Source organism: Cellulomonas sp. NEAU-ZC6 (assembly GCF_056844425.1).
The window spans coordinates 115344-172564 of sequence record NZ_JBXFYH010000003.1 but is presented as its reverse complement, the minus strand read 5'-3'; the positions used below and the strand labels follow the sequence as shown (position 1 = coordinate 172564).

The following is a 57221-nucleotide window of genomic DNA, read 5'->3' as shown; positions in this document are numbered from 1 at the left end:
AGGCGTACGAGCGCGCGTACCGGCGGCTGTTCTCCCGCTTGGACCAGCTCTCCGAGCGTCTCGAGCACCAGCGCTACCTGGTCGGCGACACGATCACCGAGGCCGACGTGCGGCTGTTCACCACCCTGGTCCGGTTCGACGCGGTCTACCACGGGCACTTCAAGTGCAACCGGTCCAAGCTCACCGAGATGCCGGTGCTCTGGGCCTACGCCCGGGACCTCTTCCAGACCCCGGGCTTCGGCGACACCATCGACTTCGACCACATCAAGCGGCACTACTACGTGGTGCACGAGGACCTGAACCCGACGCAGATCGTGCCCGCCGGCCCGGACCTGAGCGGCTGGCTGACGCCGCACGGGCGCGAGCAGCTGGCCGGCCGGCCGTTCGGCGACGGCACCCCGCCCGGCCCGGTGCGGGACGCGGAGCGCGTCGACCCGGCGCACACGGCGGGCGCCGCGCGCTGAGCGGAGCGGAGCGCCCGAGGTCGTCACAACCCGGCGAGGTCGTCACTCACGAGTGACGACCTCGCCGACGTGTGACGACCTCGCGCACCGGGACGGGCCCGCGCGGCCGGGGACAGGCCCGCGGCGGACGCGTTACGCGGCGGCGGGGCGGACGCGGACCACGTTGCGCCACGGGTCGTCGAACGTCACGGTGGCGCCGTCGTCGCGCACCGCGACCCTGTGCGACGCCAGGCGCTCGCGCAGGGCGCCCACGTCGTCCGTCCCCGGCACCACCAGGGTGACCTCGCCGAGGCCGAGCGAGCTCGCCCGCGGTCCGGCGCCGGCGGAGTTCCACGTGTTCATCGCCATGTGGTGGTGGTACCCGCCGGCCGACACGAACAGCGCGCCGTGCCACTCGGCCATCACGTCGAACCCGAGCGCGTCCACGTAGAACGCCCGCGCCCCCGCGACGTCGCCCACCTGCAGGTGCACGTGCCCGACGACCGGCCGGCCGGCCGGCGCGGCGAGGGCCGCGTCGGTGACGTGGCCGCGGATGAAGTCGTTCGGGTCCAGCCGCAGCGAGTCCATCTGCACCCGGCCCTGGTCGTCGTAGCCCCAGAGGTCGCGCGCCCGGTCCCAGTACAGCTCGACGCCGTTGCCCTCGGGATCGGTCAGGTAGAACGCCTCGGACACCAGGTGGTCCGCGCTGCCGACGAACGTCTGCGGCGCCCGGGCGGCGACCGACGCGAGCGTGGCGGCGAGCGCCTCCTGGGTGTCGAACAGGATCGCGGTGTGGAACAGGCCCGCCTGGCCGCGGGCGGTCGGCGGCAGGTCGGGCATGTGCCGGAGCACCACCAGCGGCTGGGTGCCGCGGCCGAGCACCACGACGTCGGGACGGCCGACGCCTTCGATCCGCTCGTCGGGGCGCTCGACGACCTGCAGGCCGAGCACGTCGCGGTAGTAGCGCAGCTGCAGGTCGAGGTCCCCGACCAGCAGGGTGACGGGACCCATCGCGGTGTCGGCGGCGAGCCGGTCCTGCGGGAGCGGGGAGAGCGGGGCTGCGGTCATGGAAGCGACAATAGTTGATGCTTCAATCGAAAGCCAGCCACGCCGAGGCACCCGTCCGGCGCACGGGCGGGTCAGCCCCGGCGCTGCACGTCGTTGCGGCCGAAGTCCTGCAGGAACCGCGGCCCACGTCGGGCCAGCTCGCGCTCGAACTCCCCCGCCCAGCCGGCGTAGGGCGCACGCGCGAGCCCGTCGTTGGCGAACCGCGGGTCGTCGGTGACCTCCGTCTCGCAGAACGCCGGGATCTGCAGGTCCGTGACCGGCCCGGAGCGCTCGCACTCGGCGATGACCAGCGGGCTGTTGGCGCCGCCGAACACGTCGACCACCCAGCCGTCGGCACCGAGCCACACGGAGTAGCGGTTCTTGACGATGCGGTGCCCGCCGCGGCGGATCGTCTCGATGCCGACGGTGACGTCGATCTCGCGCTCCGCCTCGTAGCGGGTGCCGACGTTCATCGGGCCCTTGAGCGTCAGCGCGCAGAACTCGAACCGGTCCCCGACCTCCTCCAGCACCGCCAGCGCGTCGGAGTCCGGGCCGAGCGGCAGCCGCAGCCCGGACGCCTGCACCCGCAGCCGCAGCGCGTAGCCGTCCTGGGCGAGGAAGTACGACTGGACGATCAGCACCGGGTCCGGCTCGGCCAGCAGCTCGGCCGGCGGCGTGCGCACGAAGAACCGGCGCTCGAACTCGAAGTCGCCGTAGCCGGTGTCGCTCACCCCGGGTCCTCCTCGTGCGGTCGGTGCGGCCGGGTGCCGCTGCCGGTCACGGTACGCGACCCCCGCCGCCGCGTACCGGCGCCACGGCGGTCAGCCGGCCGGGCGCAGGTCCATCCCGAGCGTGCGGCCCCAGGGGTGGGTGTCGAGGGTGCGGAACCCGACGCGCTCGTAGAAGGCGATCGCCCCGGTGTTCTCCGCGGCGACGCCGAGGTGCAGGCCGGGCACGCCCCGATCACGCAGGGCGTCGGCGAGCGTCGTGATGAGCACCCGGCCCAGCCCCTGACCCTGCGCCCGGGGCAGCAGGTCGATGTGCAGGTGCGCGGGGTACCGGTCCGTGACGGCCGCGGCGTACTCCCCGCCGTGGTGCACGGTGTGCAGCAGCTCGTGGTCCCGGGTGCCGTCCTGGGCCGGGCGCAGCGGCAGCCGCTCGCGCAGGGCGGGCCACCAGTGTGCCTCCTGCCAGCGGGCGAACGCCTGGGAGTCCGCGGTGCCGACGACGTAGCCGACCACGACGCCGTCGTCGTCGGTGACGACCCAGGTCAGGGTGGGGTCCGCGACCGGGTAGGGCGCGGCGTACACGTGCCCCAGCAGGTCGGGGTCCCGGTACACGGCGGTGGCGTCAGTGCCCGCGTCGCCCGTCAGCAGGCACACCCGGTACATCCCCGGCAGGTCGCACGTCGCGAACGGTCTCAGCCGCATGGTCCGGGACCCTACCGGGCCGCTCCCGCACCAGGAGCACCCCGCCGAGCACCAGCACGCCGCCGACCACCTGCGCCGCACCGAGCGCGTACCCCGTCAGCGCGCTGATCAGGACGGTGAAGACGGTGATGAGGTTCAGGTAGGACCCGGCCTCGGCCGGGGGCACCCGGCGCAGCGCCAGGTTCCACAGCAGGTACGACCCGACGGACGGCAGCACCGCGATGACCAGCAGCGCGACGGTCGCGTCGCGGCTGCTCGGCCAGTGCACCTGCCCGGCGGCGGCGAACGGCGCCATCACCAGCGCGGCGATCGAGGCCTGCACGGCGGTGGACGCGATCGGCGGCACGCCCGCCAGCGAGCGCCCGCCGATCGTGTAGACGCTCCAGACGACGATCGCGCCCACCATCAGCAGGTCGCCGACGTTCAGCTCCAGGGAGGTCAGCCCGGTCGGTCGGCCGCCCGTGATGACGACCAGCACCCCGACCAGGCCCACGACCATCCCGAGCGCGGCCCGGCGCGAGGGCGCCCGCCGCACCACGGCGGCACCGAGCAGCGCGATCAGCGCCGGGTTCAGCGCGTTCACCAGCGACGCGTTCACGGACGACGTGTGCTGCAGCGCCGTGTAGACGAACAGGGCGTACCCGACCATCCCGAGCAGCGACAGCACCAGCTGCCGGGGCCAGGTCCGCAGCACCGCGCGCCAGTCCGGCCGCTCCACCACCTGGGCGATGACCAGCAGGGGCACGGCGGCGATGGCCCAGCGCAGCGCCGTCAGGGCGACCGGGCTCATCTCCCGGACGGCGACCGCGCCGAGCACGTAGTTGCCCGCCCAGAACAGCGTCGCCCCGACGAGCGCCACGACGGGTCCGGTCCGGGCGGGAAGAGGCACCGCAGGAGCGTACGCGTCTCACCCGGCGCGGGAGTCACCGCGGGCCCCGGCGATGCCGACGAACCGGACATGAGCCTGTCCGACGCCCCGGCCCCGCGGCTGTACGCCACGCGGGGGCACCTGGCGTGCGCGCTCGGGCTGATGGCGGTGCTGGTCGTGGGCGGCGGGTTCTGGCCGCTGAGCGACGAGACGCCGGTCGGGCGCTGGTACGCGGTCGCCGGGCTGATGGTCGCGCTCGCCGGGCTGGTCCTGGTGGTGCCGACCCGGCCCTGGGTGATGCCGGGCGCGCTCGCCGTCGCGCTGCTCGGGGCCGGGGTGCTCATCGCCTCGTGCCGCACGGCCGAGGGGCTGGTGGTCCTGTCGCTCGGCGTCATCACGGCGGCGCAGTACGCGGCGTACGCGTTCCGGACCCGGGTGGCGGCGGCGCTCGTCGCGCTCGCGCTCGGGGTCGTGACGGCCGGGATGCTGGTCGCCCCCGCGCCGTTCCACGTCATGTCCTGGCTCGTCGTGTTCGTCATGACGCTCGCCAGCACCTCGTTGCTCGGCTACGTCACCCACTGGCTGCGCCGGCACGCCAGCACGGACGACCTGACCGGCGCGTTGACCCGGGGCGCGCTGCTGCAACGGCTCGACGAGCAGCTGCGCGAGGCGCACCGCACCGGTGCCGCCCTGTCGGTCGTGTCCGCCGACGTCGACGACTTCAAGACCGTCAACGACACCCGGGGGCACCTGGCCGGCGACGAGGTGCTCGCCGGGCTGGTCGCGACCTGGCGTGCCGCGCTCGGCTCCTGCGCCTGCATCGGCCGGGTCGGCGGCGACGAGTTCGTGGTGGTGCTGCCCGGACGGGACGCCGACGCGGCTGCCCGCTGGGTGTCGGGGACGCGGGCGCGGTCGGCCGCACCGTGGAGCGCGGGGATCGCCTCGGCCGCGCCCGGCGACACCGTGCGGGACCTCCTGGACCGGGCGGACGTCGCGCTCTACGAGGCCAAGCGCGCCCGCGGCCAGGCGCGGCTGCCGCGCCAGGGCCGCTGAGGCCCGGCCGGCCTCAGACGGCGAACCGCGTGGCCGTCTCCGGCGCCAGGGCGTGCGCGACCCGCGCCCGCATCTCCGCCGACATCTCCGGCAGCGCGGACACGGGGAACCAGCGCGCGTCCGTGTTCTCGCCGTCGCCCGGCCCCGGCTCGCCCGAGACCCACCGGAACCGGAACGTCAGGTCCAGGTACTGCGACCGGTCGCCGTTGGGATAGGTCATCGGCGCCAGGGTGTGCACCCAGGCGAGCCGCTCGGCGACGGCCACCACCTCGGCCTCCTCCAGCACCTCGCGGGCACCCGCGACGGCCGGCTCCTCCCCCGGGTCGATGATCCCCGTCACCGGCGTCCACGCCCCGTTGTCCGCCCGCTTCACCAGCAGCACCTCGTCGCCGTCGGCACCGGGCCGGACGACCACGGCGCTCACGCCGGAGAGCCAGAGCAGGTCGTGGCCGATCTTCTCGCGCAGGTCGAGGACGAAGTCAGGTGTGGGCACGGCCCCGATCGTACGGGCGGCACCCTTCCACCCCGGCGACGACCCGTGCTTGAGTGGTGGCGTGCTCGCGGATCTCCCGGTGCGGGCGGCGTGGCGGTTCGTCGACGCCGTCGACGGGTTCGAGGTGGTGCACCCCGGACCCGGGCTGCTGCGCGGCCACACGTCCGCGCTCGAGGCGGGGCTGACCTACGCCGTCCGGTACGAGATCGCGCTGGACGACGCCTGGCGCACCCGCGAGGCGCGCGTGTGGTCGGACACCGTCGACGGCCCGCGCGCCACCGTGCTGCGCTCCGACGGACGGGGCACCTGGACCGTGGACGGCGTGACGGCACCGCACCTCGACGGGCTGCTCGACGTCGACCTCGAGGCCTCGGCGTGCACCAACACCCTGCCGGTGCACCGGCTGGACCTGCCGGTCGGCGACGTGGTCGTGGCACCGGCGGTGTACGTCCGCGCGCTGGACCTGTCGGTCGTGCGCCTGGAGCAGACGTACCGCCGCCGGCCGGACGGGCGGTTCGACTACACGTCGCAGGGCGGCGCGTTCGAGGCGGTGCTGACCTACGACGACGCCGGCCTGGTGCTGGACTACCCGGGCATCGCGGTCCGCGTCACCTGACCGGCGGGCGCACGGGCGACCGCGCCGCTGCTAGCGTCCCCGCCCGATGGTCACCACACTGCGCGCCGCGCTGAGCCTGGTCATGCTCGCCGGCTTCTACCTCGTCTCCGTCGGCCTGGTCGTCGGGCTCGGCTGGCTCAGCGTCCTCGCGTTCAGCAGCGAGCACGCCCGCGGCGCGGGCTACCTCGCGCTGCTCGCGGTCGTCCTGGCGTTCGGCATCGTGTCCGCGCTGTGGAAGGTCGCGCGCGCGAAGTCCGCTCCTCCCGAGGGCGTCGAGGTGCCCGAGCGCGCCGCCCCCGAGCTCTGGACCGTCGTGCGCGAGCTGGCCGCCGCGGCCGGCACCCGCGCCCCCGACGAGATCCGGCTGGTGCCGGAGGTCAACGCCGCGGTGTCGGAGGAGGCGCGCCTGCTCGGGCTCGTCGGCGGCCGGCGCCGGATGTACCTCGGGGTGCCGCTGCTGCAGGCGCTCGACGTCGCGCAGCTGCGCTCGGTCCTCGCGCACGAGCTCGGCCACTACTCGCGCAGCCACACCCGGCTCGGCCCGCTGACCTACCGCGGGCGCGCCGTCGTCCTGGCCACGGTGCAGGAGCTCGCCGGGACCGTGGTCGGCTGGCTGCTGCTCGGGTACGCGCGGCTGTACCTGCTGGTGTCGGCCGCGGTCAGCCGGCGCCAGGAGCTGGAGGCGGACGAGATCTCGGTGCGGGTGGCCGGCCGCGCCGTCGCCCAGGAGGCGCTGCACGAGACCGAGGTGGTCGCCGCCGCCTGGTCGTTCTACACGGGCACCTACGTCGCCCCCGCCTTCGAGGCCGGCTACGCGACCACGCCGCACGCGTTCTTCGGCGGGTTCGAGCAGCTGCTGCGCGCTCGCACCGACGAGCTCGCGGAGCTGCGCGGCGGCGCCCCCGACGCGACGCAGACCCGCTGGGACAGCCACCCGTCGCACGCGGTCCGCATCGCCACGATGACGCGGGTGCCCGACGTGCACCGGGCCCGGGACACCCGCCGGGCGACGCTGCTCGTGCCCGGCTTCCCCGATGCCGCCGCCCTCGTCTCCGCGGGCGCGCTGCGGTTCGAGGACCGGCAGCAGCTCGACTGGCCGGACCTGGGCGCGGCGGCGACCACCCGGAACCGGCAGCGCACCGCCGACGGCGTGTACCGCGCCGCGTCGCGGGTGGCCGGCGTCCCGCACGCGTCGGTCGCGACCGTGCTCGCGCTGGTCGAGCACGGCCGGGCGGCCCCGCTCGCCGCCGAGCTCGGGCTCGCGCTCCCGTCGGGCGCCGCGGCGCCGGCCCCGCCCCGCCCGGCTCGCCGCGGTGCCGACCCCGGACCCGACGAGCCCGGCACGCTGGTGGACGCGCTCGAGGTCGTCGTGGCGACGGCCGCCGTGCAGGCCGGGATCGCCCGCTGGGAGCAGCCGTGGGTCGGCGGGCCGCGGCTGGTCGACCGGCACGGCGCCCCGATCGACCCGCGCCCGCTCGCCGCCCTCGCGGCTGACCCGGGCACGGTCGGCGACGCCCGCCGGCACCTGGCCGCGCTGCACGTCGACGTCGAGCGGGCCGGCCAGGCCGCCGTGCAGAAGGACGCGCTCGGCGCGCAGCTGCTCGGTGCCGTGTCCTCGGTGCAGGTCGACCGCGTGCGGCACGACGTGTACGTGCTGGACGAGGGGCTGGTGCTGGTCCCGGCGCCGTTCCGGGGCTCCGGGCCGAAGCGGATGCGCGCGCTGCTGGAGAGCACCACCGTCGCCGGGCTCGCCGCGCAGTTCCGCTACCTGCCGTACGAGGAGGTCGCGACGGCGACCGTGTGGAGCCGCGTCCCGCTGCGGGCCCGGCTGGCGCTCAAGCGCGGCGGCACCGTGCGGCTCCGGGCGACGATGCGGTCCCAGGACCTCGGCGGCGGGGCGGCCGTGCTGGCGGCCGCCGTGACGAGCCTGCGGGTCCGGCGGTCGACGGTGCCGACCCCCGCCTGACCGTCAGGCCCGCGGCACCTCGTCGCGCCAGGAGTGCTGCGGCTCGAAGCCGAGCAGTTCGCGGGCGCCGTCGATCGCCAGCAGCGTCTCGAACACGCCCAGCTCGCGCCGGACCTCGACGCCCGGGAACTCGGCCGCCAGCAGCGCGGCCGAGGGCGTGTCCATGATCGTGTCGGCCGCCGCGATGATGACGTTCCGGGACCCGGTGGTCTCGACCTCCAGCGCCAGCCGGAAGGCCGTCGCCGCGTCCCGCACGTCGATGTAGCCCCACAGGTTCCACCGGCGCTTCGCGGGGTCGTCCTGGAACGACGGCACCTGCGCGTACGCCTCCGGCGGGAACACGTTGGACAGCCGCAGCCCCACGAACGGGATGCCCGACCACTCCGAGACCTGCGCGGCGACGTCCTCGCTGAGCACCTTCGACAGCGCGTAGGTCGTCGTCGGGTACGGGAAGTGCGCCTCGTCGACCGGTGCGTAGCGCGGCGGGACGTCGAACGGCAGGCCGAGCGTCGTCTCGCTCGACGCCCACACCACCTTGCGCAGCCCCAGCCGCTGCGCCGCCAGGAACACGTTGTCGTTGGCGGCGAGGTTCCGGTTGAGGGTGTCCGGCGGGGACTCCATCCCCGGCTGCGGGATGTTGGCCAGGTGCACCACCGCGGAGCAGCCCGCGAGCGCCTCGACGGCCTGCCCGTAGTCGGACAGCTCGGCGCGCATCACGTCCACGCCCAGCCCGGCACGCTCGCCGAACGGTCCCTGCACGTCGGTCGCGTGCACGGCGTACCCGTGCGCGACCAGGTCCTGCACCACCGCGCGGCCCACCTTGCCCAGCGCGCCGGTCACGGCGACGGTCTCGGTCATGGCGGTCATCCTCGCCCGGCCGCGCCCGCCCGTCCACCGCGGCGGCCCGGCTCGCACGCCGGGACCCCGCCCACCGCGAGAGAGGACGTCCCCGTCGAGATCGGGCATACGGGAGTCCTATCTCGACGCTCAGGCCCTACTTCGACGCCGGCGCCCTGTCTCGGCTACCGGCTCCGGGGTCAGCGCTCGCCCAGGAGCCGGCGGCGACCCGCCTCCCCCGCCAGCTCCGGCCGGGCGGCGGGTGTCCGGCAGTAGTGCTCCAGCGCGGCGACGACCGTCGGCACGTCGACGGGGAACGCGGGTCCCGGGATGTCGAGCTGGGGCCGCGGCGGCGTGGGCGCGTGCAGGAACCGCGCGCGTCGCCGCAGGTGCCACGACTCCGGTTCCCGCACCCCGACCAGGCGCACCACGACCCACTGGTTGTCGTGCTCGATCTCGACGCGCCGGACGTCGTCCCAGTCGAGCCACGCGTCGCCGCCCAGGCCGGTGACCCCGATGCCGAGCGGGTTCAGCACCAGGCGCAGCGGCCGCGCGAGCTCGATCGCCTTGTCGGGCAGGGCGAGCAGCAGCGGGGCCACCACGACGGGCGGCAGCCACCACCACGCCTGCCCGGCCCGGAGCAGCCCGACGGCCGTGGCCGCCGCCGCGACGACGACGACCACCGAGACGAACACCGGCTGCCGGTGGAACGTGGTGCGCCAGGTCACGACCACCGACGGCAGGCCGGCCACGGTCTCGACCGCCACCCTGCGCGGGTCCTGCCGGGGCACGTGCAGGTAGTTCCGGTAGAACGTCCCGGTCACCACCAGCCAGGCGAGCGCGCCGACGACCGCGCCGGTGCTGACCCACGGCTCCCAGGCGCCCGGCCGGGACGGCCGCGCGAGCATGCCGCCGGCGACGACGAGCAGCCACCCGCTGAGCGCGACGCACAGCACGAGCACGCACCAGTAGACGCCCCGCGCCGATCCGCCGACGGCGTCCAGCCGGCGTGCCCCGTTGTCGACCATCCCGCCCAGGATGCCTGACACGACACGGTCGGCGGCGACCACCCGAGGGGCCGGGACTGGCAGACTCGCGGCGACGTCGTCGAGGAGGACACGATGAACCAGCAGGCCAGGGCTGTGCGGCCGACCCATGACGTCGTCGTCGTCGGCTCGGTGAACGCCGACCTGCTCACCCGGGTGGAGCAGCACCCGGCGCCGGGCGAGACCGTGGCCGGCCGGACCCTCTCCGTGCTGCCGGGCGGCAAGGGCGCGAACCAGGCCGTGGCCGCCGCACGGCTGGGGGCCCGCACCGCGCTGGTCGGCGCGGTGGGCACGGACGGGTTCGCGGAGCCGGCGCTCGCCGGGCTGCGGGCCGCCGGGGTGGACCTCGGCGCCCTGGCGGTGCACGCCGGGCCCACCGGGCTCGCGCTGGTGACGGTCGCCGACGACGGCGAGAACACGATCGTCGTGGTGCCGGGCGCGAACGCGCGCGTCGACGCCGCAGCCGTCGCCGGGCACGCGGACCTGGTCGCCGGGGCCGCCGTGGTGCTGGTCCAGGGCGAGATCCCGCGCTCCGGCACCGAGCGGGCGGCCGCCGCGACCACGGGCCGGCTGGTGGTGAACCTGGCGCCCGTCGTCGACGTCGACCCTGCCGTCCTGCTCCGGGCGGACCCGCTCGTGGTCAACGAGCACGAGGGCCCGCGCGTGCTCGCGGCGCTGCGCCGCGCGACGTCCTGGACCGCATCCGCGCCCGCACCCGAGCCGGCACCCCCGGGCGCACCGGGCGCGTCGGAGGGCGACGTCGTGGACGGGCTGCTCGCCCAGGGCGTGCCCTCGGTCGTGCTGACGCTGGGCGCGCGCGGTGCGATCGTCGCCACCCGCGCCGGCCGGGTCCACGTGCCCGCACCGCGCGTCCCGGTGGTCGACACGACCGGGGCGGGCGACGCCTTCGTGGGCGCGCTGGCGCGCCTGCTCGCCGACGGCCGGGACCTGGTGGCGGCCACCGAGGTCGCCGTGCGCGCGGGGGCGTTCGCCGTCGGGCGCGAGGGCGCGCAGCCGTCGTTCCCGTCGGCGACGGACCTCCTGGCGCCCTGACCGGTCGCTCCCCCGGGCTCAGCCCGCCGTCGCCGCCGCGCTCCGGTCGAGCAGCACGCCGGCGTCCCACGTCGCCGGCACGTCACCGTGCCCGGCGTGCCGGAACGCCAGCACGGAGGCGCCGATCCGGCCGCCGTGCGCGCCGAGCTGCGCCACCCGCACCGGGGGCGCGGCCCGCCACGCGAGCCCGGCGTCCAGCCCCGCCAGGGCGGGGGTCAGCAGCCGGTCCCCGGCGGCCAGGAACCCGCCGCCGAGCACGATCACGGCCGGGTCCAGCAGCAGCGTGACCGTGACAAGGCCCTGCGCCAGCACCCGCACGGCGTCGCCCCAGACGGCGTCGGCGTCGGGGTCCGTGCCGACCAGGCCGACGACCTGCTCGGCCCGCAGCGACCGCCCCGTGCGCGCCGCGTACCGCCGTGCCACGCCGGCTCCCGACACGTAGACCTCCAGGCACCCGCGCTGCCCGCAGGCGCACGGCTCCCCGTCGGGCACCACCGGGATGTGGCCGATCTCGCCCGACCCGCCGGTCGCTCCTGCCACGGCCGCGCCGGCCGAGGTCAGCGACGCGGCGACGCCCGTCCCGATCGTGATCAGCGTGACGTCCGCGTACCCCCGGGCGGCCCCGTACAGCTGCTCGGCCAGGCCCGCGGCCCGCACGTCGTGCCCGGTGGCGACCGGCATGCCGAGGTCGGCGGCCAGCCGGTCCCGGAGGGGCAGGTCGCGCCAGCCGAGGTTCGACGCGTACGCGACCACACCGGTGCGCTCGTCCAGCAGCCCCGGCGTCACCACGCCCGCCGCGACGACGTCGAGGCCCAGAGCCGGGGCGTCGTCGCGCAGCTCCCGGACCGCTTCGGCGACGGCCTGCACCGCCGCGTCACCGGATCCCGACGTCCGGGTGACCGTCCGGCGTGCCCGCCCGTCGGCGCCGACCAGCGCCGCCTTGGCGGTGGTCCCGCCCACGTCCACGGCCACGACGGCCCGGGGGTCGGCGGCGGGCGCCGTCGCGGACCCGTGCCGGCGCGGTCGGTCGTCGACCCTCACGCGGCGGACCCGGCGCGCGCCGCGGCCCAGTCCTCGATCGCGGCACCGGGCAGGATCGCGCCCACGGGGACCCCGCCGCCGAGCACGGGCGCCGACGCGAACGCCGCCGCGCCGGACACGTCGACGCCCAGCGCCTCGAGCACGCGCAGCGCGACCACGGTCGTGGCGCGCGGCGAGCCGTCCACCATCTTCATGGCCACCGACTGGCCGGTCCGCGCCGCGACGCCGATGACGCCCTCGGCGCCGCCCTTGGCCACCGCGCCGGGCACGCCGCGCATGACCTCGCTGTTCTGGTGCCCGGAGCCGCCGACGTAGAACGGGTGCCGGCGCATCGCGTCCGCGACCTGCCCCGCGGGGGTGCCCGGCTCAGCGGTCGCGAAGAACCGGAACGCGGTCGCCAGCCCGAGGACCGTGGTGCCGAACAGCGGCGCCCCGCAGCCGTCGACCGCGTCGTGCCGGACGTCGAGGCCGGTGACCTCGGCGGTCGTGCGGCGGACGTGCTGCTGCAGCGGGTGCTCCGCGGACAGGTAGTCGGCGGTGCTCCACCCGTTGGTGGCGCAGGCCAGCAGCATCGCGGCGTGCTTGCCGGAGCAGTTCATCCGGACCCGGCTGCGCTCCTCGTGGTCGCGGATCAGGCGCACGCGGGTGCCCTCGTCCTCGGGCCAGTCGACCGGGCAGCCCAGCGCGTCGTCGTCCAGACCGGCGCGCTCCAGCAGCGACCGCACCACGCGGACGTGCTCGTCCTCGCCGGTGTGGCTGCCGGCGGCGATGGCCAGCTCGGGGCCGGTCAGCGGTGCGCCCGCCGTCAGGCAGGCGAGCGCCTGCACGGGCTTGGTGGTCGACCGCGGCAGCACGGTGCCGTCCAGGTCGCCGACCGCGAGCGCGACCGAGCCGTCGGCGTCGAGCGCGACCAGGGTGCCGAGGTGCCGGCTCTCGACGATCCCGGAGCGGGTGACGACGGCGAGCTCGGCGAGGGCGGTGGTGTCAGGCACGGAGGGTCTCCAGGTCGGGGGTCGGGGCGGCGCCGCCGGCGCCGGTGGGCGCGGACGAGGCGGGTGTGCGGCGCTTCAGACGGTCCTGCAGGCGCGACGCCAGCGCGGACAGCGAGCCGTTGCACACCAGGTAGATCACGGTCACGGCGAGGAACGTCTGCACCAGCAGCCGGTTGTACGAGGACAGCACCTGCGCCCGGTACAGCAGCTCCGTGAACGCGACGACGTAGCCGAGCGAGGTGTCCTTGATCAGGCTGACCAGCTGAGTGACCAGCGACGGCGTGACGTTGCGGACGGCCTGCGGCAGCACGACCAGGCGCATCACCTGGTGCCGGCGCATGCCGAGGCTGAGCGCCGCCTCCGTCTGGCCCTTCGGCAGGCTGAGGATGCCGGCGCGCACGATCTCCGCGATGACGGCGGAGTTGGCGATGGTCAGCGGCACCACGAGCTTCCACAGCACCGGCAGGTTGATCCCGTACCGCGGCAGGCCGAACAGCATCAGGTAGATGAGCAGCAGCACCGGCACGGTGCGACCGAACTCGATCAGGCCGGTGGCGATCCAGCGCAGCGGCCGCACGTGGCTGATCCGGCCGAGCGCCAGCAGCACGCCGATGGCGCCGCCCAGCACCGCGACGACCGCGGCGGCCTGCAGGGTGCCGCCGAGGCCGACCAGCAGGTACTCCCAGATCGGCCACTGCAGGAACGGCGTCCACCGGTCGGCGTCGAGCTGCCCGTGGGACGCGAACTGCGCCAGCCCGGCGGCGACGAGCCCGAGCAGCACCAGGACGCTGAGCACCGACGCGATCAGGATGCGCCGGCGGGTGCGCGGACCGGGCGCGTCGTACAGGAAGGAGCTGGCCGGGTTCCGGCCCGTGGAGGTGCTCACCGGGCGATCGCCACCTTCTTCTCGATGCGGCCGGCCGTGAGCCCGATCGCGAGCGCGATGGCCATGTAGACCAGGCCCGCGCCGGCGAAGATCGGGATGGGCTGGGCCTCGACCAGGTTGACCTTGTTGACCGCCGAGGTGAGCTCGACGACGCCGACCGTGGCGGCCAGCGCGGAGTTCATCACCAGGGCGATCATGACGTTGCCGAGCGGCTGCACGACCGCGCGCAGCGCCTGCGGCACGACGACGAGCCGGAGGATCTGCGGCAGGCGCAGACCCAGCGCGCGGGCGGCCTCGAGCTGGCCCGGCGGGATGGTGTTGATGCCGCTGCGCACCGCCTCGGCCACGTACGCGGCCTCGTAGACGGCCAGCACGACGATGGCCGTCGTGGTCAGCGGCATGATGATGCCGGCGTCCGGCAGCGCGAACACCGCGAGCAGCAGCAGCGCCAGCAGCGGGACGTTCACGAAGAACTGCACGTAGCCGAACGCGGCACCGCGCAGCACCGGCACCGGGCTCACGCGGGCGATCGTCACCAGCGTGCCCAGCACGAGCGCGGCGACCCCGGCGACGAGCGTGATCACCACGGTCGTGCCCAGGGCCCGCAGCAGCGGGTCGAGGTTGTCCAGCAGGACCTGCATGTCGTCCTCCGCCGGTCGCGCGCGGCGACCGGAGCCGTGGGGGTGGGAGCGGGACGGCGTCGCGGCGGCGCCCCGGGTTCCGGGACGCCGCCGCGCGCGTCAGGGCGTCAGGAGCCCGGGACCGAGCCGATCTCCGGCGGGGTCGGCGCGTCGCCGTCGTTCACCGTGCCGAGGGTGGCCTCCCAGACCGCGGCCCACTGGCCCTCGTCCTGGATGGTCTCGAGCCAGGTGTTCACGAACGACTTGAAGTCGGCGTCGTCGTGCTTCAGGCCGATGCCGTAGGGCTCGGCCGTGAACGGCTCGCCGACGATCTTGATGTCGGGGTTCGACGCGGCGTTCGTCGCCAGCAGGATGTAGTCCTGCACGTAGGCGTCGCCACGGCCCTGCACCAGCGCCTGCACGGCCTGCGGGTCGGTGCCGAAGCTGGTGACCTCGGCGGTCGGCTGCTCCTCCGGCACCGCGGTGACGGCCGGGGTGTTGGCGCCCACGATGACGTTCTTGCCGGCCAGGTCCTCGATGCCCGCGATGTCGTCGTTGTCCGCCTTGACCGCGACGGCCAGGCCCGAGGTGAAGTACGGGCCGGCGAAGCTGATCTGCTCCGCGCGCTCCTCGGTGATCGTGTACGTGTTGAACACGACGTCGACCGTGCCGTTGGCCAGCAGCGCCTCGCGCGTCTCGGACGCCGGCGGGACGATCTCGATGTTCGGCTCGCCCAGGATGTAGATCGCGAGCAGCTTCGCCAGGTCGATGTCGAAGCCCGAGACCTCGTCCGGGTTCGACGGGTCCTGCTGGGACAGCAGCGGGGCGTCCAGCGCCGCGCCGACGCGCAGCACGCCGCGCTCCTTGATCGCCGCCATCGTGGAGTCCGGGAGGATGTCCGCGTCGTCGGCGACGGGGGCGTCCGCGAACACGGCCTCGAGGCCGGTCGACGCGGAGCTCTCCGAGTCCGCCGGCGGGACGCCGGTGCCGGACGAGGAGTCGCTCGAGCACGCCGCGGTGGTCAGCGCCACCGCGGCGAGGAGAGCGGCGAGGACGGGGGTCCGCCGCCGGTTCAGCAGAGAGCGCATGTGCCTGCCTTTCGAGGGGACGGCCGCGGGGCGCGGCCGGTCGGTGGGGAGGTGCAGGTTCAGGGGGGTGAGCGCGGGCGCTCAGTGCTGGAGCACGGAGGCCAGGAAGGCCTGCGCACGCTCGCTGCGGGTCTGCTCGAAGAACTCCGCCGGCGGCGCCTGCTCGACGATCGCGCCGCCGTCCATGAACACCACGCGGTCGGCCACCCGGCGGGCGAAGCCCATCTCGTGCGTGACCACGACCATCGTCATGCCCTCGGCGGCGAGGCCCGTCATCACGTCGAGCACCTCGCCGACCATCTCCGGGTCGAGCGCCGACGTCGGCTCGTCGAACAGCATCACCTTGGGCTGCATCGCCAGCGCGCGGGCGATCGCCGCCCGCTGCTGCTGGCCGCCGGACAGCTCGGCCGGGTGCCGGTGCGCCTTGTCCGCGATGCCGACCCGCTCCAGGAGCGCCATGGCGCGCTCGCGGGCCTCCTTCTTGGGCGTGCGGCGCACGGCCACCGGCGCCATCGCGACGTTGTCCAGCACCGTGCGGTGGCCGAACAGGTTGAACGACTGGAACACCATGCCGACGTCGGCCCGCAGCCGGGCCAGCGCGGCGCCCTCGGCGGGCAGCGGCTCGCCGTCGACCAGGATCTCCCCGGACTGGATCGTCTCCAGGCGGTTGATCGTGCGGCAGAGCGTCGACTTGCCGGAGCCCGAGGGGCCCACGACCACGACCACCTCGCGCGGCGCGACCTCCAGGTCGACGCCCTTGAGGACGTGCAGCGCCCCGAAGTGCTTGTCGACCTTGCGCATGCTGACCATCGCGGGTGCGGGCGTCGTCGTCGCGGTCATCCGCCGGTTCCTTCCTCGAGCTGTCGTGGGGATGAGCGTAAGACCAGATCGTTACACCCACGTTTCGTTTCACTTTGTCCATTTCTGGTGTAACTTCGGGCACATCGTCCGGCTGCTTCACTAGGAGCGTGATGACACCGCCTGCGCCGCCCGTGCCACCGCCGGCTCCCGGGGTGCCCGTGGTGCCCGCACCGCTGTCGCCGTCCTCCGCCGGCTCCGTCCTGGCGCTGGTCCGCGCCGGGGCCGCGTCCCGCACCGACCTCGCCCGGCTCGCCGGCCTCTCCCCCACGACGGTCGCCGCGCGCGTCGAGACCCTGGTCGGCGCGGGCTACGTCCGCGAGGCCGGTGACGGCCCGTCGCGGGGTGGCCGGCGACCCCGCCGGCTGGAGGTCTCCCCGGAGCTGGGGCTCGTCGTCGGCGTGGACCTGGGTGTCCAGCACGCCACCACCGGCCTGGTCGACACCGCGGGCACGCTGCTGGCGCGCCGGGACGTGGCCGTCGCGATCGCCGACGGGCCGCAGGCGGTGCTCGACGCCGTGCTCCGCGACGTCGAGGCCCTGCGTGCCGAGCACGGCGCGGGCCGGCCGCTGCTCGCCGCGTGCGTCGGCGTCCCCGGGCCGGTCGAGGCCCGCACGGGCCGGGTCGTCTCCCCGGCGCGGATGCCCGGTTGGAACGGCACCGACGTCGCCGCGCTGCTGTCCCCGCTGCTGGGCGTCCCGGTGCTGGTGGAGAACGACGCCAACCTCATGGCGCTCGGCGAGCACGCGGGCGCCGGCTCCGACGTCGAGCACCTCGTGTTCGTGAAGGTCGGGTCCGGGATCGGCTGCGGCGTCGTCGTCGCCGGGGCGCTGCACCGCGGGGCCCAGGGCTTCGCGGGCGACATCAGCCACGTCACCGTCCCCGACGCCCCGCCCGTGCCCTGCTCGTGCGGGCGCACCGGCTGCCTGGACGCCGTCGCCAGCGGTGCCGCCCTGGTGCGCCGCCTGCAGGACGACGGCGCGTCGGTCGCCGGCATCGACGACCTGGTCGCGCTCGCCCGGGACGCCCACCCGGAGGCGACCAACCTGCTCCGCGAGGCCGGCACCCGCACCGGCACCGTCCTGGCGACGATCATCAACTTCTTCAACCCGGACCGGCTGGTCGTCGGCGGGCAGCTGGCCGACGCCGACGCGTTCGTGGCCGGGGTGCGGTCGGCCGTCTACGCGCGCTGCGCCCCCATGGTCACCGACCGGCTCGACGTGCGGTCGACGCGGGTCGGGCGTGAGGCGGGGATCCGCGGCGCGGCGCGGACGGCGCTGGACCACGTGCTGGCGCCCGGGGCCGTGGACGCGGCGCTGCGCTGAGGCGCGCGGGGCGTCGCAGCGACGACCGTCGCGCGGGGCCGCCCTCCCCGGATTCCCGGCTCCCGCCTGCCTTCACCCTGGTGCCGGTTCAGCCGCGCCGCATCGCCATCTCCTGCCGCGTCGCGTGCTCACGCAGGTGTTCCCGGAGGTAGGGGATCGTGAAGTCCACGTAGCCGTGCCTCGTCGGCTCGACCACACCGGCGGCGATCAGGCGCCGCCGGTACGTCGAGGCGTAGTACGGCGTCACGTTCAGGCGTCGGGCGATCTCTCCCGTCGAGGACTCGCCTTCGTCCGGTGCGGTGGTCGGATCGATCTCCGCCAGTGCGTGCGTCGTCGCGTGCCGCAGGCGCGGGACCATCCCCGGGGTCGCCGTCTCCGCCAGGGTGATCCAGCCGCGTCGCACAGCCAGGTCCTCCGCTTCCGTCAGCATGACGGTCTTGCCGATCCCGCGCGGGCCGGTGAACAAGGCGAGCCGAGCCGGGGAACCGGGGCCGTCGTCGAGCGAGTCGCCGAACTCCCCCAGCACCTCGTCCCGACCGACCAGCAGCGGCGGGGTGGAACCGGCGGTCGGGCGGAACGGGTTGCGCGGCGCCATTTGCACTCCTTTGTAAGTCGCCGACGGTAGGGCCTGCGCAGCACTCAGCAAGCACCGCTGACGGCCCCTACGCAGCCAGCTCCCCTGCGCTCTGGACGAGCCGGTGCGCGCATGACCGATCCGCGCGTGTCCGTCAGCGCGCTTGCGGCTCCACCGTCCCGGCACTGTCGTGGACCCGCACCACCTGGCCGTCTGCGAGCGCATCGAGCACCCCCGGGCAGGCCGGCCACAGCCGGGACCCGCCGCTCGCGCGCCCCGATCGCCGCGTGCGACGTCAGCCCTCCCGTCCCGGTCACGACCGCCGCGGCCACCCCGAGCAGCGGTGTCCACGCCGGCGCCGTGAAGGCGCAGATCTGCACGTCGCCGGCACGGACCCGACCGAAGTCCGCCGGCCCCGAACCATGCGCACCGGACCGACCGCCGTGCCAGGGCTCGCCGGGACGCCAGGGCGGCCCCGCGCACGACGGACGGGTCCACGTGCGGCACGGGCGCCGTCACCGCGCCTGCAGCAGCCAGAGCCGCCCACCCGCCAGCGCCCGGTCCACGTCCAGCGGACCGCCGAGTGGCTCGGGCTGCACGAGGACCTGATCGCGACCCTCGGGCTCACGCGGGACGGCGCCGTCTGACCGGGTCTACTCCCAGGGCCGCACCGCGAGCGCGTCCAGGTCCACGACCCGCCCGCCGGCGACGACCACGTCCCGCGGCACCCGGCGAACCAGCGCGTCCATCGGGTTCTCCGCGTCCAGCAGCACCACGTCGGCGCGCGCCCCGGCGACGAGGTCGTGCGGCTCGTCGGTGACGAACCGCGCCCCGTCCCGCGTCGCCAGCTCGACCACCCGGCGCAGGTCCTCGTCCCGCACCACGCCGCCGGCGCGCGCGTACTGCCACGCGATGCCCAGCAGGTCGCCGTCGCCGTAGGGGCTCCACAGGTCCCGGATGCCGTCGGTGCCGAACGCGAACCGCACCCCCGCCGCGTCCATCTCGCGCAGGGGCAGCTGCCGCATCCGCACCGGCGCGACGGTCGTCATCGTGACGCCGAGCGCGGCCATCCGGTCGAGCAGGTCCCGGCGCCGCACGGCGTCCACGTCGACCATCGCGAACCCGTGCGCGAGGTTGACCTTCCCGGGGGCGATCCCGTCGCGCTCGACCCGGTCCAGGATCAGGTCGAACTCGAAGGCCCCGAGGTCGCCGGGGGCGTGCAGGTGGATGTCCAGGCCGCAGCCGTGGCGCGCGGCGATCGCGAACAGCCCGTCGAGCTGCCCGACGGGGTCCCGGTCGATCAGCGCGGGGTCGAGCCCGCCGACGTGCTCGACACCCTCGGCCGCGGCCTGCTCCAGCAGCGCCAGGACACCGGGCCGGCGCAGCACGCCGTCCTGCGGGAACGCCACGACGGTCAGCTCGACCGCGCCGTCCAGCGCCGCCGCGGCCTCGCGCACCGCCTCGATCCCGCGCAGCCCGACGCCGAGGTCCACGTCGACGTGCGTCCGGACCCGGGTGGTGCCGGTCCGCAGGTACTCCCCCAGCACGCGGGACGCGACCCGGACGCCCGGGATGCCCAGCTCGTCGCGCCGCTCGCGCTCGTGCGCGATGCGTCCCTGCGTGCCCGGCCCGCCGCCGTAGGACTGCCAGGGCAGGCCCCACCAGCTCTTGTCGACGTGCGCGTGCGCGTTGACCAGTCCCGGCAGCGCGAGCAGCCCGCGGCCGTCGACCACCTGCGCGGTGCCCGGCGGCTCGGCGGTGCCGACCGGGACCACCGCGGCGATGCGGTCCCCGGCGACGACGACGTCGACCGGGTCCCCTCCCCACGGGCGCACGTCGCGGATGAGGAGCGTCACGTCGTCGATCACCCCGCCATGGTGCCACCGGGGCGCGCCGGTCCCGACCGCGAGGTCGTCGGGCGCGCGCGAGGTCGTCACGTGCACGTGACGACCTCGCGCGGAGGTGACGACCTCGTCAGACGACGGCCGGTGCCGGCACCGCGTCGCCGGTCGCCGCGGTCGGTGCCGGCTCTGCCGGAGCCACCGCCGCGGGCTTGCGGAGCAGCACCGCGCACAGCAGCGCCGCCAGCAGCGCCAGCGCCGCGGCCACCGTCAGGCTCAGCCGCAGCCCGTCCAGCATCGACTCCCCCAGCGCCCCGAGCACCGCGCCGGTGTGCTCGCCGAGGTCCATCCGCGCGATCCCCGCGAGCCCGCCGCCGTCGGCCGCGGCCAGCAGCGGCTCCTGCGCCGCCGCCGGCACGCCCGCGTCGGTCAGGTGCCCGCCGAAGGTGCTCGCGGCCCGCGTGGACAGCAGCGCGCCGAGGACGGCCGGGCCGAGCGCGCCGCCGACCTGGCGGAACGCGTTGTTGCCCGCCGCGGCCATACCGGCCAGGTGGTGCGGCACCGAGGACACGGCGGTCGCCGTCATCGGCGTGAACACGGTGCCCAGGCCGACGCCGAGCAGCGCCATCCGCCAGGCGACCGACAGGAACGACGTGTCGGCCTCGAGCGTCGTCAGCGACAGCATCGTGCCGCCGACCACGACCAGGCCGCCGGAGATCAGCCAGCGCGCGGGCACCCGGTGCATCTGCGCGCCGACGACGGCGCCGACGACGATGGACGCGCCGGTGGAGACGAGCAGCCGCAGCGCCGCGTGCAGGGTGTCGAGCTGCTGCACCGAGCCGAAGTACAGGCTGAGCACGAAGAAGAAGCCGATCAGCCCGAGGAAGCTGACCACGGCGACGACCGTGGTGGCGGTGAACGCCGGGCTGCGGAACAGCCGCAGGTCCAGCATCGGGCTGGCGCTGCGCCGCTCGACGACGACGAAGGTGACGACGCCGACGACGGCCACGGCGATCGCGACGAGCACCGGCACGTCGGTGAACGACGCAGCGCCGCCCTGGATGACCGCGAACACGGCGGCGGTGATCGTCAGGGCCGCCGACACCTGGCCGGGCCAGTCCAGCGAGCGCGCGTGCGGGGCCCGGGACTCCGGCAGCGCCCGGGCAGCGACGGCGAGCACGACCAGCGAGGCCGGGATCGGCAGGACGAAGATCCACCGCCACCCGACGTGCTGCAGGAGCGTGCCGGCCACCAGCGGGCCGACCGCCATCGACAGCAGCATCGAGGTCGCCCAGATCCCGATGAACTTGCCGCGCTCGCGGTGGTCCGGGATCGCGTGGCTGATCAGGGCCAGCGTCGTGGGCAGCAGCGCGGCGGCGCCGAGGCCCGACACCGCCTGCCCGACCCACAGCTGCTGCACGGTGCCCGCGGTCAGCGAGACCAGCGCGCCCAGGCCGGACAGCGCGAGGCCGACGAGCAGGACCTTCTTGCGGCCGTGCACGTCGCCGAACACGCCGGCGGTGAGGATCAGCGCGGCCATCGGCAGCACGAAGGCCGACGACACCCAGGAGAGTTCGGCCGTGGTGGCGCCGAGCGCCCGCTGGATCGCGGGCAGGCTGACGGACACGGTGGTGACCGGCAGGTAGGCGATGAACACCCCGAGGCAGGCGACCACCAGCGTGGCGGTGCGGCTGCGCGCGGGGGCGTGCGGGCTCGTCGAGGACATGGGTCTCCTAGGTGCGGCGCTCGGCGCCGGGTCGGGGGTGGGGCGTGCGGCGCACCCTCGCGGGCCTCGACAGCCTCGATCCCGTGCGCGCCCGGGGGCGGGGCACGGTGGCTGGAGTTCGTCGACGGTGGCGCGACGCCGCCGACGATCATCCGGCCAGGACCTTGGTCCTACGAAGGGAGACCCGGCCTGCCGTTCGAAACCTCCGCGCAGCGCGGGTTCGACGGGCGGATACTTCCACCATGCTCGACACCCTCGACCGCCAGGTCCTGCACGCCCTGCAGTGCGCCCCGCGCGTGCCGTTCCGCCGGCTCGCGGAGGTGCTCGGCGTCTCCGAGCAGACGGTGGCCCGCCGGTACCGGGCGCTGCTGAGGACAGGAGCGGTCCGGGTCGTCGGCGTCGTCGACCCCGCGGCGCAGGGCCTGGCCGAGTGGGTCACCCGGATCCGCTGCCGGCCCGACCGCGTCGGACCGCTCGCCGACGCGCTGACCCGCCGCGAGGAGATCGCGTACGCGCACGTCGCGTCCGGCGGCTCGGAGATCACCTGCATCGTCCGGGCCCCGCTGGGCGCGGCTCCGGAGGAGGGCCTGCTCGGGCAGCTGCCGCGGCACGCCTCGGTGCTCGACGTCAGCATCGACCTGCTGCTGCACATCTTCGGCGGCGGGCGGCAGGTCGGCTGGACCGGGTACGGCGACCTGCTCGCCCCGGACCAGCTGGCCGCCCTGGCGGACCCGGGGGCCACGACGCCCGTCGGCGCCCCCGCGGCGCTCAGCCCCGACGACGCGCCGCTGCTCACCGCGCTCGCCGCCGACGGCCGGGCGAGCCTCGCCGAGCTCGCGTCCGCGACGGGCTGGTCCCCCGGCCGCGTCGCACGCCGCCTCGCCGCGCTCGAGGGGTCCGGGGCGCTCGACTACCGCGTCGACCTGCTGCCCGAGGCGCTGGAGCGCCCGCTCGCCGCCACGCTGTGGCTCCGGGTCGCGCCCGCGCACCTGGACCGGGTCGGCGCCCGGGTGGCGGGGCACGACGAGGTCGCGTTCGCCGCGGCGATCAGCGGGCGGAACAACATCGTGGCCACGGTCTGGTGCCGCGACCCGCACGACCTCTACCAGTACCTCGCCCGGTCCGTGGCCGACACCCCGGGCATCGAGGGCTACGAGGTCGGCATCCGCGCCCGTCGGCTGAAGCAGGCGGTGTCCGTCGTCTCCCGCGGCCGGCTGGTGCGGGCCTGAGCCACCGGGACCTGGCCGGGCCGCGCCCCGCACCCGCTGCGGTCGCGGCATCCCGCCCGCCGTCCTACCTTCACGGAACCGGGCTATGCCCCACCCCCGCCGCGGGCCGCAGCCTGCGGCACTCAGACGAGGAGCACCAGCCATGAGCACCACCGACGGCTCCAGCACCCCCGACGGCCCGCGCGCAGCCGACGGCCCGCGCCGCACCGACGACACCAGCCGCACCGACGACCCCCGCCCCGCCACCGGGGCCCACGCCGCCGACCCGGCCGACACCGACCGCCCCGCGGGCGGCGCCGTGTCCGCCCGCTCCTTCGGGCGCGACCGCGAGACCGTGGTCGCGCGCGAGAAGGAGGCCTACGGCGGCATCAAGTTCGGTGCGGCGTTCTTCGGCTGGCTCACCGCCACCGGCACCGCCGTGCTGCTGACCGCGGTCGCCGCGGCCGCCGGCACGGCCGTCGGCGTCGCCAACGACACCTCCGTCGACGAGGTCGCCGACCAGGCCGCGTCGGACCCCACGTCCATCGGGTGGGCCGGCGCGATCGTCCTGGCCGTCGTGCTGTTCGTCGCCTACTACTGCGGCGGCTACGTGGCCGGCCGGATGGCCCGGTTCAACGGCGCGAAGCAGGGGCTCGCCGTGTGGCTGTGGGCCGTGGTCATCGCGATCGTCGTCGCCGTCCTCGCGCTGGTCGCGGGCGACCAGTACAACGTCCTCGGCCGCCTGGACAGCTTCCCCCGCATCCCCGTCGCCGAGGGAGACGTCACCACGGGGGGCATCATCGCGCTGCTGCTCGTCGCGGCGGTCAGCCTGGCGGGCGCCGTCGTGGGCGGGCTCGCCGGCATGCGGTTCCACCGCAAGGTGGACAAGGCCGGCCTGGGTCGCTGACCCACGCGACCGGCCGTCCTCGCGCCGGCGCGGAACGACGAAGCGGGCGAGAGCTCTCGCTCTCGCCCGCTTCCGATGTGGAGCTGAGGGGATTCGAACCCCTGACCCCCTGCATGCCATGCAGGTGCGCTACCAGCTGCGCCACAGCCCCGCGATCAGGCCCGAAGACCGTCTCACCACCCGCTGAGCGGGCGTAGGAAACAATAATCGAACCCGGCCGAGGAAGCGAATCGGCTGGTCAGGCCGGGTCGCGCACCTCTTCGTCCATGGTCCGCGACGCCTGGTCGGGCCCCGCGTTCCAGTCGGACGACGCGTGCACCGGCCCGACGTTCAGCGCCTCCAGGCGCCACGCCAGACCCGCACCGGGCCGGGCCGGCTGCAGCTCGGCCCAGTGCGCGTTCGACATCCCCGCCAGGCCGCGCCACCCGGCCGGCAGCCCGAGCAGGCCGACCAGCCCGAGGTTGATCGCGGCGCCGTGCGACACGACGACGAGGGTGTCGTCCTTCTCCAGCGCCGAGGCCTGCTCGGTGACCGCCTCGACCATCCGGGCCTGGACCTCGGCCCGGGTCTCCGCCCCCACGCGCTCGGGCTCGCGGCCCGCGACCCAGGCCGCGTGCTGCTCGGGCCAGCGACCGGCGATCTCCGTCGACGTCATGCCCTCCCAGTCCCCGAAGGACCGCTCGCGCACCCGGACCTCGGTGTGCACGGGCAGCCCGGTGCGGTCGGCGAGGGCCTGCGCGGTCGCGTGCGCCCGCCCCAGGTCCGACGCGATGATCCGGGTGGGCCGGTACCGGCCGGCGAGCGCGGCGGCAGCCGTCTCGGCCTGCCACACGCCGACCTCGTCCAGCGGGATGTCGGACTGGCCCTGCAGGCGCGCCGCGGCGTTGTGCGCGGTCCGGCCGTGCCGCCAGAGGACGACGCGCCCGGCGGTCACTCCCCTGCCTCGGCGGCGGCGCCCTCGACCTCGCCGTGCACGTCGGCCGGCAGCTCGATGACGGGGCAGTCCTTCCACAGCCGCTCGAGCGCGTAGTACACGCGGTCCTCGGCGTGCTGGACGTGCACGACGATCTCGCCGAAGTCGATGAGGACCCAGCGGCCCTCGGACTTGCCCTCACGGCGCAGCGGCTTGACGCCGAGCTTGTGCAGCGACTCCTCGACGGCGTCGACGATGGCGCCGACCTGCCGCTCGTTGGTGCCGGACGCGATGACGAACGCGTCGGTCAGCACGAGCTGGCCGCTCACGTCGAGGGCGATGATCTCCTGGGCCTTGAGGTCGGAGGCGGCGCGTGCGGCCGCCACGGTGAGCTCGACGGCGCGGTCGGATGCCGACACGGGTCTCCTCGGGTGGTTCGGGTGGTGCAGGACGGTCAGGGTGCGGGCGCGGCGTCGACGACGGCGGCCGCCAGGGCGGGGACGTCGGCCCCCGCGGCGCTCGTCGCGGTGTTCGCGACGAAGATGATGAGGAAGCCGAGCACGAAGGCCACGACCGCCAGGATGATCCACTGCAGCCAGGTGAACGGCAGCGGACGGCGCAGTCGCTCGGGCTGCTCGTCGAGCTGGTCGATCTCCTCGTCCGCGTCGAGCCCGTGCATCATCGCCCCGGTGGGGTCGGTCTTCTCCGCCTCGGTCTCGGGCGCCGGCGCGGGGGCCATCGCCTTGAGCAGGGACTGCCACTGCGGGACGGGGACGTCGTCCTCGGCCGGAGCGGTCACCGCGGGTCCAGCAGGCGCAGCCGGTGCCGCGGACGACGCCGGTGCCGCTGCCGGTGCCGGTGCCGCCGGGCGGGTCGCCGGCGCGGCAGGTGCCTGCCGGGGTGCGGTCGCCGGCAGCGCGGCGGTGCCGGGCGCGGTCCGGAGGGACTCGGGGGTCGCCCCGGGGTCGCGCGGGCTCCACGCGGCACCGACGGTCCGGGCCGGGGCAGCGGCGGTCCGCCCGGACGGGCTCCCCGCCGGGACCGGACCCGGGGACGTCGCCGGTGCGCCCGCGGGGGTGACGGACCACGACGCCGCGGCCGCTGGGGTGGCCGGGGACGTCGACGGACGCGCTGGTGCGGGCGGAGCGGCCGGAGCGGACGGTGCGGCCGACGGAGCCGCGGCGGCGGGATCCTGCCGCGCCCACGACGCGGCCGCGGAGCGCTGACCGGCCCGCGTCGCGGGTGCCGCGGGCTGGCCCGGTGCCTCGGCGGCCGCCTGACCCGGCACCGCGCCGGGCCGCTGGGCCGGGGTCGAACCACCGGGCCGCTGGGCCGGCTGACCGGTCGCGGGACGTGCGGGGGCCGGACGTGCGGGGGCCGGGCGTGCGGGTGTCGTCGCGGACCCGGCGGTCCCGGGAGCCGGGCTCTCGGTCCGCTGCGCCGCCGCCCAGAGGTCGGGCACCCGCGGCGCCACGGTGCCGTCGGGACGGGCGGACCCGTGCGACCCGGCTGCCGCGGCGGCGGTCGCGGCTCCCGGCCCGCTCTCCGGTGCCGGCGTGCGGATCGACCGTCGGGTGCGCACCGGCTGGTCCGGCTGCAGGCCGGGCACCTGGTAGCGCTCGGCGGAGCCGTCCGGGCCGACGGCGGACACGGGCTGGTTGCGCAGCGCGCGCCGCGAGGAGACTCCGGCCGGGCCCTGCGGGCCGCTCGGCGCGGAACCGGAACCGGAACCGGACCCCGTGGGGCCGGACGACCCGGACGACGGCGTCGCCGCCCGGGCGGCGGGCGCCGCCGGCGGCGGGGCGGGCGCCGCCGCGCGCGGCACGCCGCGCTCCGGGGTGCGCGCCGGGTCGGGGCGCTGCGGGGTCTGCGGAGCCTGCGGGGTCTGCGCTGCGGGCGCCGCCCCGGGGTCGCCGGCGGCAGCACCCTGCTGCGCGGCGCGCTCCAGCGCGGCGCGGCGTGCGGCCTCGCGCTCCCGCAGCTCCCGGCGCGTCGGCGGGGTCCCCGGTGTGCTCATGACTGACTTCCTCGGTACAGACCGTGCTTGGCGATGTACTGGACGACGCCGTCCGGGACGAGGTACCAGACGGGCTTGCCGCCGCGTGCGCGGGCACGCACGTCGGTGGACGAGATGGCCAGCGCCGGGATCTCCCACTGGCTGACGCGGTCGGCCGGCAGCCCGGCGACGGAGAGCGTGTGCCCCGGCCGCGTCACCGCGACGAACTGCGCGCGCTCGAACAGCTCCGCCGAGTCCTTCCACTGCAGGATCTGCTCGATCGCGTCGGCGCCGGTGATGAAGTACAGGTCGGCATCGGGCCGCTCGGCCGCGAGGTCGCGGAGCGTGTCGACGGTGTAGGTCAGGCCGGGCCGGTCGATGTCCACCCGGCTCACGGTGAAGCTCGGGTTGGACGCCGTCGCGATGACGGTCATCAGGTAGCGGTGCTCGGCGGGCGTCACCGTCGTCGACTGCTTGAACGACGGCGCGCCCGTGGGCACGAACACCACCTCGTCCAGGTCGAACCGCGCGGCGACCTCGCTGGCGGCGACGAGGTGGCCGTGGTGGATCGGGTCGAACGTGCCGCCCATCACCCCGAGCCGGGCTCGTCGCTGCGTCATCGGATGCGGGTCCCGTACGGCCTGGGGCGTCAGTGACGCGTGCCGACGCTCCGGAACGCGTACGTGACGAGCAGCATCGCGATCAGCGCCGCGAACCCGGCCACGCCGAAGACGACGGGCGAGAACGGCAGCTCGGTGGTGTGCTCGGCGACTGCCTCGGCGGTGCGCAGCGCAGCGTTCACGTGGTCCTCCCGGACAGGTCGAAGGTGAAGGTCAAGTGTCGCACGTCGGTGGGGCGGACCGTCAGGGGCGCACGTGCCCGTCCCCGTGCACCACCCACTTGGTCGTGGTGAGCTCCCCCAGGCCCATCGGGCCCCGGGCGTGCAGCTTCTGGGTGGAGATGCCGATCTCGGCGCCGAGGCCGAGCTGGCCGCCGTCGGTGAACCGCGTGGAGGCGTTCACCATGACCGCGGCCGAGTCGACCTCCGCGACGAACCGCTCGGAGGCGGCGAGGTCGCGGGTGACGATGGCCTCGGTGTGCCCGGAGCTCCAGGTGCGGATGTGCTCGAGCGCCGCGTCCAGGTCGTCGACGACGCGCACGGCGAGGTCGAGCGACAGGTACTCGGTGGCCCAGTCCTCGTCGGTGGCGGGGACGACCGGCACGTCCTCCGGGGCGAGGGCCGCGGTCGCGGCGTCCCCGTGCACCGTCACCCCGGCCTCGCCCAGCGCGGTCAGGGCGGAGGGCAGGAAGCCTGCCGCTGCGTCCCGGTGCACCAGCAGCGTCTCGGCGGCGTTGCACACGCCGACCCGCTGGGTCTTGGCGTTGAGCAGGATCGGCAGGGCGACGGCCGGGTCGGCGGTCGCGTCCACGTACACGTGCACGTTGCCCACGCCGGTCTCGATGACCGGCACGCTCGCCTCGCGCACGACTGTCTGGATGAGCCCCGCCCCGCCGCGCGGCACCAGCACGTCCACCAGGCCGCGCGCGTGCATGAGGGCGACGCCGCCGGCGCGCCCGTACGCGTCGACCGACTGCACGAGGTCCGCGGGCAGGCCCTGCCGCTCGAGCGCGGACCGCAGCACCGCCACGATCACCTCGTTGGACGACGCGGCGGCCGAGCCGCCGCGGAGCACCACGGCGTTGCCGCTCTTGAGCGTGAGGCCGACGGCGTCCACGGTCACGTTGGGCCGGGCCTCGTAGATCATCCCGACGACGCCCATCGGCACGCGCACCTGGCGCATCCGCAGGCCGTTGGGCAGCGTGGACCCGCGGACGACCTCCCCCACCGGGTCGGGCAGCGCCGCGACCTCGCGCAGGGCGTCGGCGATGGCGCCGATCCGCTCGGGCGTCAGCGCCAGCCGGTCGAGCAGGCCCGGGGACGTGCCCGCGGCGCGGCCGCGCGCCAGGTCGTCCGCGTTGGCGGTGACGATCGCGTCGGCGTCCGCCACCAGCGCGTCGGCGAGGGCGTGCAGCGCCGCGTCCTTGGTGCCGCGGTTCGCGACGGCCAGGGACCGCGCGGCGACCTTCGCGCGCCGCGCGACGGCCAGGACCGCCTCGGTGACGTCGCCGGACGGCCTCGACGGCGCCGACGGCACGGCGGGCGTCGCGGTCTGCGCCCCGTCCGTGGCCGGGGCGTCGAGGGAGGTGCTCATCGGGCCAGCGTAGTCCGGCGGCGGCCCGCGCGGAGGGCCGTCTCAGCGGCGGCGGCGCACCAGCACCAGGTCGTCCCGGTGCACGAGCTCGCGGTCGTAGCCCTCGCCCAGCGACGCGCGCAGCTCGTCCGTGCTGCGGCCGAGCAGCTCCGGCGCCTCCTGCGAGGAGTAGGCCACCAGCCCGCGTGCGACGACGACGCCGTCGGTGCCGACGATCTCGACCGGGTCGCCGGCCTCGAACTCGCCCTCGACCGCCGTGACGCCGGCCGGCAGCAGCGACTTCCCGCGCTCCACGACGGCCCGCACCGCGCCGTCGTCCAGCACCAGGCGGCCGTGGGTCCGTGCGGCGTACGCCAGCCACATCAGCCGGGTCGACGCGCGCTTGCCGGTCGCGGCGAACCAGGTGCCGACGTCGGCGCCGTCCAGGGCGGGGGCGACCTGCGCCGCGGAGGTCAGCACGACCGGGATGCCGGACGCGGTCGCGATCGCGACCGACTCCAGCTTGGTCACCATCCCGCCGGTGCCGACGCCGCTGCCGCGCGCGGTGACGTCGATGCCCTCGAGGTCCTTCGGCCCGCGGACCTCGGCGATCCGGCGCGACCCCTCGCGGTTCGGCGGTCCGGTGTAGAGGCCGTCGACGTCGGTCAGCAGGGCCATCGCGTCGGCGTGCACGAGGTGCGAGACCAGCGCGGCGAGCCGGTCGTTGTCGCCGAACCGGATCTCGTCGGTGGCGACGGTGTCGTTCTCGTTCACGATGGGCACGATGCCGAGGTCGAGCAGCCGGTCCAGGGCCCGCTGGGCGTTCCGGTACTGGGTGCGGCGCATCGTGTCGTCCGCCGTGAGCAGCACCTGGCCGACGCGCAGCCCGTGCTCGTGGAACGCACGGGTGTAGTGCGCGACCAGCAGGCCCTGCCCCACCGAGGCCGCCGCCTGCTGCGTCGCGAGGTCGCGGGGCCGGCGCGCCAGGCCGAGCGGGTCCATGCCGGTCGCGATGGCGCCCGAGGACACGAGCACCACCTGCCGGCCACCCGTCACCCGCGCGGCCAGCACGTCGACCAGGGCCCGCAGGCGGGCGGGGTCGAGCTTGCCGGTGTCGTCGGTCAGGGACGACGACCCCACCTTGACCACCACGCGGCGGACCTCGGGCAGCAGGCGGCGGTCGGACAGGGCGGCGGCACTCACGCGGGCATCATCCCCCGCGCGGGGCCCCGGCGGTCGCGCCCTTCCGCCCCCCGGACAGCGCGACGGGCCCCGTCCCGCACGCGACGGCGTGCCGGACGGGGCCCGTGGGTCGACGGCCGGGCCGTCAGTCCTCGCGCCAGAGACCGGCCTCGCGCTCGGTCCAGAGCTCCGCGCGGGCCTCGGCCTTGGCGTCCATGCGCTCCTTGTACTCCTCGCGCTTCTGCCCGCGGGTGGGGCGGGAGCGCTCCTCGATGCGCTGGTCGGAGCCGCGCGGTCCGCCCAGCAGCTCCGAGCCCGTCAGCAGCGTCGGCTCCCAGTCGAAGACGACCGCGGACGGCCCGTCCCCGATGACGACCTCGGCACCGGCCACGGCACCGGCCGCGAGCAGCTTCTCCTCGACGCCGAGCCGGGCGAGCCGGTCCGCGAGGTAGCCGACGGCCTCGTCGTTGGTGAAGTCCGTCTGCCGCACCCAGCGCTCCGGCTTGGTGCCGCGGACCTGGAAGAACTCGTGGTCGCCCTCGGCGCGCCGGGTCACGGTGAACCCCGCGTCGTCGACGGCCTTCGGGCGCAGCACCACGCGGGTGGCCTCGGGGGCCGGCGCCTCGCGGCGGCTCCTGTCGACCAGCTCGGCGAGCGCGAAGGTCAGGGGCCGCAGGCCCTCGTGGCTGGCCGTGGAGACCTCGAACACGCGCAGGCCGCGCGCCTCCAGGTCGGGACGGACCAGGTCGGCGAGCTCGCGCGCCTCCGGGACGTCGATCTTGTTCAGGACGACCAGCTGCGGCCGCTCGGTCAGCGGCACGCGACCGCCCTCGATGCCGAGGTCGCCCGAGTAGGCCGCCAGCTCGGCCTCGAGCACCTCGAGGTCGGTCAGCGGGTCGCGACCCGGCTCCAGCGTGGCGCAGTCCAGCACGTGCACCAGGACGGCGCAGCGCTCGACGTGCCGCAGGAACTCCAGGCCGAGCCCCTTGCCCTCGCTCGCGCCCGGGATCAGGCCCGGGACGTCGGCGACGGTGTACCGGGCGTCGCCCGCCTGCACCACGCCCAGGTTGGGGACCAGCGTGGTGAACGGGTAGTCCGCGATCTTGGGCCGCGCGGCCGAGATGGCGGCGACCAGGCTGGACTTGCCGGCGCTCGGGAACCCGACCAGCGCGACGTCCGCGATGGTCTTGAGCTCCAGCACGACGTCCCGGGCGTCGCCCGGCTCGCCGAGCAGCGCGAACCCGGGGGCCTTGCGGCGGGGCGAGGACAGCGCGGCGTTGCCGAGGCCGCCGTGCCCGCCCTGGGCGACGACGAACTCCGCGCCGACGCCCACCAGGTCGGCGAGCACCTCGCCGTCCAGCGACTTCACGACGGTGCCGTCGGGCACCGGCAGGACGAGGTCCTCGCCGGTCGAGCCCTGGCGGTGGTCACCCATCCCCTGGGTGCCCGAGGCGGCGTGCCGGTGCGGGGCGTGGTGGTAGTCGAGCAGGGTGGTCACCTGCGGGTCGACGACCAGGCGGACGGTGCCGCCGTTGCCGCCGTTGCCCCCGTCGGGACCGGCGAGCGGCTTGAACTTCTCGCGGTGGATGGACGCGCAGCCGTGGCCACCGTCACCGCCGCTGGCGTGGAGGACGACGCGGTCGACGAACGCGGCCATGTGCAGGTACTTCCTTCCTCATGGCGAAGGGGCGCACCGCGTCGTGCGGTACGCCCCTCGCCTACAGCTGGGGTGGTGCGGGGCTCAGGCGGCCGCCACGATGTCGATGACCTTGCGGCCACGACGGGTGCCGAACTGCACCGCACCGGCGGTGAGGGCGAACAGGGTGTCGTCGCCGCCGCGGCCGACGTTCACGCCGGGGTGGAAGTGCGTGCCGCGCTGGCGGACGATGATCTCGCCGGCGTTGACGACCTGGCCACCGAAGCGCTTGACGCCGAGGCGCTGCGCGTTGGAGTCACGACCGTTGCGCGAGGAGCTCGCGCCCTTCTTGTGTGCCATCTCAGGCTCGCTTTCCTGCGGTGCTGTCTACGGGGACGGGTTCACGGGCCGTGCGGCCCGCGAGGTCACTTGATGCCGGTGACCTTGAGGCGGGTCAGGCGCGAGCGGTGACCCTGGCGACGGCGGTAGCCCGTCTTGTTCTTGTACCGCAGGATGTCGATCTTCGGCCCCTTCTCGGCCTGGACGACCTCGGCGGTGACCTTGACCTTGGCGAGCGCCGCGGCGTCCGACGTCACGGCGGTGCCGTCGACGAGGAGGAGCGCGGGCAGCTCGACGGTTGCACCGTCCTTGGCCGCGATGCGGTCAACGACGACGACGTCGCCGACGGCGACCTTCTCCTGACGGCCGCCGGCCTTCACGATCGCGTACACCACGTTGCTGCTCATCTCTGCTCGTCGAACTACAGGTTCTGGGGCGTCCCGCCGTCGGGCCGCACCCCGGCGCGCCACCGCGGTGGCCGCGGAGCTCGGGGCGTCGGCGCCACTGGGGCGTCACGCGCGAACGGTGCTTCCTGACCGGCTCTGCGCGAAATCACACCGCGCCGTCAGAACGCACCGACGTTCAAGGTTACGCGAGGCCGACCGCGACGGTCAAACCGCGCACCAGGTGACCTCGCCCACCCGCGACCGCCCCCCGACCCGCGACGTCGCCGCCTCCGCGCGAGGTCGCCACGTGACGTGACGACCTCGCCGGGAGCTGACGACGTCGGCGGGCCGGGTGCGGCCCTCGCGGGGTCAGGACCGGTCGTCGTCCGCCTCGTCGGCGGGGACGGGGTACTCGAACAGGCCCGGGTCGACCCGGGTCAGCTCCAGCTTCGGTGCCGGCTCGGTCTCCTCCGGAGCGCGGGTCGCGAGGCTGCCCAGCGCCGCGAGGACGTCGAGCACCGGCTCGGCCGCCGCCTCGGGCTGCGCGACCTCGGCCTGCGGCGCCTCCGGCTGCGTCCCCTCGGGCACGCCGCCCTCCGTGGCCTCGTCGGCGTCCGGGGCGTCCGCGGCCGGGGTGCCGTGCGCCTCGTCGTCGTGCACGTGGGCGTGCGCCGCCGCGGCCGCGATCGTCGCGAGGGTGGCCTTGACCGCCTCACGCGCCTCCGGGAGCACCGGGACGGCGGGAGCCGGCGTGGCCGCGGCCGGCGCCTGCTCCTTGGCCCCGCGCTTGCGGCGCGACTTCTTGGCCTCGCCGGTGCCCTCGGGGGCGGGCTGCGCCGCGCCGGCGTCGCCCTTGCCGTTGTGCTTCTCCACCGGGTCGGTGTGCACGATGAACCCGCGGCCGTTGCAGTGCTCGCAGGTCTCCGAGAACGCCTCGACCAGGCCCTGGCCCACGCGCTTGCGGGTCATCTGCACCAGGCCCAGCGAGGTCACCTCGGCCACCTGGTGCTTGGTCCGGTCGCGGCCCAGGCACTCCACCAGGCGGCGGAGCACCAGGTCGCGGTTGGACTCGAGCACCATGTCGATGAAGTCGATGACGATGATGCCGCCGATGTCCCGCAGCCGGAGCTGGCGGACGATCTCCTCCGCGGCCTCGATGTTGTTGCGGGTGACCGTCTCCTCGAGCGTGCCGCCCGCGCCGGTGAACTTGCCGGTGTTGACGTCGACGACCGTCATGGCCTCGGTGCGGTCGATGACCAGCGAGCCGCCCGAGGGCAGCCAGACCTTGCGGTCCATGCCCTTGGCGAGCTGCTCGTCGACCCGGTGCGCGGCGAACACGTCGCCGGTGCCGGTCCACCGCGAGACCTTCTCGGCCAGGTCGGGAGCGAGCTCGCCGATGTAGCCGGAGATGGTCGACCACGCCTCGTCGCCCTGGACGACCAGGGAGGAGAAGTCGTCGTTGAAGATGTCGCGGACCACGCGGATCGCCATGTCCGGCTCGCCCTGCAGCAGGGCCGGGGCGGACGCCGTCTTCGACTTCTTCTCGATGGCCTCCCACTGCGACTGCAGGCGGGCGATGTCGGCGCGCAGCTCCTCCTCGCTCGCCCCCTCGGCCGCCGTGCGCACGATGACGCCGGCGGAGTCCGGGACGACCTCGCGCAGGATCTTCTTGAGGCGTGCGCGCTCGGGCTCGGGCAGCTTGCGGCTGATCCCCGTCATGCCGCCGCCGGGCACGTAGACCAGGTAGCGGCCGGCCAGCGTGATCTGCGACGTCAGCCGCGCGCCCTTGTGGCCGATCGGGTCCTTGGTGACCTGCACCAGCACGGAGTCGCCGGACTTCAGCGCCTGCTCGATGCGGCGCGGCTGGCCGCCGTCCAGGCCCGCGGCGTCCCAGTTGACCTCACCCGCGTAGAGCACGGCGTTGCGGCCCTTGCCCACGTCGACGAAGGCCGCCTCCATGCTCGGCAGCACGTTCTGCACGCGGCCGAGGTAGACGTTGCCGGCCATCGAGACCTGCGCCTGCCGGGACACGTAGTGCTCGACGAGCACGCCGTCCTCGAGCACGGCGATCTGCGTCTTGCCGCCCGCCTCGCGCACGACCATCGAGCGCTCGACGGACTCGCGACGGGCCAGGAACTCGGCCTCGGTGATGATCTGGCGGCGACGGCCCGCGTCGCGGCCCTCGCGACGGCGCTGGCGCTTGGCCTCGAGGCGCGTGGAGCCGCGCAGCGCGGTGACCTCGTCGCTGGCGCGCGCCCCGGACCGGCTGCTGCCGGAGCCGCGGGACGGCGCGGTCTCGCCCGCGTCGGCGTCGCCGCCGCGGCCCGAGCGGCGACGACGGCGCCGGCGGCGGCTGCTGCCGCCCTGCTCCTCGCCCTCGCCCTGCTCGTCGGACTCGTCCTGCTCGGACTCGTCCGCATCCTCGCCGGACTCGTCGGCCGGCTGCTGCTCGTCGGCGGGCTGGTCGTCCTCGCCGGACTCGTCGGCGTCGCCACCGCGCGAACGACGGCCGCGGCCGCCACGGCGGCGCCGGCGGCGGGGGGCGTTCTCGTCCTCGTCCGCGTCGACGGCGTCGACCGTGTCGGCGGCGTCGCCGTCCTCGGTCTCGTCCTCCTGCTGCACGGGCTCGTCCAGCGGGACGTCGACGACCTCGGCCTCGGCCTCGGCCTCGACGACCTCGGCGGTGTCCTGCGCCGCGCCGCGGGAGCGGCCACGACGGCCACCACGGCGGCGGGACGGCGCAGCCGTCTCCTCCGCGGGAGCGGCCTCGAGGACCTCGGCCCCGGTCGCGGCCTCGTCGGCCACCTCGGGCTCGACGTGGGCCGCGGCGGAGATCGCCTCGGGCGAGCCGGACGGGGCGGAGGCCCGGCGACGCTTGCGGGGCGCCTCCGGCGCCTGGAACAGCAGGGCGGTCGTCGCCAGGCGCGCCGTGGCGGGGCGCTCGGGCTCGCCCTGCGGGGCACGACCGCCGGAGCGGCGCGCCGGCCGCTGCTCGGCCGTCTGCTGCTGGGGCGCGGGCTGCTGGGCCGGGGCCTGCGCGGCGGGGGCCTGCTCCGCGCGGGTCGTCTCGGCGGGGGCCTGCTCGGCGGGCTGCTCGGCGGCGGCCTGCTCGGCACGGGCCTCGGCGCCACGACGGCCGCCACGGCCACCGCGGCGCGCCGGGCGCTCGGCACGGTCGGGGCGCTCCTCGGCGGCGGGCTGGGTGCGGCCGAGCTCGGCGAGCACGTCCAGGCGGCTGTCGGGCGCGGCGGCCGAGGTCTGCTCGGCCTGCTCGACCGCCTCGGCGATCTGCTCGTCCTCGGGCTCCTCGATCACGGGCTCCGCGACGGCGGGCTCGGCGACGGGGGCGACCTCGGCGGCCGGCGCGGTCGCGGCGACCGGCGCGGGGGTCACCGTGCCGGCGCCCGCCGGGCGGGTGACCCGGCGCGACCGGCGGACGGGAGCCGACGTGGCGGGGGCCGCCTCGGCGACCGGCGCGGCGGCGGGCTCGGCGGCCGGCGCCGCGGCGGCGGGCGTCTCGGCAGGGGCGTCGGGGATCTCGGCGGGCGCGTCGGCGGCCGGGGCGGAGGACGAGCCGGCGGTCCGGGTGGCGCGGCGACGGCGCGGCGCGGCCGGGGCCTCGGCGGCGGGCGCGTCGACCGGGGCCGCGGCGGCTGCTGCCCCGGCCTCGCTCGCCGCGGCGTCCGCGGCCTCCGTCTCGGCGGCGGCCAGCTCGGCCGCCTTCTGGGCGGCGGTCTTGCGCGGCGCGCGGCGGCGCACGGGCTTGGCCTCCGCATCCGGGGCGGTCGCGGGCTCCTGCGCGGGTGCGGCGGGCGCCGCGTCCTGCGCCGGCGCCGTGGCGGCGGGCTCCCCCGCGGCCTTGGTGGCCCGCGTGGCGCGGGTCCGGGGCGCACGGCGGGGGCGCGTGGCCTCGGCCGGCGCGTCACCGCCCGTCGGCGCTGCTGCGGGGGTGGTGCTGTCCGAGGTGCTGTCGAGCGTCACGCGGAGTGCTCCTGCAAGCCCGGGTACACCGGCCACACGCGCGGCGCCCTCGGGCGGTCGGTCGTCGCTCGCGTGGTGCGCGGCGACGGAAGTCGTCGGTGTCGGCTGCTGCACGGGCGGTCGGCGCCATCGCCTGCCTGGCGGGACGGGCCCGGTGAGGGGTCCGTACGGCCGGCGGCGCCTGGCGCGCACGAGGCGCTGGTGCGGCGAGCACGGTAGTCGCCCGGGGTGTGTGGATCCCGGGTAGCCGCAGCCAGTATCGCACAGCGGCCGCCGGGACGTGCGCCAGGTCACGCTCGTGAAGCCCGTCACAATGAGACGACAGGGCGTCAGATCGCGGGACCTTTGTCCTACGCTTGTGAACCGAGGCGCAATACCTTCGAGCGACGGCCCTCACCTGGGCCGTTCGGCCCCCACTCGCCCCAGCACCTGGACGGATCCCCCCGCGTGGAAGCCCTCGACCTGGCCCGCTGGCAGTTCGGTGTCACCACCGTCTACCACTTCATCTTCGTCCCGCTGACGATCGGGCTCGCCCCGCTCGTCGCGATCATGCAGACCATCTGGGTCCGCACCGGCAACGAGACCTGGCTCCGCCTGACCAAGTTCTTCGGCAAGCTCATGCTGATCAACTTCGCGATCGGCGTGGCCACCGGCATCGTCCAGGAGTTCCAGTTCGGCATGAACTGGTCGGAGTACTCGCGGTTCGTCGGCGACGTGTTCGGCGCCCCGCTCGCGATGGAGGGCCTCGTCGCCTTCTTCGTGGAGTCGACGTTCCTGGGCCTGTGGATCTTCGGCTGGGACAAGCTCCCCAAGAAGATCCACCTGCTGAGCATCTGGGCCGTCGCCTTCGCGACCAACGCCTCGGCGTTCTTCATCCTCGCCGCGAACTCGTGGATGCAGCACCCCGTGGGCACGGTCTTCAACACCGAGACCGGCCGCGCGGAGATGAACGACGTCGTCGCGGTGCTGACCAACAACACGCTGTGGGCCGCCTTCCCGCACACCATCACGGCCGCGTTCCTGACCGCCGGCACGTTCGTCGCGGGCATCGCCGCCTGGTGGATGGTCAAGCTGGTCCGCCGCGGCGAGGAGGAGAAGGCCCGCACGGTCTACCGCCCCGCCGTGCGCCTGGGCGTCGCGACGATGCTGGTCGCCGGCATCGGCCTCGGCATCACCGGGCACGCGCAGGGCCAGCTGATGTTCGAGCAGCAGCCGACCAAGATGGCCGCGGCGGAGGCGCTGTGCGAGAGCACCGACGGCGCCTCGTTCTCGCTGCTGGCGATCGGCGACCTGACCAACGACTGCGAGGGCGTCACCCACTACCTGGAGATCCCGGGCCTGCTGTCGTTCCTCGCGCTGAACGACTTCGACGCCCCGCTGCAGGGCGTGAACGACCTGCAGACGGAGTACGAGGCGACGTACGGCGAGGGCGTCAACTACATCCCCGACCTGACCGTCACGTACTGGGCCTTCCGGCTGATGATCGGCCTGGCCGCCGGGTCCGCGCTGCTGGCCCTGATGGCGCTGTGGATGACCCGCAAGAACCGGGTGTCGGGCAACCGGTGGCTGGCACGGGTCGGCATCTGGGCCATCCCGACGCCGTTCCTCGCGTCGGCCTTCGGGTGGATCTTCACCGAGATGGGCCGCCAGCCCTGGGTCGTCTACCCGAACCCGACCGGCGTCGACGGCGTCTGGCTGCTCACCGAGCGCGGCGTCTCGGAGGTGGTCAGCCCGACGATGGTGATCATCTCGATCGTCGCCTTCACCCTCGTCTACGGCGTCCTGGCCGTGTTCTGGTTCCGCCTGATGAAGCGGTACGCCGCCGAGGGAGTCGCCGACACGGAGAAGGACTACAGCCCGGACAACCCCGACAACCAGCCCGACCCGGACGACCCCGCAGCAGCCGAGCGCCCGCTGTCGTTCGCCTACTGAGAGGACCTGACCATGGACCTCCCCGTCATCTGGTTCCTGCTGATCGCGGTCCTGTGGACCGGCTACCTCGTCCTCGAGGGCTTCGACTTCGGCGTCGGGATGCTGCTGCCCGTCCTGGGCCGCCGGGACAAGGACCGCCGGGTCATGATCAACACCATCGGCCCCGTCTGGGACGGCAACGAGGTGTGGCTGATCACGGCCGGCGCGGCCATCTTCGCAGCGTTCCCCGAGTGGTACGCCACCCTGTTCTCCGGGTTCTACATCCCGCTGCTGCTGATCCTGGTCGGCCTGATCTTCCGCGTCGTGTCGATCGAGTGGCGCGGCAAGATCAACACCGACCGCTGGCGGCGCTGGGCCGACCGCGGGATCATGGCCGGCTCCTTCCTGCCCGCGATCCTGTGGGGCGTCGCGTTCGCGAACCTCGTGCGCGGCGTCGAGCTGGACGCGAACCACCAGTACGTCGGCGGCTTCTTCGCGCTGCTGAACCCGTTCGCCCTGCTCGGCGGCCTCACCACGTTCCTGCTGTTCACGCTGCACGGCGCGATCTTCCTGTCGCTCAAGACGAGCGGCGACATGCGGGAGCGGTCCGGCGCGCTCGCCGCCCGCCTCGCACCGGTCGTCCTGGTCGTGACCGCCGGGTGGGCGCTGTGGGCGCAGGTCGCCTACTCCGTGACCTGGACCTGGGCCGTCGTGGCCGTCGCCGCCGTGGCGCTCTTCGCGGTCGTCGTCACCACGCGGGCCCGCCGCGAGGGCTGGGCGTTCGTCTGGTCGGCCGTCGTCATCGTCGCGGCCGTCGTGCTGATCTTCGGCTCGATGTTCCCCGACGTCATGCCCGCGTTCGACCCGGCGAACTCGCTGGACATCCGCAACGCGTCCTCGACGGACTACACGCTGACCATCATGACCTGGGTCGCCGTGCTGCTGGTCCCGGTCGTGCTGCTCTACCAGGGCTGGACGTACTGGGTGTTCCGCAAGCGGATCTCCGCGGACCACATCCCGGAGCACGTCGGCCTCACGTTCACCGCCGCCATCAGCCGGAAGGAGAAGGCCCCCGCCTCCTCCGCCGCCGGCGACGCCCAGGTCTGAGGGGCCCGAGCACCGCGTGAAGCCGCTCGACCCGCGCCTGCTGAGGTACGCCCGCGCCGCCCGGGGGTACCTGGCCCTGACCGTCGTCCTCGGACTGGTCACGGCCGGCCTGGTGATCGCCCAGGCGGTCCTGCTCGCGCAGGTGCTCGCCGCCGCCGCGCACGACGGCGCCACGCTGCCCGACCTGCTCCCGCGGGTCGGCTGGCTGGCCGTCGTCGTCGCGGCGCGCGCGCTCGCCACCGGCGTCCAGGAGCGGTACGCGCACCGGGCCGCCACCCGCGCCGTCGCCGAGCTGCGCGAGCAGGTGGTCGCCCGCGCGGCCGCCCTCGGTCCGCGCTGGCTGGCCGAGGGCGAGGGGGCGCGCGTCGTCACCCTCGCGACCCGCGGCCTGGAGGCGCTCGAGCCGTACTTCGTGCGGTACCTGCCGCAGCTGGTGCTGTCGGCGACCGTCACCCCGGCCGTGCTCGTGGTGATCCTGGGTCTCGACTGGATCTCCGCCGCCCTGGCCGCCGGCACCATCCCGCTCGTGCCGGTCTTCATGGTCCTGATCGGCCAGCTCACCCAGGGGCGGTCCGAGCGCAGCCTGCGGGTCATGCAGCGGCTCGGGTCGCAGGTGCTCGACCTGGTGGCCGGGCTGACGACCCTGCGCGCGTTCGGGCGCGAGCGCGGCCCGGCCGCGCGGGTGCGGGCGCTCGGCGAGGCGCACCGCAGGGCCACCATGGGCACGCTGCGGATCGCCTTCCTGTCCGGCATGGTGCTGGAGCTGCTCACCACCCTGGCCGTGGCGCTGGTCGCCGTGGGCATCGGCCTGCGGCTCGTCTACGGGCACCTCGACCTGGCCACCGGCCTGACGGTCCTGATCCTCGCCCCCGAGGTGTACGTCCCGCTGCGCCAGGTCGGCGCGCAGTTCCACGCGTCGACCGACGGCGTGGCGGCGGCCGACCAGGTGTTCGAGGTGCTCGAGACGCCGCTTCCCCCGGCCGGCACCACGGCCGCGCCGGACCTGCGCCGGTCCACGCTGCGGCTGCGCGGCGTGACCGTCCGGGCGCCCGGCCGCGACCTGCTCGCGCCCGCCGACCTGGACCTGGAGCTGCCTCCCGGCAGCACCGTCGCGGTCACCGGCGCCAGCGGTGCCGGCAAGACGACCGCCGTCGACGTGCTGCTGGGCCTGGTCCGCCCGGACGCGGGCACCGTCGAGGTCGTCGGCGCCGACGGCACCGCCACCCCGCTCGCCGACCTCGACCCGCGCACCTACTGGCAGCAGGTCGCGTGGCTGCCGCAGCGCCCCGTGCTCGAGCCCGCCTCCGTCGGCCGCCTGGTGACCGGGGCGGAGGACCACGAGCTGGACGCCGCGGGTCGGGCGCGCCGCGACGAGGCCGCCGCCCTGACCGGGCTGGACGCCGTGGTCGCCGGGCTGCCCGACGGGTGGCGCACGGACCTCGGGCGCGGCGGCGCCGGGCTCAGCGTCGGCCAGCGCCAGCGCGTCGCCCTGACCCGCGCCCTGCTGTCGGACGCACCCCTGGTCGTGCTGGACGAGCCCACCGCCCACCTGGACGCCGCCGGCGAGCGGGTCGTGCTCGCCACGGTGCGTGCGCTCGCCGCGGCCGGGCGGACGGTCGTGCTGGTCGCGCACCGGCCGTCGCTGATCGCGCTGGCCGACCGCGTCGTCACCGTGCGGTCCGCCGCGTCCGCCGCCACCGGTCTGCCCGTCCCCGCGCCCGAGGAGGCCACCCGATGACCGGCACCGCACCCGCCGCCACGGCGTCGTCCGCCCCGGCCGGCCCGGCCGGCGCGACGGCCGCGACGGCCGCGTCGGGCGGCACGAGCACCAGGGCCGCGTCGGTCCCCCGCACCGCGCTCGGCCGCCGCCTGGCCGCCGACCCCCTGTGGCGCGCCGTCGTCCTGCTGGACGTCGACCGGCGCCGGGTGGCGCTGGCGGTGCTGCTCGGGGTGCTCGCGCTCGGCTGCGCCGTGGCGCTGGCCGCGGTGTCCGCCTGGCTCATCACCCGCGCCGCGGAGATGCCGCCCGTCCTCACGCTCTCCGTGGCCACCGTCGCGGTCCGCGCGTTCGGCATCGGCCGCGGCCTGTTCCGGTACCTCGAGCGCCTCGTGTCGCACGACGTCGCGCTGCGCGGCATGGGCACCCTGCGCACCACCCTGTACTCGCGCCTGGCCGCGGGCCGTCCCGACGCGACGCTGTCCCTGCGCCGCGGGGACCTGCTGGCGCGGGTCGGTGCGGACGTGGACGCGGTCGGCGACGTGGTGGTCCGGGGGCTGCTGCCGGCCGCCGTCGCCGCCGTGCTCGGCGTGGGGACGGTCGTCGCGATGGGCCTGTTCCTGCCCGCGGCCGGGGCGACCCTGGCCGGGTGCCTGCTGCTCGCCGGGGTGGTCGCGCCGTGGCTGGCGCAGCGGGCGGCCCGCGGCACCGAGCAGCGCGCCGCGTCCGCCCGCGCCGAGATGGCCGCGACCTCGCTCGGCCTGCTGGAGGACGCCGGGCCGCTCGCGGTCCAGGGCCGCACCGACGCCGAGCTCGCCCGGCTGCGCGCCGCCGACGCCGACCTGGCCCGCGCCACGGACCGCGGGGCCGGACCGGCCGCCCTGGCTGCCGCGCTCGGCAACGTCGCGGTGGGCATCGCCGTGCTCGCGGCGCTGCTGGTCGCGGTCCCCGCGGCGACCGCCGGGACCCTCGCGCCCGTCGAGCTCGCCGTCGTCGTCCTGACCCCGCTGGCGGCCTTCGAGGCGACCGCCGTGCTGCCCGCCGCGGCGATCCAGCTGCACCGGTCCCGCGCCGCCGCCGTCCGCCTGGTCTCGCTGCTGGACGACGCCGAGGAGCCCGCGCCCGAGCCGGTCCCCGACGCGGGCACCCCCGCCTCGCTCGACGCGCTCGACGCCAGCACGCCGGGCGACCACCCCCGGCTCACCGCCCGCGGGCTCGCCGTGGGCTGGCCGGGGCGCCCGCCGGTGGTCAGCGACCTCGACCTGGACCTGTCCCCCGGGCGCAGCGTCGCCGTCGTCGGACCGTCCGGCGTCGGCAAGACCACGCTGCTGCTGACCCTCGCAGGGCTGCTGCCGCCGCGCGACGGCGACCTGCTGCTGGACGGCGTGCCGCTGCCGGCGGTGGACGCGGGCGCCCGGCTGGCCCGCCTGGCGCTGACCACCGAGGACGCGCACGTCTTCGAGACCACCGTGCTGGAGAACCTGCGGGTCGCCCGCGGCGACGCCACCCCCGAGGAAGCGCGGGCCGCCCTCGAGCGCGCCGGCCTCGGCGCCTGGCTCGCCGGCCTGCCGGACGGCGTCGAGACCGCGCTGGGCCCCGACGCGCGCAGCGTCTCGGGCGGCGAGCGCCGTCGGCTGCTGCTGGCGCGCTCGCTGCTGGCGACCGCGCCCCTGCTGCTGGTCGACGAGCCTGCCGAGCACCTGGACCCCGCCACGGCGGACCGCCTGGTCACGGACCTGCTGTCCGCGCCGCGCACCGCGGCCGACCGGCGGCCCGGGGTGCTCGTCGTCACCCACCGCCTGACCCCGCTGCACGCCGCGGACGAGGTCGTCGTGCTGCGGGACGGCGCGGTCGCGGCACGCGGGACGCACGCGGAGCTGCTGGACCGCGACGCCGACTACCGTGAGGCGCACGCGAGCGAGCAGGACGACAGCGGGACGGGGACGACGAGCGCATGGCCGAGGACCTGATCGGACGCACCGCAGGTGGTGGCGAGGACGACCTGCCCGCCACCACGTACGGGCCGGGCGTGACCACGACGATCCACGTCCGCGAGCCCGGCGGGCGCTCGCACCTGCAGCTCGGGACCGCGTCCGAGACCGGCGACGAGATGGCCGACCTGCTCGACGCCGTGCTGTCGGTCGCGTCGGGGCTGGACCTGCCCGGCGTGCTCGAGCGGTTCGTGCGCGTGTCGGTGGAGCTCACCGGCGCGCAGTACGGCGCGATCAACGTGCTCGACAGCCGCGGGGAGTCCACCACGTTCGTGCAGACCGGCGTCCCGGCCGCGGCCGCCGCGATGATGGGCCACCCGCCGCACGCGCAGGGCGTGCTCGCGCACATCCCGACCCACGGCGTGCTGCACCTGGCCGACCTGACCGAGCACCCCGCGTTCCGGGGCTGGCCCGCGGGCCACCCGCCGATGGGGTCGTTCCTCGGCGCGTCGGTGCGGGTGCGTGAGCAGGTCTACGGCTATCTGTACCTGTCGGAGAAGGCGGGCGGCTTCAGCGAGAAGGACGCGAGCACCGTCATCGCGCTGGCCGCCACCGCGGGTGTCGCGGTCGCCAACGCCCAGCTCTACGCCGACGCCGCCCGCCGGGAGCACTGGCTGCGTGCCGGCCAGGACATCACCACGATGCTGCTGTCCGGCGCGGACGAGGAGGAGGCGCTGGCGCACATCGCCGCGACCGCCCGGGACGTCGCCGACGCCGACACCGCCGCCCTGGCCCTGCCCGGCGTGGGCGGCGAGCTGCTGATCGAGCTCGCGGACGGGCACGTCGCGGGCGACCTGGTCGGCGCGCAGCTGACCCCCGGCGGACCCACCTGGACGGTGATGGAGGAGGGTGCGGGCCTGCTGATGGACTCCCTCGCCACGTCGCGCCGCATCACCGTGCCCGCGATGCGGTCGTTCGGCTCCGCCCTGTTCGCACCCCTGCAGACCTCCGGCCGCGGCGTCGGCGTGCTGATCCTGCTGCGCAAGGTCGGCACGCTGGCGTTCGAGCCGAACGACCTGGCGACCGCCGAGTCGTTCGCCTCCCAGGCCGCGCTCGCGTTCGTCCTCGCGGAGGCCCGGCGCGCGCAGGACGCCGCGGCGCTGCTCGACGAGCGGGAGCGGATCGCCCGCGACCTGCACGACCTGGCGATCCAGCAGCTCTTCGCGACCGGCATGCAGCTGGAGACGGTGCGCCGCCGCGCCGCCCGCGGCGTCGACCCCGCCGAGCTGACCAGCATCCTCGAGGAGGCGCTGGACAACGTCGACGGCTCGGTGCGGCAGATCCGGCAGATCGTCTACGCGCTGCGCGACCCCGACGCCGCCACCGGCATCGTCGAGCGGCTGCGGCGCGAGGCCTCCCTCGCCCGCACCGGGCTCGGGTTCGCGCCGTCGCTGGTGGTGACCCTCGACGGCGAGTCCGTGCCGGACAGCGACTACATCGTCGCGGACCTGATCGACGAGCGGATCGGCTCGGACCGCACCGACGACGTCGTGGCCGTGGTGCGCGAGGGGCTGGCCAACGCCGCGCGGCACGCGCACGCGTCGTCCGTCAGCGCGCGGGTCGCCGTGCAGGGCTCCGGCCCGACGGGCTCGGTCCGGATCGAGGTCGAGGACGACGGCGTCGGGCTGCCCGCCCTCCGCGACCGCCGGTCCGGCACCGGCAACCTCGCCGCGCGGGCGCGGCAGCACGGCGGCACGTTCTCGCTCGGGGCGGCGCCCGCCGGCCAGGGGACGCTGCTGTCGTGGGAGGTCCCCCTGGGCTGACCGCCCGGGGCCACCCCGGCCGGCTCAGCTGTGCCCGGCCTCCGCGCGCCAGCCGCTGTGCCGGCGGGCGGCCACCCAGGCGGCGACCTGGGTGCGGCGCTGCAGGCCCATCTTGGCCAGCAGCGAGGTGATGTGGTTCTTGACGGTCTTCTCGGCGACGCCCAGCCGCTCGGCGATCTCGCGGTTGGACAGGCCGTCGCCGATCAGGTCGAGCACCTTGAGCTCGCTCGGCGTGAGGTTCTCGGTCGGGTCCTCGTGGCCGGCGCGGCGGCGGGTGACGGTCCGCTCGTCCAGCAGGGTGCGACCGGCGGCGACGGCGCGGACCACGTCGGTGATCTCGGCACCGCGCACGCTCTTGAGCAGGTACGCGGCCGCACCGGCGTCCAGCGCGGCCGCGAGGGCGTCGTCGTCGTCGAACGAGGTCAGCACGATCGCGCGCGCCGTCGGCAGCGTCACCCTGACCTGGTTCATCAGGTCGATGCCCGTGCCGTCGGGCAGCTGCAGGTCCACCAGGAGCACGTCCGGGTGCACCAGGCCGGCACGGCGCACGCCGTCGGCCACCGACCCGGCCTCCGCGACGACCTTCATGCCGTCGGCGCGCTCGACGACCTCGGCGATGCCGCGCCGGACGACCTCGTGGTCGTCGACGATCATCACGGAGATCTCCCCGGATCGGGCCGGCTGCGCTGCGCTGTTCGTGGACACCCCTGCATGGTATCGATCCGCCGGTCCGCGCACGGCACCGCCGCACCGCCGGTCCGGTCCGCGGGCGCCCCACCTGGCGCGGCGGCCGCCGCTGGGGGAACCTCAGGCCCATGACGACGGTCCTGCTGCCCACCTCCATCCCGCTCGCCCCCGCACTGCCGGAGGGGGTCCGGGCGGCCCCGTACGACGTCGACCAGCCCGTCCCGGGCGACCTGACCGACGCCGAGGCGCTCGTCGTCTGGGGCAACGCCACCGGCCAGCTCGCGGACGCCGCCCGCCGGATGGGCCGGCTCCGCTGGGTGCAGACGCTGGCCGCCGGCCCGGACGCGGTGCTCGCGGCGGGGTTCGCCCCGCACGTCCGCATCACCTCGGGCCGCGGGCTGCACGACGGGCCCGTCGCCGAGCACACGCTGGCCCTGGTGCTCGCGGTCGCCCGCCGGCTGCCCGAGCTGGTCCGGGCGCAGGACGCGCACCGCTGGGCCGCCGAGCTGGGCGGGATGCAGCGCCTGCCGCACGAGGGCGGCGAGTTCCGGTCGCTGTCCGGCGCGCGGGTGCTGATCTGGGGCTTCGGGTCGATCGCCGCCCGGCTGGCGCCGCTGCTGACGGTGCTCGGCGCCCAGGTGATCGGCGTCGCGTCCCGCCCCGGGCAGCGGGCCGGCTACCCGGTGATCACCCCGCAGGAGGCCACGCAGGCGCTGACCGGCACGGACGTGCTGATCGGCATCCTGCCCGCGACGCCGACCACGCGGCGCGCGCTGGGCGCCGACGTGTTCGCCCGGCTGCCCGAGCACGCCTGGGTGGTCAACGTCGGCCGCGGTGCGACCCTCGACGAGGGCGCGCTGCTGGACGCGGTGCGGGCCGGGTCGATCGCCGGCGCGGCGCTGGACGTGTTCGAGACCGAGCCGCTGCCCGCCACGTCCCCGCTGTGGGACGAGCCGCGGATCCTCATCACCCCGCACGCCGCGGGCGGCCGGCCGGTCGGCGCCGACACCCTGCTGGCGGACAACATCGGGGCGTTCGTGCGCGACGAGCCGCTGCGCAACCTGGTCGCCCGCTGACCTGGCGCCGTCGCGGTCGCCGTCGGGACCGGACGGGGCTCAGCCGGCGGGTGCCGGCTGGCACACCGGGCACAGGTGCGACGAGCGGTTCATGAACGGCTCGCGCACCACCGGCGTGCCGCAGCGCGGGCACGGCTCCCCCGCCTGCCCGTAGACGGCCAAGGACCGGTCGAAGTAGCCCGACGCGCCGTTCACGTTGACGTACAGGGCGTCGAAGCTGGTACCGCCCTGCGCCAGCGCGTCGGACATCACCCCGGCGACGCCCTCCAGCACGCGCAGCGCCGTCGCCTGGTCCAGCCCGGCCGTGGGGGTCGCGGGGTGCACCCGGGCGCGCCACAGCCCCTCGTCGGCGTAGATGTTGCCCACGCCCGACACGACGCCCTGGTCGAGCACGGCGCGCTTCACCTGCGTGCGCCGGCGGCGGATGGCGCGGGCCACCACGTCGCGGTCGGTGGCGGGGTCCAGCAGGTCGCGGCCGATCTGCGCGACGGGCGCCGGCACGAGCGGCAGCACCGAGCCCGCACCACCGGGCCGGTCGTCCGGGGTCGGCAGCAGGTCGACGACGGACAGGTGCCCGAAGGTCCGCTGGTCCACGAAGTCGAGTGCGCCGCCGTCGTCCAGCAGGAGCCGGACCCGCAGGTGGGGGTGCGCGCCGCCGGACGCGACGTCGGCGGACGTGCCGCGCACGAGCAGCTGGCCGCTCATGCCGAGGTGCGCCAGCAGCGCGTCGTCGGGGGTGGCGCCGGCCGCGCCGGGGTGGTCCAGCGGCAGCCAGAGGAACTTGCCCCGCCGGACCGCGGCGGTCAGCGTGCGGCCGGCCAGCCGGCCGGTGAGGTCGGTCGGTCCGGCGAGGTGCCGGCGGACGCTGTACGGACGGCGCACCTCGACGGAGCGCACGGCGCGGCCGACGACGTGCCGCTCCAGGCCGTCCCGGACGGTCTCGACCTCGGGCAGCTCCGGCACGTCAGTCGACGGAGGCGGCCGGCTCGGCGACGGGCCGGGCCGCGGCGTCCAGCGCGGTGTACGCCAGGGCGGCGGCGCGCTGCTCCGCGAGCTTCTTGGCCGTGCCGGTACCCGTGCCGCGCACCTCGCCCGCCACGACGGCGTCGGCGGTGAACGTGCGGGCGTGGTCGGGGCCGTCGCTGGTCACCTGGTAGACGGGGGCGCCCAGGCCGAGCCCGGCGGTCAGCTCCTGCAGGCTGGTCTTCCAGTCCAGGCCGGCGCCGAGGTCGGCGGCCAGCGCCAGGCGCGGCCCGACCAGCTGCATGACGACGGTGCGCGAGGTCTCGAGGCCGTGCGACAGGTAGACCGCCCCGAACAGGGCCTCGAGGGTGTCGGACAGGATCGAGTCCTTGTCCCGCCCGCCGGTGGCGAGCTCCCCCTTGCCCAGCAGGACGTAGTCCCCGAGGTCCAGCGCCCGGGCGACCTCGGCCAGCGCCCGCTGCGAGACGGTCGCGGCGCGCATCTTCGCCAGCTCGCCCTCGGACTGGCCGGGGTGGCGGCGGTAGAGCTCCTCGGTGACGACCAGGCCGAGCACGGTGTCCCCGAGGAACTCCAGGCGCTCGTTGGTCGGGATGCCGCCCGCCTCGTGGGCGAACGACCGGTGCGTGAGCGCAAGCACCAGCAGCTCGGGGTCCAGGTGGACCCCGAGCTGCTGGGCGAGCTGTGCTGCGGTGGTGCTCATGTGCTCACCTGCGCGCACCCGGTGGGACACCGGGGGGCAGGTCGGCGACGCGTCGTCAGACGGCGTGCTCGGTGCGCACGGCCTCGGCGTAGCGCCGACCGGCGTAGGCGCCGCACGTCGGGCACGCCTGGTGCGGGCGCATGTTCGACTGGCACTGCGGGCACGTGCTGAGCGTCGTGGCAGTGGTCTTCCACTGCGACCGACGCGCACGGGTGTTGCTGCGCGACATCTTGCGCTTCGGAACAGCCACGGCTAGCTCTCTCTCTTCTCGTCAGACGTGCTCTGCAGGTTGCCGAGGGCAGCCCACCGAGGGTCCAGGATCTCATGGGAATGCTCGGGGTCGTCCGCCAGGTGCGCTCCGCAGATGGAGCACAGACCCGGGCAGTCGTCCCGGCACAACGGCTTGAACGGTAGCGCAGTCACGACCGCGTCCCGCACCGCGGGCTCGACGTCGACCAGGTCGCCGTCCAGCTCGGGGAGGTCCTCCTCGTCGTCGCCGTTCTCCTTCGCGACCGCGGCACGACCGGGGTAGACGAACAGCTCCTGGACCTGGACGTCGACGTTGTCGACGACCTCGTCCAGGCAGCGCACGCACTCCCCGACCGCCCGGGCCCGCACGGAGCCGGAGACGAAGATGCCCTCCACGACGGCCTCGAGCTGGAGGTCCAGCTCGACGTCGTCACCCGGGGGGACGCCGATCACGTCGGTACCGAGGTCCTCGGGAGCGGGAACCGTGCTGCGGGCACGACGCATCGATCCCGGACGTCGGCCGAGCTCGTGGGTGTCGAGCACGAACGGCGAGCGGGGATCGAGGTGAGTCGCGCGCTCCACGGTCCACGTTCCTGTCATGAGGGGGTCTCGGTCCGTGCACGACCGGCAGGACCAACGGTCGATCCTACGGTACGAGGACCGCGCGGCCCAACCCGGCCCGACCGGACGTCCGTCACACCCGCGGGCCGGTCAGGTGGCGGGGTCGTCCAGCCGGTCCGCCAGCTTGGCCCGGCCGGCCTGCACCTGGCTCAGCACCTTGCCCAGGTCGATCTCGAAGTCGGCGAGCCGGCGGTCGCAGTAGTCGTCGGCGTCCCGGCGCAGCCCGCGCGCGACCTCCTCGGCCTCGCGGACGATCTCCGCCGCCCGCTCGGTCGCCAGCCCGACGACGGACTCCTGCTCGACCAGCTCGGCGGCCCGGCGCCGGGCGGCCGCCTCGATGCGCTCGGCGTCCGCGCGCGCTGCCGCCCGCTCGGCGTCGGCCGCCGCCAGCACCTCGTCCGCGCGCCCCAGCTGGGTCGGCAGCGCCTGCCGCGCCTGCTCCACCAGGTCGAGCAGCTCGGCGCGGCTCACCAGGACCGACGACGACATCGGCATGGCGCGCGCGGCGTGCACGGACTGCTCCAGGGCGTCCAGGACGGCCGTGAGGTTCTCCCGCCGGTCGCGGGCGGTGTCGGTGGGCTCGGTCATGCGGGGCTCCCCTCGGGCGTGCTGGGCGGCGCCGCCAGCGCGGCGCGGACGGCGGCGGCGACGGCGGGCGTCACCAGGTCGTCGATCGGTCCGCCGTGCCGCGCGACGTCCTTCACGAGCGAGGACGCGACGTGCGACAGCGCCGGGTCACCGACCACGAACGCGGTCTCCACCCCGCTCAGGTGCCGGTTCATCAGCGCCATCGGCAGCTCGGCGTCGAAGTCGGCGCCGCCGCGCAGCCCCTTGACCACCAGGTCGGCGCCGAGCGCGCGCAGCTGGTCGGCGAGCAGCCCCGCCGACGACGTCACGCGGACGCCCGGCAGGCCGGCGACGGCGTCCTCGATCAGCGCGACCCGCGCGCCGACGTCGAGCAGCGGCCGCTTGGCGGCGTTGTGCGCGACCAGGACGACCACCTCGTCGGCGAGTCGCCGGGCCCGGCGCACCACGTCCAGGTGGCCGAGCGTGAAGGGGTCGAACGAGCCGGGGCAGACCGCGAGAACCACGGGTCGAACCTACCGCCGGGCGGCCGGGTCGTCCTCGCCGGGCGCGTCCGGCGCGTCGGCGTCGTCCTCCGCCGGGTCGTCGACGGGGCTGCGGGCCCCGAGGTGCACGGCCGTCTCGCCGTACGCGCGGGTGTCGAACCCGTGCATGCCGGCCGGCCACGGCGGGGCCGGGGTCCGGGTCGACCGCTCGACGACGACCACCGACTCCGGGGTGAGCGCGGGCACCAGCGCGGTCAGCACCTCGGCCAGCGCGGCCTCCGGGAGGTCGTACGGCGGGTCGATCAGCACCAGGTCCCACGCCGCAGGAGCGGGGCGCTCGACGTACTTCTCGACCCGGTCGCGCACCACGTCGACGCGGTCCCGCAGGCCGAGGGCGCCCACGTTCTTCCGGCACACGTCGGCGGCGACCTTCCCCCACTCGACGAGCACCACGTGCGCGGCGCCGCGGCTGGCGGCCTCCAGCCCGAGCGCGCCGGAGCCGGCGTACAGGTCCAGCACCCGGGCGGCGTCCACCGCGTCCAGGTGCTCCAGGCGGGAGAACAGCGCCTCCCGCACCCGCTCGCTGGTGGGGCGCGTGCCCTGCGGCGGCACGGCCAGCGTGCGCCCGCCGACCGACCCGCTGACGATGCGCGTCACGCGCGGGCTCCCTTCGTCGGCGGCCCGGACGTCCCGGAGGTGTCCGCGCCGGACGCGTCCTGCAGCCGGTCCATCATCGTCCTGGTGCTGGTGCTCGTGCCCACCGCGAACGCGATCGCCGAGACCGCCAGCTGCACCAGCACCACCGTCGGGACCACCGTGCCCAGCACCACCGAGATGATCACCGGGACCATGCCGAGCACGGCGACGTCCGGTCCCCGGGCCAGCACCCCGGCCACGCCGCCGGGCAGCGCGCCGGCGGGCGTGGCGATCAGGGGGCCCTCCCAGTTGGGCGCGGGCCGGTAGGCGGCACGCAGCGCGGCACCCGCCCACACCGGGGCCGAGGCGACCCCGAGCGCGATCCAGGGCACCAGGTCGCCCTCCCAGCGGCCCACGGCGCCGAACGCGACGACGGACCACAGCAGCATCGCGACACCGGGGACGATCAGCCGCGCGCGGCGCACCTGCTGCGCGGACAGCGGCAGCAGCCGGTCGACGACGGGGGCCATCTCCGCGCGGCGCGCGCCCTCCCCCGTGGCGAGCATGCCGACGTAGCCGCTGACCAGCAGCGCGATCGTGACGCCGAGCGCGCCGGCCAGCTGCGGGGTGATCACCACGACCACCGGCACCAGCGCCGACAGCACCAGCTGGACCAGGTGCCGGGGCGAGCGCAGCAGCACGGTCAGGTCCGCCACCGCGATCGCGGACACCGGACCCCGCACCAGGCGCATCCGGCGCACCCGGCGGCGGCGCGGCCGCGCGGCGGAGTCCGAGAGCGCGCGGCCGAGCTCGCGCGAGTCCAGCGAGACGATCGCGCCCGCCGCCTGCGTGGCGACCGAGCCGCTCTCCCGCAGGTCGCGGCCGCGGATCCGGCCGAGCCGCCGGTCCAGCCACCAGCCCAGCCCGCCGACGGCGACCGCCAGCACGCCGAGCACCCACCAGGGGACGTCGGGCAGCGCGGCGAGCCGCCAGCCCGCGAGCGCGCCGGCCAGGGCCAGCACCGGGGCGGCGGCGATCACCAGGTCCCCGGCCACCGCCGTGCTGCGCCGAGGCACCCCGCGGCTCTGCAGGTGACCGGCGAGCAGCGCGAGGGCGGCGCACACCAGGGCCGCCAGGCCGCCGAGCCGCAGCACGTGGCCGACGCCGTGGTCGGCGAGCAGTCCCCCGTCCAGCAGCGCCAGCACGGCGCCGCCGACCAGGCCGGCGGCGATCGGCAGCCGCAGGGACGCCGGGCGCAGCAGGCCGCGGCGGTCCACCGGCAGGCCGAGCCACCACGTGGCCTCGGCACCGCCCGCGCCGACCGGCCCGAGCCGCGCCGCGAGCGACAGCACCGCGCCGGCGACGACCACGGCGGCGACGGCCACCACGGTCGGCAGGCTGATGCCGGTGCGCAGGGCGCCGTCCGGGACGTGCGGCAGCGCGGTGCGCAGCTGGCCCGCCACGCCCAGCGCCACCCCGATGCCGATGGCCCCGACGACGACCGCGTAGTAGACGTCGCCGAGCACGTCGCCCAGGCCGCCGCCGGACCGGCGCCGTGCCACGCCCGCGGTGTACTTCCGGATCGACCGGGCGGCGGGCACGGGCGTGCGCCGGTCGGCCGGGGCCACGGCGGGCTCGGGGGCGTCGTCCCAGCCGGACGGGACCGGCGAGGCGGGCAGGGCGTCCGGGGTGCCCGCGGTGGGCACCGCGGCGAACTCGTCGGTCACAGCACGCCCGGCCGGAGCGCGTCGACGGCGTCGGCCACGCTCAGCAGCCGGGAGACGTCGTCCGCCACCAGCACGGCGCGGTCGGCGACGGCGCGCAGCAGGTCCGGGTCGTGCGTGGCGAGCAGCACCGAGCCGCCGGCGCGCTTCTCGTCGAGGAGCCGCTGCGCCAGGTGGTCGCGCATCGACACGTCCAGGCGCTGCTCCGGCTCGTCCAGCACCAGCAGCGAGCGCGGCCGCACCAGCCCGGCGGCGAGCAGCAGCCGGCGCCGCTGCCCGGACGACAGCGCGACCGGCAGCGCGCCGGCGTGCTCCGTCAGCCCGAACTCCTCCAGCAGCGCGTCCACCACGTCGTCCGCGCCCTGCACCCCGTGCCCGCGGGCCGTGAGGTACAGATGCTCGGCCACGGTCAGGGCCGGGAAGTAGGCGTCGTCGTCGAGCACGCTCGACACGCGGCGGCGGAACCCGACCTCGCGCTCGTCGACGGCGCGGCCGAGCACGTCCACCCGGCCGCCGACCGGCTCGAGCAGGCCGAGCACCGCCCGCAGGACCGTCGACTTGCCGGAGCCGTTCGCCCCCACGAGGGCGAGGACCCGGCCGGGCGGGAGGGTGAACGAGACCGGGGCGCACACGGGCTCCCCGCCGTAGCCGACGAGCAGGTCGACGGCACGGATCACGGGCTGCTTCGACACGGGGTGCAGCCTACGCACCGGCCGGGGCCTGCCCGGCGGGACCTGCGGCCCGGCCGGGCGGCGCCCGTCACGTCCGGTCGATGAACTCCTCGCGCGTGCCCCGCAGCATCGTCTGGATCGCGGCCCGCAGGTGCGGGACCGTCGCCAGCTCCGGGTCGGCCGCGACGAGCTCGCGGGCGTCCCGGCGCGCCTGCTCGATCACGTCGGCGTGCTCGGTGACCTTGAGCAGCCGCAGCGAGGTCCCCCGGCCGGACTGCGCCGCGCCGAGCACGTCGCCCTCGCGGCGCAGCTCCAGGTCGACCCCCGCCAGCGCGAAGCCGTCCCGCGTCGCCGCGAGCGTGGCGAGCCGGGTGGCGGCCGGGGTGCCGTCGGGGGCGTCCGCCACCAGCAGGCAGACGCCCGGCCTGCTGCCGCGGCCGATCCGGCCGCGCAGCTGGTGCAGCTGCGAGATGCCGAACCGGTCGGCGTCCAGCACCACCATCACGGTCGCGTCGGGCACGTCGACCCCGACCTCCACCACCGTCGTCGAGACCAGCACCGGCGCCGCGCCGGACGAGAAGTCCGCGAGCGCCCGCTCCTTCTCCTCCGGGGTCATCCGGCCGTGCAGGACCCCGACCCGGACGTCGCGCAGCGCCGCCGAGGCGCTCAGCTCCGCGGCGACCTCGGTCACGGCGCGCAGGACGCGCTTCGGGCGCTCGTCGCCCTCCGGCAGGTCGTCCGGGTCGTCGACGACCAGGTCCGCGCCGTCCCCGTCGTCCCGGGCGGCGGCCTTCCCGTCGGCGTCGGCGTCGATGCGGGCGCACACCACGTAGGCGCGGCCGCCGCGGTCGACCTCCTCCCGGACCCGCTGCCAGGTGCGGTCGAGCCACGCCTGCCGGTCGGCGGGGACCACGTGCGTCACCACCTCCGCGCGGCCGGCGGGGACCTCCCGCAGCGTGGACGTCTCCAGGTCGCCGAACACCGTCATCGCGACCGTGCGCGGGATCGGCGTCGCCGTCATGACGAGCAGGTGCGGCACGCCGCCGGCCTTGGCGCGCAGCACGTCGCGCTGCTCGACGCCGAACCGGTGCTGCTCGTCGACGACGACCAGGCCGAGGTCCGCGAACTGCACGTGCTCCGACAGCAGCGCGTGCGTGCCGACCACGATGCCGGCCGCGCCGCCGGCCGCCTCCGCGAGCGCCTGCCGACGCTGGGCCGCGGTCTGCGAGCCGGTGAGCAGCGCGACCCGGGTGGCCGTGTCCGCGCCGCCGAGCATCCCGCCCTCCGCCAGGTCGCCGAGGAGGTTGCGCAGCGTCCGGGCGTGCTGCGCGGCGAGCACCTCCGTCGGGGCCAGCAGCGCGGCCTGGCCGCCGGCGTCCACCACCTGCAGCATCGCCCGCACCGACACGACCGTCTTGCCGGAGCCGACCTCGCCCTGCAGCAGCCGCTGCATCGGGGTGTCCGCCGCCAGCTCGGTCGCGATCTCGGCGCCCACCTGCCGCTGCCCGGCGGTGAGCTCGAACGGCAGCCGCGCGTCGAACGCGTCGAGCAGACCACCGGCCCGCGGCGGGCGCGCCACGGCGGACTGGGCCGCGACCCGGGCCTTGCGGCGGGCCAGCTCCGCCTGCAGGACGAACGCCTCCTCGAACCGCAGCCGCTGGGTCGCCTGCTCCAGCTCGACGCGGTCGTGCGGGCGGTGCAGGCCGCCGAGCGCACCGACCAGGCCGGGCAGGTCGCGCCGGACCGGCTCGGGCAGCGGGTCCGGCAGGTCGGCCTCGGTCAGCATGTCGAGGACCGTGCCGACCATGCCCTTCATGGCCTTGTTGGTCAGCCCGGCGGTGAGCGGGTAGACGGGGCGCGGGCGCTCGGCCTCCAGGATGCGCATCGCCTCGTCGACGACGTCGCCGAGCTCGGCCACCTCGTACTCCGGGTGCAGCAGCTGCATCGTGCCCCGGTACTCCTTGACCGTGCCGGAGAACAGCCCGTAGGTGCCGGGCACCAGCTCGCGCTCGAAGTTCCGCAGCGCCCCGGCGTGCTTGGCGAACCAGGTGAGGTGCAGCCGGTGCGCGCCGTTGCGGACCACGACCTCCAGGATCACCCCGCCGCGCGAGCGCATGGTGCGCGTCGTCGACTGCTCGACCCGGCCGTCGACGGTCACGTGCTCGCCGATCACCAGCCGGTCGATCGGCGTCATGTCGCCCCAGCGCTGCCACCGGCGCGGGTAGTGCCGCAGCAGGTCGCCGTAGGTGTGCAGGTCGAGCTTGGCCAGCAGCTTCAGCGCCCTGGCGGACGCCACGACGCCCGACAGGTCCCGCTCGAGGAACGGCAGGGGTCGGACGACGGCGTCGTCGGGGACGGTCACGGGCGTGCCTCCGCGCGGGGCTCGGACTGGTCGGACTGGTGGGACGGGTCGGACGGGTGGGCGGGGCCTCCCGGGACGTCGGCGCCGGTCGACGCGGTCGACGCGATCGCGAGACCGTACGCCGGCCCCGCGGGGACGGGCCCGGCGACGACGACCGGGACGTCGGGGTGCCCGACGGCGAGCCGGTCGGCCAGGTCGAGCCCGTCGTCGGCGGTGGTCCCCGCACCGAGCAGGACGACCAGGGCCCGGGATCCGTCCGGCCCGGCGAGCCCTGCGGGTCCGGCCGCGAGCAGGCGGTCCACGGCGGCGAGGGCGGCGTCGAGGTCCGCGGCGACCGCCGTCGGCGCGCCCACGTCCCCGTGGCCGCCGTGCGCGAGAGCCACGGCGGCGGCGAGCACCTGCAGCTCGTCGACCGCCGTCGTCCTGACCCGCACCGGCTCCGGCGCACCGGCGGACGCAGCGGCGGCGGCCGGCCGGTCGCCGGGCAGCACGACGACCTCGGCGCCGGGAGGGACGGTGCCGGACGGCGGCGCGTGCACCGGCCCGCGGGCGTCCTCGACGGCGCGGGCCAGCGCGGCGCGCACCTCGGGCTCCGGCACGCCCGCGGGCAGCACCAGCGCGACAACGCCGGCGAGCGCCAGCGTGCCGGCCAGCACCGGGTGCGCGGTGCAGGCGACCACGGCGCTCGGACCGCCGGGCCCCTCCCCGGGCACCAGGGCCCGGACGGTCGCCGTCCAGCGGCCGCCGCACCCGTCGACCGCCGCGAGCGCGCCGACCGGGTCGTCCGCGTGCACGTGCGCGGTCAGCACCCCGGCGCCCTCGACCACCGCGACCGCGTCCCCGGCCGTGGCGAGCGCGGCCCGCAGCCCGTCCGTGCCCGCGGGGTCGGCGGCGTGCAGCACGGCCATCACCTCGTACGCCCGGTCGTCCGGGCCGCTCGTCCCGTCCTGCGCGCCCCGGTCGGCGTCGCGGTCCTGCACCGCGGCACCGGCGTGCGCGGCGAGCCAGGAGACGTCGACCGGACCGGTCGCGCCCGCGAGCGCCGCCGCCAGCGCGTCCAGCAGCACGAGCAGCGCGCACGCCCCGGCGTCCACCACCCGCGCCGAGCGGAGCACGGGGTGCGCCGCGCTGATCCCGGCGAGGTCCGACCGGCCCGCCGCCACGCCGGCCGCCAGCACCGCGGCCTCGTCGGCGCCCGACCGGCCGGCCGCGTCCTGCGCCGCCGCGGCGACACGCACGGCCACGGTGAGGACCGTGCCGTCCTCCGGCTGGTGCACCGCGGTCCGCGCGACCTCGGCCGCCCGGCGCAGCGCCTCCGGCAGCGGGGCACCCGGCACCTCCGCGAGACCGCCGAGGTACCGGCTGAGGATCACCCCGGAGTTGCCGCGGGCGGCCAGCAGCGCCCCGCG

Annotated in this window: 54 protein-coding genes and 1 tRNA gene (2 of these 55 cut by a window edge); 14 read left to right on the top strand and 41 right to left on the bottom strand. The window is 76.0% G+C overall.

What is annotated here, in order from left to right; all coding sequences use genetic code 11:
* Positions 1-464: the 3' end of a glutathione S-transferase family protein gene (locus AC1050_RS14400; protein ID WP_482388090.1), read on the top strand. Its footprint begins 589 nt before the window's first position; 464 of the gene's 1053 nt are visible here — the last part of the coding sequence; the start codon falls outside the window, past its left edge; its stop codon occupies positions 462-464.
* Positions 465-596: 132 nt separating this feature from the next.
* On the opposite strand, the gene AC1050_RS14395 is transcribed toward AC1050_RS14400, so the two are convergent.
* The 4 genes from AC1050_RS14395 to AC1050_RS14380 all read right to left on the bottom strand — a co-directional run bounded on the left by AC1050_RS14395 (position 597) and on the right by AC1050_RS14380 (position 3809).
* Positions 597-1511, bottom strand: a complete 915-nt coding sequence (locus AC1050_RS14395; protein ID WP_482388089.1) for a VOC family protein — start codon at positions 1509-1511, stop codon at positions 597-599.
* 71 nt (positions 1512-1582) lie between these two features.
* Positions 1583-2221: a CYTH domain-containing protein gene (locus AC1050_RS14390; protein WP_482388088.1), complete on the bottom strand. Its 639-nt coding sequence runs from the start codon at positions 2219-2221 to the stop codon at positions 1583-1585.
* Between the two features lie 90 nt (positions 2222-2311).
* Positions 2312-2920: a GNAT family N-acetyltransferase gene (locus AC1050_RS14385; RefSeq protein ID WP_482388087.1), complete on the bottom strand. Its 609-nt coding sequence runs from the start codon at positions 2918-2920 to the stop codon at positions 2312-2314.
* Positions 2841-3809, bottom strand: a complete 969-nt coding sequence (locus tag AC1050_RS14380) for a DMT family transporter (RefSeq protein ID WP_482388086.1) — start codon at positions 3807-3809, stop codon at positions 2841-2843. Before AC1050_RS14380 ends, AC1050_RS14385 begins: the two co-directional genes overlap by 80 nt.
* 69 nt (positions 3810-3878) lie before the next feature.
* Here AC1050_RS14380 and AC1050_RS14375 point away from each other — a divergent pair, with 69 nt between their 5' ends.
* On the top strand, positions 3879-4841 hold the full coding sequence (locus AC1050_RS14375; RefSeq protein WP_482388085.1) for a GGDEF domain-containing protein: 963 nt from the start codon (positions 3879-3881) through the stop codon (positions 4839-4841).
* Positions 4842-4854: 13 nt separating this feature from the next.
* On the opposite strand, the gene AC1050_RS14370 is transcribed toward AC1050_RS14375, so the two are convergent.
* Positions 4855-5334, bottom strand: a complete 480-nt coding sequence (locus AC1050_RS14370) for an NUDIX hydrolase (RefSeq protein WP_482388084.1) — start codon at positions 5332-5334, stop codon at positions 4855-4857.
* Between the two features lie 61 nt (positions 5335-5395).
* Between AC1050_RS14370 and AC1050_RS14365 the strand changes: the two genes are divergently transcribed.
* Both AC1050_RS14365 and AC1050_RS14360 read left to right on the top strand, forming a co-directional pair.
* The gene (locus AC1050_RS14365; protein WP_482388083.1) at positions 5396-5950 is read left to right on the top strand and encodes a putative glycolipid-binding domain-containing protein; all 555 of its coding nucleotides are present in this window, start codon (positions 5396-5398) and stop codon (positions 5948-5950) included.
* 46 nt (positions 5951-5996) lie between these two features.
* Positions 5997-7916 (top strand): M48 family metalloprotease, encoded by a 1920-nt coding sequence (locus tag AC1050_RS14360; RefSeq protein ID WP_482388082.1) that lies wholly within the window; start codon positions 5997-5999, stop codon positions 7914-7916.
* A gap of 3 nt (positions 7917-7919) precedes the next feature.
* Here the strand turns inward: AC1050_RS14360 and AC1050_RS14355 are convergent, their stop codons facing one another.
* On the bottom strand, positions 7920-8774 hold the full coding sequence (locus tag AC1050_RS14355) for an NAD-dependent epimerase/dehydratase family protein (RefSeq protein WP_482388081.1): 855 nt from the start codon (positions 8772-8774) through the stop codon (positions 7920-7922).
* A gap of 179 nt (positions 8775-8953) precedes the next feature.
* Positions 8954-9802 (bottom strand): hypothetical protein, encoded by an 849-nt coding sequence (locus AC1050_RS14350; protein WP_482388080.1) that lies wholly within the window; start codon positions 9800-9802, stop codon positions 8954-8956.
* 72 nt (positions 9803-9874) lie between these two features.
* Here AC1050_RS14350 and AC1050_RS14345 point away from each other — a divergent pair, with 72 nt between their 5' ends.
* Positions 9875-10852 carry a ribokinase gene (locus AC1050_RS14345; protein ID WP_482388079.1) on the top strand — a complete coding sequence of 326 codons (978 nt, stop codon included), beginning with the start codon at positions 9875-9877 and terminating at the stop codon, positions 10850-10852.
* An 18-nt stretch (positions 10853-10870) separates the two neighbouring features.
* On the opposite strand, the gene AC1050_RS14340 is transcribed toward AC1050_RS14345, so the two are convergent.
* From AC1050_RS14340 to AC1050_RS14315, 6 genes are all read right to left on the bottom strand, one after another.
* Positions 10871-11893 carry an ROK family protein gene (locus tag AC1050_RS14340; protein ID WP_482388078.1) on the bottom strand — a complete coding sequence of 341 codons (1023 nt, stop codon included), beginning with the start codon at positions 11891-11893 and terminating at the stop codon, positions 10871-10873.
* Positions 11890-12885 carry an asparaginase gene (locus tag AC1050_RS14335; RefSeq protein ID WP_482388077.1) on the bottom strand — a complete coding sequence of 332 codons (996 nt, stop codon included), beginning with the start codon at positions 12883-12885 and terminating at the stop codon, positions 11890-11892. The genes AC1050_RS14340 and AC1050_RS14335 overlap by 4 nt, the downstream gene beginning before the upstream one ends.
* Complete coding sequence (locus AC1050_RS14330; protein WP_482388076.1) at positions 12878-13771, bottom strand: amino acid ABC transporter permease; 894 nt, start codon at positions 13769-13771, stop codon at positions 12878-12880. The genes AC1050_RS14335 and AC1050_RS14330 overlap by 8 nt, the downstream gene beginning before the upstream one ends.
* The gene (locus AC1050_RS14325; RefSeq protein WP_482388075.1) at positions 13768-14412 is read right to left on the bottom strand and encodes an amino acid ABC transporter permease; all 645 of its coding nucleotides are present in this window, start codon (positions 14410-14412) and stop codon (positions 13768-13770) included. The genes AC1050_RS14330 and AC1050_RS14325 overlap by 4 nt, the downstream gene beginning before the upstream one ends.
* Before the next feature lie 107 nt (positions 14413-14519).
* Positions 14520-15479 carry a glutamate ABC transporter substrate-binding protein gene (locus tag AC1050_RS14320; RefSeq protein WP_482388074.1) on the bottom strand — a complete coding sequence of 320 codons (960 nt, stop codon included), beginning with the start codon at positions 15477-15479 and terminating at the stop codon, positions 14520-14522.
* Positions 15480-15560: 81 nt separating this feature from the next.
* Positions 15561-16319, bottom strand: coding sequence for an amino acid ABC transporter ATP-binding protein (locus tag AC1050_RS14315; RefSeq protein WP_482388073.1), 759 nt, complete (start codon positions 16317-16319; stop codon positions 15561-15563).
* 182 nt (positions 16320-16501) lie between these two features.
* Here AC1050_RS14315 and AC1050_RS14310 point away from each other — a divergent pair, with 182 nt between their 5' ends.
* Positions 16502-17662: an ROK family transcriptional regulator gene (locus AC1050_RS14310; protein ID WP_482388072.1), complete on the top strand. Its 1161-nt coding sequence runs from the start codon at positions 16502-16504 to the stop codon at positions 17660-17662.
* An 88-nt stretch (positions 17663-17750) separates the two neighbouring features.
* On the opposite strand, the gene AC1050_RS14305 is transcribed toward AC1050_RS14310, so the two are convergent.
* The 4 genes from AC1050_RS14305 to AC1050_RS14290 form a co-directional block, all read right to left on the bottom strand.
* Positions 17751-18257, bottom strand: coding sequence for an ATP-binding protein (locus AC1050_RS14305; protein WP_482388071.1), 507 nt, complete (start codon positions 18255-18257; stop codon positions 17751-17753).
* 44 nt (positions 18258-18301) lie between these two features.
* Entirely contained in the window at positions 18302-18616 is a 315-nt protein-coding gene (locus tag AC1050_RS14300) for a PEP-utilizing enzyme (RefSeq protein WP_482388070.1), read from the bottom strand.
* A gap of 273 nt (positions 18617-18889) precedes the next feature.
* A complete protein-coding gene (locus tag AC1050_RS14295; RefSeq protein ID WP_482388069.1) occupies positions 18890-20104 on the bottom strand; it encodes an amidohydrolase family protein in 1215 nt (404 codons plus the stop codon).
* Positions 20105-20210: 106 nt separating this feature from the next.
* Complete coding sequence (locus AC1050_RS14290; RefSeq protein ID WP_482388068.1) at positions 20211-21803, bottom strand: MFS transporter; 1593 nt, start codon at positions 21801-21803, stop codon at positions 20211-20213.
* A gap of 242 nt (positions 21804-22045) precedes the next feature.
* On the opposite strand from AC1050_RS14290, the gene AC1050_RS14285 reads away from it, so the two are divergent.
* Together AC1050_RS14285 and AC1050_RS14280 are read left to right on the top strand one after the other, a co-directional pair.
* On the top strand, positions 22046-23032 hold the full coding sequence (locus tag AC1050_RS14285) for an Lrp/AsnC family transcriptional regulator (RefSeq protein WP_482388067.1): 987 nt from the start codon (positions 22046-22048) through the stop codon (positions 23030-23032).
* A gap of 142 nt (positions 23033-23174) precedes the next feature.
* The gene (locus tag AC1050_RS14280) at positions 23175-23918 is read left to right on the top strand and encodes a hypothetical protein (RefSeq protein ID WP_482388066.1); all 744 of its coding nucleotides are present in this window, start codon (positions 23175-23177) and stop codon (positions 23916-23918) included.
* 78 nt (positions 23919-23996) lie between these two features.
* On the opposite strand, the gene AC1050_RS14275 is transcribed toward AC1050_RS14280, so the two are convergent.
* The 12 genes from AC1050_RS14275 to AC1050_RS14220 all read right to left on the bottom strand — a co-directional run bounded on the left by AC1050_RS14275 (position 23997) and on the right by AC1050_RS14220 (position 36543).
* A tRNA-Ala gene (locus AC1050_RS14275) sits at positions 23997-24069 on the bottom strand.
* An 87-nt stretch (positions 24070-24156) separates the two neighbouring features.
* Positions 24157-24852: a histidine phosphatase family protein gene (locus AC1050_RS14270; protein ID WP_482388065.1), complete on the bottom strand. Its 696-nt coding sequence runs from the start codon at positions 24850-24852 to the stop codon at positions 24157-24159.
* A complete protein-coding gene (gene rsfS / locus AC1050_RS14265; protein ID WP_482388064.1) occupies positions 24849-25250 on the bottom strand; it encodes a ribosome silencing factor in 402 nt (133 codons plus the stop codon). The genes AC1050_RS14270 and rsfS overlap by 4 nt, the downstream gene beginning before the upstream one ends.
* A 35-nt stretch (positions 25251-25285) precedes the next feature.
* Positions 25286-26848 (bottom strand): hypothetical protein, encoded by a 1563-nt coding sequence (locus AC1050_RS14260; protein ID WP_482388063.1) that lies wholly within the window; start codon positions 26846-26848, stop codon positions 25286-25288.
* On the bottom strand, positions 26845-27447 hold the full coding sequence (gene nadD, locus AC1050_RS14255) for a nicotinate-nucleotide adenylyltransferase (RefSeq protein WP_482388062.1): 603 nt from the start codon (positions 27445-27447) through the stop codon (positions 26845-26847). The genes AC1050_RS14260 and nadD overlap by 4 nt, the downstream gene beginning before the upstream one ends.
* A 29-nt stretch (positions 27448-27476) precedes the next feature.
* The gene (locus tag AC1050_RS14250) at positions 27477-27629 is read right to left on the bottom strand and encodes a hypothetical protein (protein ID WP_482388061.1); all 153 of its coding nucleotides are present in this window, start codon (positions 27627-27629) and stop codon (positions 27477-27479) included.
* 61 nt (positions 27630-27690) lie between these two features.
* Positions 27691-29040, bottom strand: coding sequence for a glutamate-5-semialdehyde dehydrogenase (locus AC1050_RS14245; protein ID WP_482388060.1), 1350 nt, complete (start codon positions 29038-29040; stop codon positions 27691-27693).
* A 42-nt stretch (positions 29041-29082) separates the two neighbouring features.
* Positions 29083-30222 (bottom strand): glutamate 5-kinase, encoded by a 1140-nt coding sequence (gene proB, locus AC1050_RS14240; RefSeq protein ID WP_482388059.1) that lies wholly within the window; start codon positions 30220-30222, stop codon positions 29083-29085.
* Positions 30223-30346: 124 nt separating this feature from the next.
* A complete protein-coding gene (obgE, locus tag AC1050_RS14235; RefSeq protein WP_482388058.1) occupies positions 30347-31858 on the bottom strand; it encodes a GTPase ObgE in 1512 nt (503 codons plus the stop codon).
* Between the two features lie 84 nt (positions 31859-31942).
* The gene (gene rpmA / locus AC1050_RS14230) at positions 31943-32197 is read right to left on the bottom strand and encodes a 50S ribosomal protein L27 (protein WP_454051508.1); all 255 of its coding nucleotides are present in this window, start codon (positions 32195-32197) and stop codon (positions 31943-31945) included.
* Positions 32198-32262: 65 nt separating this feature from the next.
* Positions 32263-32571: a 50S ribosomal protein L21 gene (gene rplU / locus AC1050_RS14225; protein ID WP_482388398.1), complete on the bottom strand. Its 309-nt coding sequence runs from the start codon at positions 32569-32571 to the stop codon at positions 32263-32265.
* Between the two features lie 360 nt (positions 32572-32931).
* Complete coding sequence (locus AC1050_RS14220) at positions 32932-36543, bottom strand: Rne/Rng family ribonuclease (RefSeq protein ID WP_482388057.1); 3612 nt, start codon at positions 36541-36543, stop codon at positions 32932-32934.
* Between the two features lie 447 nt (positions 36544-36990).
* Between AC1050_RS14220 and AC1050_RS14215 the strand changes: the two genes are divergently transcribed.
* Genes AC1050_RS14215 through AC1050_RS14195 form a run of 5 tightly spaced genes read left to right on the top strand, consistent with a single transcriptional unit; the run spans position 36991 to position 45032 of the window.
* A complete protein-coding gene (locus tag AC1050_RS14215; RefSeq protein ID WP_482388056.1) occupies positions 36991-38475 on the top strand; it encodes a cytochrome ubiquinol oxidase subunit I in 1485 nt (494 codons plus the stop codon).
* Between the two features lie 12 nt (positions 38476-38487).
* The gene (gene cydB / locus AC1050_RS14210) at positions 38488-39561 is read left to right on the top strand and encodes a cytochrome d ubiquinol oxidase subunit II (protein WP_482388055.1); all 1074 of its coding nucleotides are present in this window, start codon (positions 38488-38490) and stop codon (positions 39559-39561) included.
* A gap of 16 nt (positions 39562-39577) precedes the next feature.
* The gene (cydD, locus tag AC1050_RS14205; protein WP_482388054.1) at positions 39578-41299 is read left to right on the top strand and encodes a thiol reductant ABC exporter subunit CydD; all 1722 of its coding nucleotides are present in this window, start codon (positions 39578-39580) and stop codon (positions 41297-41299) included.
* Positions 41296-43248: a thiol reductant ABC exporter subunit CydC gene (cydC, locus tag AC1050_RS14200; protein WP_482388053.1), complete on the top strand. Its 1953-nt coding sequence runs from the start codon at positions 41296-41298 to the stop codon at positions 43246-43248. Before cydD ends, cydC begins: the two co-directional genes overlap by 4 nt.
* The gene (locus AC1050_RS14195) at positions 43233-45032 is read left to right on the top strand and encodes a GAF domain-containing sensor histidine kinase (RefSeq protein WP_482388052.1); all 1800 of its coding nucleotides are present in this window, start codon (positions 43233-43235) and stop codon (positions 45030-45032) included. The genes cydC and AC1050_RS14195 overlap by 16 nt, the downstream gene beginning before the upstream one ends.
* Positions 45033-45056: 24 nt before the next feature.
* Here AC1050_RS14195 and AC1050_RS14190 read toward each other — a convergent pair whose 3' ends face one another.
* Positions 45057-45686: a response regulator gene (locus AC1050_RS14190; protein ID WP_482388397.1), complete on the bottom strand. Its 630-nt coding sequence runs from the start codon at positions 45684-45686 to the stop codon at positions 45057-45059.
* Positions 45687-45847: 161 nt separating this feature from the next.
* On the opposite strand from AC1050_RS14190, the gene AC1050_RS14185 reads away from it, so the two are divergent.
* A complete protein-coding gene (locus AC1050_RS14185) occupies positions 45848-46795 on the top strand; it encodes a phosphoglycerate dehydrogenase (protein ID WP_482388051.1) in 948 nt (315 codons plus the stop codon).
* 39 nt (positions 46796-46834) lie between these two features.
* On the opposite strand, the gene mutM is transcribed toward AC1050_RS14185, so the two are convergent.
* From mutM to AC1050_RS14130, 11 genes are all read right to left on the bottom strand, one after another.
* Entirely contained in the window at positions 46835-47758 is a 924-nt protein-coding gene (gene mutM / locus AC1050_RS14180) for a bifunctional DNA-formamidopyrimidine glycosylase/DNA-(apurinic or apyrimidinic site) lyase (protein WP_482388050.1), read from the bottom strand.
* 1 nt (position 47759) lies between these two features.
* Entirely contained in the window at positions 47760-48479 is a 720-nt protein-coding gene (gene rnc, locus AC1050_RS14175; protein ID WP_482388049.1) for a ribonuclease III, read from the bottom strand.
* A 55-nt stretch (positions 48480-48534) separates the two neighbouring features.
* Complete coding sequence (gene rpmF / locus AC1050_RS14170) at positions 48535-48729, bottom strand: 50S ribosomal protein L32 (RefSeq protein WP_482388048.1); 195 nt, start codon at positions 48727-48729, stop codon at positions 48535-48537.
* Positions 48730-48731: 2 nt separating this feature from the next.
* Positions 48732-49310, bottom strand: coding sequence for a YceD family protein (locus tag AC1050_RS14165; protein WP_482388047.1), 579 nt, complete (start codon positions 49308-49310; stop codon positions 48732-48734).
* A gap of 129 nt (positions 49311-49439) precedes the next feature.
* Entirely contained in the window at positions 49440-49937 is a 498-nt protein-coding gene (locus tag AC1050_RS14160; RefSeq protein ID WP_482388046.1) for a hypothetical protein, read from the bottom strand.
* Positions 49934-50440, bottom strand: a complete 507-nt coding sequence (gene coaD / locus AC1050_RS14155; protein ID WP_482388045.1) for a pantetheine-phosphate adenylyltransferase — start codon at positions 50438-50440, stop codon at positions 49934-49936. The genes AC1050_RS14160 and coaD overlap by 4 nt, the downstream gene beginning before the upstream one ends.
* Before the next feature lie 9 nt (positions 50441-50449).
* Entirely contained in the window at positions 50450-51076 is a 627-nt protein-coding gene (rsmD, locus tag AC1050_RS14150; RefSeq protein WP_482388044.1) for a 16S rRNA (guanine(966)-N(2))-methyltransferase RsmD, read from the bottom strand.
* Positions 51073-52782, bottom strand: a complete 1710-nt coding sequence (locus AC1050_RS14145; RefSeq protein ID WP_482388043.1) for a DUF6297 family protein — start codon at positions 52780-52782, stop codon at positions 51073-51075. The genes rsmD and AC1050_RS14145 overlap by 4 nt, the downstream gene beginning before the upstream one ends.
* Positions 52779-53471 carry an ABC transporter ATP-binding protein gene (locus AC1050_RS14140; RefSeq protein ID WP_482388042.1) on the bottom strand — a complete coding sequence of 231 codons (693 nt, stop codon included), beginning with the start codon at positions 53469-53471 and terminating at the stop codon, positions 52779-52781. Before AC1050_RS14140 ends, AC1050_RS14145 begins: the two co-directional genes overlap by 4 nt.
* Before the next feature lie 67 nt (positions 53472-53538).
* A complete protein-coding gene (locus AC1050_RS14135; RefSeq protein WP_482388041.1) occupies positions 53539-55812 on the bottom strand; it encodes an ATP-dependent DNA helicase RecG in 2274 nt (757 codons plus the stop codon).
* Positions 55809-57221 carry the 3' portion of a DAK2 domain-containing protein gene (locus AC1050_RS14130; protein WP_482388040.1) on the bottom strand. Its footprint extends 222 nt past the window's final position, so the window shows 1413 of its 1635 coding nt (coding positions 223-1635); its start codon lies off the right edge, out of view; its stop codon occupies positions 55809-55811. The genes AC1050_RS14135 and AC1050_RS14130 overlap by 4 nt, the downstream gene beginning before the upstream one ends.

Bases quoted from the DNA above. Each gene is read 5' to 3' on its own strand.
- AC1050_RS14375 (WP_482388085.1), top strand. From the start codon at position 3,879: ATGAGCCTGTCCGACGCCCCGGCCCCGCGGCTGTACGCCACGCGGGGG.
- AC1050_RS14280 (WP_482388066.1), top strand. From the start codon at position 23,175: ATGAGCACCACCGACGGCTCCAGCACCCCCGACGGCCCGCGCGCAGCC.
- AC1050_RS14190 (WP_482388397.1), bottom strand. From the start codon at position 45,686: ATGATCGTCGACGACCACGAGGTCGTCCGGCGCGGCATCGCCGAGGTC.
- AC1050_RS14385 (WP_482388087.1), bottom strand. From the start codon at position 2,920: ATGCGGCTGAGACCGTTCGCGACGTGCGACCTGCCGGGGATGTACCGG.
- AC1050_RS14320 (WP_482388074.1), bottom strand. From the start codon at position 15,479: ATGCGCTCTCTGCTGAACCGGCGGCGGACCCCCGTCCTCGCCGCTCTC.
- AC1050_RS14315 (WP_482388073.1), bottom strand. From the start codon at position 16,319: ATGACCGCGACGACGACGCCCGCACCCGCGATGGTCAGCATGCGCAAG.
- AC1050_RS14160 (WP_482388046.1), bottom strand. From the start codon at position 49,937: ATGACCGAGCCCACCGACACCGCCCGCGACCGGCGGGAGAACCTCACG.
- AC1050_RS14355 (WP_482388081.1), bottom strand. From the start codon at position 8,774: ATGACCGAGACCGTCGCCGTGACCGGCGCGCTGGGCAAGGTGGGCCGC.
- cydC (WP_482388053.1), top strand. From the start codon at position 41,296: ATGACCGGCACCGCACCCGCCGCCACGGCGTCGTCCGCCCCGGCCGGC.
- AC1050_RS14285 (WP_482388067.1), top strand. From the start codon at position 22,046: ATGCTCGACACCCTCGACCGCCAGGTCCTGCACGCCCTGCAGTGCGCC.
- AC1050_RS14395 (WP_482388089.1), bottom strand. From the start codon at position 1,511: ATGACCGCAGCCCCGCTCTCCCCGCTCCCGCAGGACCGGCTCGCCGCC.
- rpmA (WP_454051508.1), bottom strand. From the start codon at position 32,197: ATGGCACACAAGAAGGGCGCGAGCTCCTCGCGCAACGGTCGTGACTCC.
- AC1050_RS14260 (WP_482388063.1), bottom strand. From the start codon at position 26,848: ATGAGCACACCGGGGACCCCGCCGACGCGCCGGGAGCTGCGGGAGCGC.
- AC1050_RS14245 (WP_482388060.1), bottom strand. From the start codon at position 29,040: ATGAGCACCTCCCTCGACGCCCCGGCCACGGACGGGGCGCAGACCGCG.
- obgE (WP_482388058.1), bottom strand. From the start codon at position 31,858: ATGGCCGCGTTCGTCGACCGCGTCGTCCTCCACGCCAGCGGCGGTGAC.
- AC1050_RS14305 (WP_482388071.1), bottom strand. From the start codon at position 18,257: ATGGCGCCGCGCAACCCGTTCCGCCCGACCGCCGGTTCCACCCCGCCG.
- AC1050_RS14345 (WP_482388079.1), top strand. From the start codon at position 9,875: ATGAACCAGCAGGCCAGGGCTGTGCGGCCGACCCATGACGTCGTCGTC.
- AC1050_RS14195 (WP_482388052.1), top strand. From the start codon at position 43,233: ATGGCCGAGGACCTGATCGGACGCACCGCAGGTGGTGGCGAGGACGAC.
- rnc (WP_482388049.1), bottom strand. From the start codon at position 48,479: ATGAGCACCACCGCAGCACAGCTCGCCCAGCAGCTCGGGGTCCACCTG.
- cydB (WP_482388055.1), top strand. From the start codon at position 38,488: ATGGACCTCCCCGTCATCTGGTTCCTGCTGATCGCGGTCCTGTGGACC.
- nadD (WP_482388062.1), bottom strand. From the start codon at position 27,447: ATGACGCAGCGACGAGCCCGGCTCGGGGTGATGGGCGGCACGTTCGAC.
- AC1050_RS14185 (WP_482388051.1), top strand. From the start codon at position 45,848: ATGACGACGGTCCTGCTGCCCACCTCCATCCCGCTCGCCCCCGCACTG.
- AC1050_RS14290 (WP_482388068.1), bottom strand. From the start codon at position 21,803: ATGTCCTCGACGAGCCCGCACGCCCCCGCGCGCAGCCGCACCGCCACG.
- AC1050_RS14325 (WP_482388075.1), bottom strand. From the start codon at position 14,412: ATGCAGGTCCTGCTGGACAACCTCGACCCGCTGCTGCGGGCCCTGGGC.
- AC1050_RS14360 (WP_482388082.1), top strand. From the start codon at position 5,997: ATGGTCACCACACTGCGCGCCGCGCTGAGCCTGGTCATGCTCGCCGGC.